The organism is Anaerolactibacter massiliensis, from assembly GCF_900290205.1.
GTDB lineage: Bacteria > Bacillota_I > Bacilli_A > Erysipelotrichales > Erysipelotrichaceae > Bulleidia > Bulleidia intestinalis.
On sequence record NZ_OLMH01000001.1, the window covers coordinates 406,734 to 463,282 of the forward strand.

Below are 56,549 nucleotides of genomic sequence, written 5' to 3' on the forward strand. Positions count from 1 at the left end.
CACCGGATCGGCACTCCACAACTGGCACCGAGGACGCATATAAGTTCTGGATCCGCTCCTTTAATCAGGAGATCACAGACGCGCGCGTTTTCAGCAATGCTCCAGGTGAAGTGGATGTCTGCTTCTTACTGAATGACGAAGTGCCGAGCCAGTCTGTTGTCAAAGCACTGCAGGCTTATCTGGAGGATCCGACCATCAAGCCACTGAATGACAAGATCGTCGTTTCTGCGCCGAAGGAAGTCAGCTATGATGTCTCCTTCACCTACTGGATCAATTCGTCTGACAGAAATACGGCAACGACGATTCAGCAGGAAGTCGAAAAAGCTGTCAATGACTATGCAACGTGGCAGCGGTCCAAGATCGGACGAGATATCAATCCGTCAGAGCTGGTGAAGCGCATCATTCTTGCGGGTGCTAAGCGAGTTGAGCTCAAGGCTCCGGCTTTCACCAAGATCGGGGACACCGACCTTGCAAAGCTCGGATCCAAGACGATCACCTACGGAGGGCTTGAAGATGATTGATATTCATGACGGCGAGCTGAAAGACCTATGGCCGAATGAAAAAAGCCCTGAGTTTCTGGCTCTTAGTTACGCGATCAAGTTACAGATCGCTCACCTTCTCGTTCTCTCAACGAAGGTCGGTGTTTCTTACGATATCGACGATCTGGATGAAGAAGTTCTGGACTACATGGCAGTCGAGTTAAGAGTCATGTACTACGATCAGGCGCTTCCGCTTGACACAAAGCGGACGCTTGTCAAGAACGCACTCTCGTGGAGATCCCATGCCGGGACGACTGGTGCTGTGGCTGAAATGCTGCAGACGATCTTCGGCACTGGTGATGTTGTCGAGTGGTATGAAGGCGGATATAAGCCGAATGAGTTCAGAGTTGTGGTCGATGCTCGTTCTACACCGGAGACAGCGGAACAGATATCCCGCATCATCGCTCGAGTTAAGAACGTCAGGTCTCATCTGATTGCCTTGACCTTCTCCAAGAAGGCACAAGGAAAATTACATATTGGCGCTATGGAAGCGACCAACCGGTTCTACACGGTAAACAACAGCCCACAGTTGAGTTACCGGGAGGACGGGTCTGCATATATCGGCACTGCGGTTGGAAGCATCAAACTACAGACCGTTGCGGAAGGTCGGCATCTCTCGTCCAGAGTGGACGCGGCCGGTCCTCATGCGGGAGGTGCATGTCTTGTTTATAAAAAAATCCAGATATGAAGAAAAGGAGGTTAAAACATGGCACAGTTCAATTCAGTCGTTATGACTAATCGAGGCATTGCTTTGATCACCAAAGCTCTCGCGGGGCAGTGCACGATTGAGTTCACAAAGGTCCAGGCTGGATCCGGGACATGGTCCACTTCTGCTCTGCAGGGCGCCACAGCTCTCAGACAGAATAAACAGGAGTTCGGCGTGTCCAGAGTCAGAAAAGTGAACGACAGCACGATCTCCCTTCTGGGAGTGCTGTCCAATCTTCAACTGACGCATGGATACTACGTCAACGAGTTCGGAATCTTTGCCTGTGAAGCCGGGAAGCAGTCCAGCACAGAGTGCCTGTATGCCATCGTCACGGCTGTCGATGGTCAGGCAGATTACATGCCGCCATACAACTCAGTCAGTCCTCAGCTGATCGAGATTGAAACCTATGTTGCGGTAGCTAATGCTGAGCAGGTAAGCGTGAAGCTCGACACTGGTGCGATTGCATCCGCTGCCGATCTGAATCAGCTGATCAATGACGTCGGTGCAAAGTCCGATCTGAAGACCAGGACGAAGAGCACAATCGTCGGAGCGGTTAATGAGGCTCACGACACAGAAGCAAGTCATTATGCAGCAGTCACGAAGTCCGTGTCCGATCTGTCCGCAAGGCATACAAGCGAACTGAATGCGGCAAAGGAAGCCCATCAGGCGGACGTGGACCGGATCGATGCACAGATCAACGGCTTCAAGTTTTTCGTAAATTCGAGGCGTCGGCTCTGCATCACGCAGAACATTGATGCTCTGGATGAGTAAGGAGGAATATGGCACAGAAAATTAACGGCGTGACTTATGAAGCGCCAAACAGTGCGCAGATGGCTCAGCTTGCCTATCAGGCGGCTCTGCAGAATGTCTACGCAAACGCAGATGAAATGGGACTGAAGTCCAAACTTGAAAAGGAACTGGCTGCTCAGTTCATCGGTGGAAGATCCGGAAAGGTATTCGCAACCAAGATCTGGAAGTATGCAACCAACACGTCCAGTGTTGGAGAGGCAATGCTGGATTCCATCGGACTTGTTGCTAAACCGGCAACGGATACCGAAGCCGGACAGGATGACTTTGCGGAGGAGTCCGAGATCTTCCAGTGGACCAGATGCAATTACACCAGAGATGATGATGGCTTTGCTCGTCCGACTGCAGTGGAAGGAATGCCGGGATTCGCCAAGACCGGAAAAGTTGACATTGGCAACGTGTATGCAACTTTCTGGTACAAAGTGGAAAATCATGGGACATACGATGTCTACTACATGAGCGATGCTCCGCATCCAGAGCTCGGACTTGTCCCTTGGATTGAGGCGATCAAAGCAGATGGCACTGTTCTTCCGTTCTATGTGCATAGTGCCTTCTATAGCATCAGCAATGAGGAAGGTACATCAGGCGATTCAAAGAAGATCCTGCGGTCCCAGTACGGTGTACCGGCTTACAACAACTCGTACAATTCCATGATCACTGAATACCAGAAGAAGGGTGCAGGATACTGGGGATCCGGATCCGAGAGAACACTGTTCGCATTCCTGATGATGGTCATCAAATACAAGACAAAAAACAGCCAGAAGTTCTTCAGAGGCCATGTTGATACATGGAACGCACAGAGCAAGATCGCAGTTGCTGAAGAATCTGCAAAGCGTGTTCTGATTGCTGATCAGAGCAAGTTCTACGTCGGTGCGTGCGTCTCTGTAGGGACATGCCTCGATAATAATAAAGCGGTCACACAGGATAGAAACTATGCAACGGTTCACGATGTAGTGAACAGAGCACAGATCAAGAGCATCGAGAAGGTTGTTGTTTCCGGCACAGAATACACAGCTCTGACTCTGGACGTTCCTGAAGCATTCAATGTCACGGTTGATGATTATGTTTCCATGATGCCGTGCATGAGCGGTGAAACAGACAAGGTTATCGGCCACTTTGACGGCTCTTATCTATCCAACACAGACGGATGCCATACTTTCCGTATTGGCGGCACAGAATACATGAACGGACAGGCTATCATCGACTCGAATGTGGTCATGCAGAGAGACGAGGGTTCCGGCTTATGGCTGCAGTATGTAGCAAAGCGCGGAGTCAAGCATGTCGCTAATGCACACACGGGATACACGTTAGCTGGCGGGATTCCAATTGCAGAAGGTGACTACTGGTCTGGAGATATCTATGTTGATCCGGATACTGGATCCTTCTGCCCTTGCAGCATCGGTGGCGGTGACTCTATCGGCACTGGTGATAGAGTATGGGGTCCACAGTCTGGCAAGGGGGAAGACGGTACACTCAGAGAGAAGTATACTGTCGGCAACCTCGGGATCGGCTCGTACGTCGGTCTCTGCTCTGTCTCCTGCTGGGACGCCCTGTCCAGGCCGCTCTGGGCCTCCGGCTGCTGCGATTGATACCCCTGCTTGTGGGGGTGAATCAGGGGCGCAGCCCCTGAGAGGGGCCCTCCCCTCTCTTGTCTTTCACTACTAAATAATTCAAAAGTTTCAAAATACTGTAACACGGGGTATGGCAGCCATGTCGGCAACCTCAGGAACGGCTCGAACGACGGTCTCTGCAATGTCAACTGCAGGAACGACCTGTCCAGGACGAACTGGAACTACGGCTGCTGCGATTTGCGTGAAAATCCTAACTCGGCAAAGGTAGGCGGTGTGGATGCATCGCCTTTATATAAACAAAGTTTAACGGCTGTCATGCGCGCTCCTTGACCAAGCGCTGCGACTTCATTGTCGTACCTGCGCGGAATGCGCAAAGTGGCTGAGAGCAGGCTGGCCTGGTAGAGTAATCGAACGGTCAGACACAGCAACAATCGCTATTTACTACAGAATCAAAATGAAGAAAAAATGCAAAAACGTTGATATTTCAGACAGAGAATTTATCCGGCGGGCAATTCATGACTGTGAAAAGCACAAGACATTGAAAGAACTGATCACAAGACCGGACGTCAAGCGGCTCGAAGCAGAATGCGGCGGGAGTGAAGAGAAGCTGATCGATATCATTCAAGCGGAGATTCTGAACCGCCACATTGTGGTGGATCCGATTGAGTACGATGTCCGAAAGGACAAGTCGAACGGAAAAACAAGAATCATCGCAGTCGAGTGCATGAAGCAGCAGATCTATGACTACATCGCGTATAACTCACTGGGCGAGCTGGCTCCGTACATCGGATACTATCAGATCGCTTGCAAACCTAAACAGGGACCGGTCTTCGGTGCTGCTGTTATGTTCTCGTGGCTTCAGGAGACTGAAGTCAGGATCGGACGCAATGGTCAGAAGGAACGGGTCTACACCTGCACCAAGATGATCAAAGCTGATCTGCAGCGTGCTTATGCTTCCATCTATCATGCGAACATGATGGGATGGTTAGACCGGCACGTTGCAAACGATGCCATTCTCTGGCTGATCGCAACACTGCTGCAGACGATGGATACCGGGCATCCTTCGCAGAGGTTCATCAATGAGATGGACCGGGATCCGGATCTGAAGACCAGACTGGAGGAATCCATGAAAGGTCTGCCCATCGGTTCTGTCCTGAGTATTCGGCTCTGTGCCTTGTATGTGGCGGATGTTTACCACTCAAACGAGCGGAAGTATATCACAACCAGAAGAGGTAAAAAGCAGAATGCAGTGAAGCACCAGATGTTCAACGTTGACGACATTTATCTTCTCGGCAGCAACGCAAGCCAGTTGGCTCATGCAATACGCGGAGACGCGGCTGAGTTTGAGTCAAAAGGAATGCATCTGCATGATGACTGGCAGATGATCGATCTGAATCCAAGAAACACGGATGCCCACGTCGATGTACTTGGTTACAAGATTTACAGAGACCACATAACAATGAGACACCGGGACTATGTCAAGACAATCCGCGCGATCAATACATTTAACCGCAAGCCGACTGTCAGACATGCCCGGCAGCTCTCTTCTTACAGTGGACTCTTCATTGATCACAGCAACAGCCTGAGATTCTGCAGAAAGTACAACTACTTCAAGATCTCGAAGAAAGCGAGAAAGGTGATTTCACAACATGACAAAAGCATTATTCAGCGAGAAGCAGCCAGAAGTCAGAATGACGCTGGTGGACGGTATTAACCAGTTCCAGATCTGCCTAAACGAAGAAGAAGTGACCACACCGGCTCAGAGCTCCCATACTGAGGACGATACCTCTGAACCGATCACACAGTACCAGTACGACTTCAACGAATTCCGCACCGATGCCCTCACAGAAGAGGAAGTCAAGGCGGATCCAGAGAAGTACCTCGATTACACTCCAATTGCATCCCTCCCGGAGCAGGAACAGCCTGCGTCTATTGATGCAGCGCTCAAGGCTCTGCAGGACGCTCAGGAGGAAACCGCACAGGCTGTGCAGGACATGCTGGCAGCAACAATGATGGAGGAATGATCAGATGTACACATTCATGGCGATCAGAATTCACCAGGGAAAGCTGACCTGGGATGAGGTAGCAACATTCAAGCCGGAGGCTCAGGAAGCCATCAAGGCGGCATATAAAAAGAAATACCCGGATGAGAAGATTCCGGGCGATGAAGAGGACACCGAATAATGACGTCGGTGACAACTCTCAGCTTTGCAGAAGTTCGGGCAATTCTCAGCACCTTCTTTGATCTCCCGGAGGATGCCTTCAAAGGCACGAACGGATACGGATTCAATGTATCCGCATCGCAGGACTATCTTGAGGAGAAACTGAAGGAGAACACTAAGAAGCTCGCATCAACAAAGGCGGATCAATAGTCCGCCTTTTTCGTACCAGTAAAGAGGAGAAAACTATATGGCAAACGAAAACACAACAATTGAACCACTCGAAAACGATGGCAAGGGAACTGATACACCGGCTGAACTTGAGAAAGGAGAACAGAAATGAGTAACTCTTCACTAGTAGTTTATCGTGACATGACTTCCGGCCACTGGAATGACCGTGCTGGCAACAAGATCAGCCGCATTGTCATCCATCACCAGGCTGGCAATCTCAGCCTGCAAACACTTGGCAATGTCTTCAAAAACAGGCAGGCATCTGCTCATTATGGCATCGACAGCAATGGCCGGATCGGTCAGTATGTCGATGAGGCTTACAGAGCGTGGACCACATCCGGCTGGGAACCTGACAGAAACACTGTCACCATCGAGGTTGCCAACTCTCAGGCGGGCGGCAATTGGCCGATCAGCGACGCAGCAATGTCATCCCTGATCAAGCTGTGCGCAGACATCTGCAAGAGAAACGGCATCAGCCGCCTGTACTACAACGGAAAGAACGGCACACTGCTGAGACATTGCGACTACTCTGCAACATCGTGCCCTGGTCCTTACATCAAGGAGCACACCAACTACATCTGTGATCAGGTGAATGCTTTGCTTGGTACTGGCTCTGCAGCAAGCACTCAGCCTAATGCGGCAACTGGCAGCATTGATGATCTGGCTAAGCGTACCATTGCCGGAGAGTTTGGAAACGGTGATCAGCGCAGGGCGGCTCTTGGTGCAAACTATGATGCTGTCCAGGCTCGTGTCAATGAGATCCTTGGCGGCGGTTCATCCAGTCAGCCTGCAGTGTTTGACGTGGATGCAGCGGCAAGAGATGTCATCGCTGGCAAATATGGCAATGGTGATCAGAGACGCACAGCACTCGGCAGCCATTACGATGAAGTACAGGCCAGAGTGAATCAGATGCTTGGTGCTGCTGCCAGCACATCTGTGAATATCGATGCAGAGGCACGCAAGGTCATCAGAGGAGACTACGGCAATGGTGGAGAACGCAGAAATGCACTTGTGGCCAAGTTTGGAGCTAATGTGGCCAACCAGATTCAGACACGGGTCAACGATCTGCTGAGATGACAACTTGGAGAATGACAGTTTTCAGGAGGGATTTATGAATTGGAGTAATTACATGCTGCCCATGGTGGCAGTTGCAGTGTACATCATCTGCGCTATTATCAAGCCACTTATGGGTGACAAGTCAAAGTATCTGCCGCTTGTAGCGGCAGGCTGTGGCATCATCTTTGCATTCTGGATGCAGGGCTCTGTCAGCTTTTCCACGTTTGTGGCCGGTCTGGTATCCGGTTTCGGTGCCACAGGCATTGATCAGGCTATCAGCATTCCCATGAGCAAAAATACTGAAGTAGAAAGTGATGCAAAGCAGTGATGGATCCAACCACAATAAGAACGGTCAATGAGTTCTTTTCATTGGCAGGACGCATCATCTTGTATTGCGGTGGCATCGCTGGAGCATTGGCGGGCATCTGGGCATTGATAGGCAAGATTAAGTCAAAAGGCTGGAGAGCGGCTACTGATGTCAGGATTGCCAACCTTGAGGACTACTCCCGCAAAGACAATGAGAGGCTGAAAAAGTTGGAAGCCGAAAATATCGACAAGGCCGAGGAGTTCGCAGACTTCCACGAAATAATGAGGCTGAACCTTAACGCAAGCCAGCAGCTTCTCAAGTCCAATCTTGAGGGCGGCAACAACAAGGCCGGCATGCAGAAGGCCAGCGATGAGATTCAAGAGTATTTAAGATCGAAAGTATAAGAACGGCCGGGGCAGAGATGCTCCGGCTTTTTATGTTGTAATTCCTTCAGAAATGCCCGGATTCCGATCAAATTTAAGCCACATGCAACGATTATAGGCATGGATGGAGAAATACCCACAAAATAAAAGAACACGCTCAGACGGCTCAAAAACGGCCTTCTGCGGCGTGCTCTTTTTTAGTACGTGCAGACGAACGCGGCAACTGAATCAGTGATCAGAATTGCAGTGTTCGTTTTATGTACAATATGGTGAGCGCTAAGGGACTCGAACCCATGACCCCTTCCACGTCAAGGAAGTGCTCTCCCAACTGAGCTAAGCACTCATCTCAAGGATGCCTGTTTATATTACCACAAGGTCCAAGAAATGGGAATAGATTTTTCACAGGCTCCGGGCGGTGAAATATAATAGAGTCACTTATGAGAAGAGATGCACTGCCATTCCTGAATCAGTCGCTGTTCATGAAACTCGGGAAGATCAGACTAAGTGATGGAACCCTATTAGATGGAGAAGATACGATTCTTGCGTTCGAGAAGTGCTGCAGGGAAAAAGGATCTGCCTGGATGGGAATTGATTCTCTGCATCATGGCATGCAGGAAAAGCGTGCTGCCGGGTTTCAGAGATCCCTTGAAGAGAAGCAGAAGATCAGAGTATACTTTGCCATTCATAACAGTCATTATGACAATGAGATTGCCTATGAAGCGGTTCTGGAGAAACTGGTCAATATGAAAGAACCTGTGCCGTGTCCGGAGCCGGAACTGAGACCGGAGATCTTCCAGGATGATGGGAATTCCTGTCTCTGGCTGAAGCTGAAGGACATCAGACTGAGTAAGGAAAAGGCAGAGCACTTCATGATTGCAAGCACAGGCAGAAATCTGAAGTGGATCATTTGCAATTCCAGGTTCTTTTTTGGATACATTATGGAGGAGTGAAGGAATATGAAAGTACTGCTAGTCAATGGAAGCCCGCATCCGCATGGATGCACGGATGTTGCATTGTCAGAAGTTGCAATGCAGTTAGGAAAACATGGCATTGAGACGGAAATGCTGTGGCTTGGCAATGAAGCAATTCATGGCTGCATTGCCTGCGGCAAGTGCAGGAAGGCTGGAAAGTGCATCTTTGATGATGCAGTGAATCGGGTTGCTGCAAAGGCTGAGGAATATGATGGAATCGTAGTGGGAAGCCCGGTATATTACGGCGGCCCGGATTCGCAGATCTGCGCCTTCCTGGATCGGCTGTTCTACAGCGCCGGAAAGAAGTTCGTGCGCAAGCCTGCGGCTGCGATTGTCTCCTGCCGCAGAGGCGGAGCGACAGCTTCGTTCGAACGATTGAATAAATACTTTGAAATGTCGAATATGCCACTGGTGACTTCACAGTACTGGAACCAGATTCATGGCAATAATGCTGAAGAAGCAAAACAGGATGCTGAAGGGCTGCAGACGATGCGGACGCTGGCCGAGAATATGGCATGGCTGCTGAAGTGTATTGAGGCAGGAAAGAAGGCTGGAGTGGAAGAACCTGTCTATGAACCATTCCATGCGACGAATTTCATCCGGTGATGGTTCTTCTGGTGATTGGTATTCTGATGGGGATTTACGGAACCGTGATCCTGATCGGAGAAAAGGGAAACCGGTTCAGTATTGCCTGGTATCTGACCGGAGGATTCTTCTTTGTTAGTTCTGTGCTTCTGAAGCATGGAGTGCTTCGGGGAGGATTGCTTGCGGTGTGGATTGCTGCGGTATGTGCGTATACGGCAATGCTCGCAGTGAACTGCATGCATATTCTTCATGCATGTATGAGCGATCCGGATGAGAACTGCCGGGAATTGCTTGTGCTCGGTGCCAGAGTGATGCCGCATGGCGGGCCTTCGAATGCGCTTCGATACCGGTGCCGGAGTGCTGCTGATTATCTGAAGGAACATTCTGACTGCGGCTGCATTGTCTCCGGAGGAAAAGGAGCTGATGAACCTTGCTCCGAAGCAGAATGCATGCAAAGAGTGCTGATGGAGATGGGGATTGACCGCAACCGAATCCGTCTGGAAGACAAGTCCCGCAGCACGATTGAGAATCTCAGATATTCAAAGCAGATGCTGGATAGTCCGGATGAATCAATTGCAGTCGTGACAAGCAGCTATCATCTGTATCGGAGTCTTCGAATTGCGAGAAGGATGGGTATGAAGAATGTATCCGGCATCGGTGCGAAGACGAAGGTGCTCTATCTGCCTTCGGCACTGTATCGGGAATGCCTTTCGATTGCGATGGATTCGGTCATAGAAAAGTTCAGAAGATGGAAAATGAGTTATACTTATGCACATCGAGGAGGATCAGATGATGATGCGTGATGGCAGCTATTATGTTCCTTATGAGGAACGCACAGGAAATGAGTCCATTGTTTACTTTACCCGCGATCTTTCTGCAGCGGGAATGATGAAGGTCTATGACAAAGTGAAGGAAGGAATCTCCGGCAAGATCGGAGTCAAGCTTCATACGGGTGAGAAACATGGACCGAATATCATTCCGCATGGATGGGTAAAGGAATTCATGGAAAAGGAATGCCCGGATGCCAGCATCGTGGAAACGAATACCTTCTATGAAGGCGATCGCTATACGACAGAACAGCATCGTGAGACGCTGAAGGTCAATGGCTGGACGTTCTGCCCGGTTGACATCATGGATGAAGATGGTACGGTGGATCTTCCGGTGAAGGGCGGCAAGTGGTTTGATCATATGACGCATGGAAGTCATATGGTGAACTATGATTCTCTGATCATCCTGACGCATTTCAAGGGCCATGTGATGGGCGGCTTCGGCGGTTCCAACAAGAACATCGGCATCGGCTGTGCGGATGGCAGAATCGGCAAGGGCATGATTCATGCGAAGAATGGTGATCAGTGGGGCGTCAATCAGGAAGAGCTGATGGAGAAGATCACGGAGTCCACCAAGGCTACCATTGATTATTTCGGCAAGCATATCACGTATGTGAATGTGATGAGAAATATGTCGGTGTCCTGTGACTGCGAGGGTGTGCAGGCTGCTCCGGTTGTGACTCCGAATGTCGGCATTCTGGCTTCCGCAGATATTCTGGCTGCAGATCAGGCTTCGGTGGATCTGGTTCATGCCATGAAGGAAAGCGATCGTCATGACCTCTGGGAGCGCATGTCTACGCGTCACGGATTCCGTCAGCTTACTTATATGAAGGAACTCGGCATGGGCAATGATCGTTATGTGCTCATTGATCTGGATCATGACGGAGAACGGATCACACCGGAATTCGCTGTGAAGGATGTTGTTCCGTTCAAGCTGATCGGCTAAGCTGAAATGCGATTGTGAAGCGAGGAAAGCGGATCCCTGCGGATCTGCTTTTTTCACGAAAAAAGTCTTCTCAATCGGGAGAAAAACATTTAATATGTCAGATGCAATAAATATAGGAGAGTGTTCTGAGGAATGGCTTCAAGCAAGACGAAAAAGACGAAACCGGAAGTAAATCCGATTATCAATATCTACCGGGATCCGAAGAAAAAGGAACTGAAGAGCCTGGACGAACTCAAGGAAGAGATTCGTGCAGTCTATCAGAAGAATGGCGAGCTGCAGCAGAAAGACATCACCGAAGCAATCACGGCGATGAAGCTGAACGATGAAGACACGGATCAGCTCTGGAACTGGCTCAATGAAGAAAACCTGATCGGAAGTTCTGAAGAAGACCTTGAAGAAGCAGAAGAGGTCATGGAAGAAGACGCTGCTTATGAGGACGATGAAGACAGCGACGATGAGGACAAAGGAGACGAAGAAACGGAATCCGTTCCGGACTTCAATGGCCTCGAGAATGTACGTTCCAGCGATCCGGTTCGCAGCTATCTGAAGCAGATCGGCCAGATTCCGCTGTTAACTGCAGAGCAGGAACTGGATGTCGCGCATCGCATGAAGCAGGGTGATGAAGAAGCGAAGCAGCTGCTTGTTTCTTCGAACCTGCGTCTTGTAGTTTCGATTGCCAAGAAATATGTCGGCCGAGGCATGCAGTTTCTGGATCTGATCCAGGAAGGCAATATCGGTCTGATGAAGGCTGCTGATAAGTTTGATCCGGATAAGGGATTCAAGTTCAGCACCTATGCAACATGGTGGATCCGCCAGGCGATTTCCCGTGCGATTGCTGACCAGGCAAGAACGATTCGCCTGCCGGTTCATCTGGTTGAGGCAAATGGCAAGGTCGTGCGCATGCAGCGTCAGCTGGTGCAGGAGCTCGGCAGAGATCCGACGCCGGAAGAGATTGCCGCAAGACTGAAGGATATCACTCCGGAAAAGGTCAAGGAACTTCAGCTGGTTACGATGGATCCTGTTTCCATGGAAACACCGGTCGGTGATGAGAGTGATGCGCACCTGGGCGATTTCATTGAAGACAAGACCGGACAGCGTCCGGAAGACTTCGCAGAAGGTCAGCTTCTGAAGGAAGAGATCAACCGGGTTCTCAGCGAACTGACAGAACGTGAAGAGCAGGTCATCCGCTTGCGGTTCGGACTGGATGGTTCCCGTCCGATGACTCTCGAAGAAGTGGGCAGAGAGTTCGGTGTGACGCGTGAGCGGGTACGCCAGATCGAGGCAAAGGCACTCCGGAAGCTTTCTCATCCGGTACGTTCCAGAAGACTCAAGGATTTCATGACAGATTGACAGCGGGAATTCCCGCTGCTTTTTCTGCCTCGGGAATTCTTTTTCACATAATTTCACACGGTTCTGACAATGATCTGCGGTGATTTTTGGCTATATTATCAGTGCAAGTAAAAGGAAGAGCTTGCGCGGAGATATGCTGCTGGAATCCCCCTTTCACCAGCAACGTGTCTGAAAACAGAAAGTCCGGAACTGTGAGCCGGACTTTTTTATGAAGGCTGATGTAATTTAGGAACAAGCACTTTATAATAATTCAGGTTATATGAAGAAAGAAGAACTGATTCCTTATCTGCAGAGCTTTGTGACCCTTGTCACGGAAGATGGTTCCCGCCATTCGGGTTATTTTTCCAACCCTGAAGAAGTGAAGAACGCATCCGATGACTCTTTTTCCGTTGCCTTGCTCAATGGCTTCTTCTCCCAGAATATCCGGGCTTCTGAGATTGCTGCGGTGGAGATTCCTTCCCGGCAGGAAACGGTATCAATTCCGGTCGTGGACCTGAAGAAGGGATATGAAACGGAAGCACTTCTGAAACCAGAAGATTTCCGGAATTACCATGGCCCGATTGACCAGGAACTGACAGATCTGTATCTGGAATACATTGAACGTTTCCATAAGCGCCCGGATGAGCGAGCTGATCTTGATTTCGATCTGATGAATCTGGATGAGTTCAAGGACTGCATCAGAAAATGCCTGAATCAGAACGAGCCGGTCAATGTCGTGATGAACTCGTTCATGCAGGCATTCTACCGGGCATTCCATAAAGAATGACGATATCTTCTATTGCTGGATCACTTATGCACAGCTGGACAAGCTGTGCTTTTCTATGTCGGGCACATGACATTCTGCGCTTTTTACTTGATTCACTTGAGATAATTCCGATGAGAACAAAAGAAAAAGGCTTAAATAAGCCATATTCTTATTTGATTGTCATTTGATCCTTATTTGATTCTGCATCAGAATAGCTGGCAGTCAGAAAAACGGAGAGACCGAAATCTCTCCGTTTTCAGTGCGCCTAACAGGACTTGAACCTGCACGGTTTCCCAAAGGATCCTAAATCCTTCGCGTCTGCCAGTTCCGCCATAGGCGCGTGCCTATAGTTTAACACAACCAGCAGACAGATTGTTCAGCATACGAAGTTCAGATAATACGGAAGCTGCTTACGCCACCATGGCCAGTCATGGGCAACATCCGGTCCCCAGAAATCAACCCATGCAGGAATATTCTTATACTCGAACAGTTCCTTCATGCGGGCACTGTCTTCCTGCATCGGATGTTCCCAGGCTCCTCTGCCGCAGCAGAGGATGATATCGCGGTGACGGTACATCTCCACATAAGGGTGGTCATATGGCATCCCGTTGATATAATCCACTGGGGAATTCGCATAGACCAGATCATCGAAGTAATCCGGGAAGAACAGCCTTGCATTGTAAGCACCCGATAAAGCGATGCACCCGGAGAAGAGATCCGGTCTTCTGAGCAGAAAGTTCAGCGCATGCGTGCCGCCCATCGAGCATCCGGTAGTGAGAATGCCTGATGGCTGTCTGCCGTTATTTGCAGCAGTGCTGATCTCGCGGATGCGCGGAACAAGTTCTTCGGTGATATACCGCACATAGGCTTCCTGAGACTCAATGCGGGCCCGGTTGTCCCAGCTCTTGCTGGACCAGCTGTTCTGATCATTGGAGTCGCAGCAGAACATCTGGATTCTTCCGGCATCGATATACGGAGCGGCTGCTTCAATCATTCCCTGATTCTCATAATCGAAGAATCTGCCATCCTGGCTCGGAAATACCAGGACGGGCTTCCCGGCATGGCCGTATACCTTGTACTCCATATCTCTTCCGAGGTTATTGCTGTATTCCTTGAAATATTCTGTCTTCATTCCGTCTTTCCGCTTTTCCCTGCAGCCTTTTTCCGTTTCGTGCTGGCCTTTTCTGCTTCCTGTTCGCTGACTTTCTCAGCCAGCTCATTTGCCGCTTCGTCCGGAGAGACTACATTGCCTTTGCGGAGAAATACGTACTTGGCAAATTCATTGACTTCTTCCATCGTGCGGAAACGCGCAATATAGGCATCATCACCCATTGCAGATCCGAGGATCCCCGGCATGCGTTCATGCATGCAGATAGCCTGCCCGTACTGGCGGTAGACCGCAGCACTGTCATGCTCATAGGCAACCGAATCTCTCAGACCGCAATATACGCAGTAATACGGCCGATCGGTCTTGTAGAGACCTTCATTGAACATTGCCATGTTGGCATAGATCCGGTAGACATTGATGTCATTGGCAAAGTCCATCATGTCCGGCGTATATCCTCCCGGCGGCCTCATGTTAACTTCCAGGCCGACGAGACTGCCTTTCTTTCCGAGTCCCGGCTTGTCTTCCGTGAGCCGGAAATATTCGGTATGAAAGAATCTTCCTCTGATTCCGAAGGCATGGATGACAGCAGTTCCCATCTGATCCAGATCTTCCGGAATGTCTCTCACACTATAGTAGAAACATTCTCCCTTTGTATTCACAATATCCATGATGGCAACCGGGAATACATGGCTGGTCTTGAAGATGATCTGATTGTTCTGATCGGCGATGCCGTCAAAACTCACGATATAGCCAGGAACATATTCTTCCATGATGTACTGGCAGTGCAGATTCTGATGATAGAAGTCTTCCAGCTCCTGATCATTTGAAATCTTCCAGGTCGCATTGGCACCGACGCCGTCGTCCGGCTTCACGATGACCGGATAGCCGACCTGCTGCACGAACTTCTGGCCTTCCTGGATCGTCGTGACCAGATGCCAGCGGGCCGTAGGAACGCCAGCCTTCTCATAGAATGCCTTCATATTGGACTTGGTCTTGAACCGCATCACGGAATCGGATTTGTCACCAGTCGTGATATTGAAGTCTGTCCGGAGTCTAGCGTCCTGCTCCAGCCAGAATTCGTTGTTGGACTCCAGCCAGTCGATCTTGCCGTGTTTATGTGCAAACCATGCCACTGCCCGGTACATCTGGTCATAATCCTTCATTGAACTGACCTGGTAATATTCATCCATCGATTCCTTCAGTTCTTCTGAAAGAGAGTCATAGGGGTCTTCTCCGATGCATAAGGAAGTGCCGCCTATCTGTTTCCAGGCCTTCGGAAACTGATAGTAGGTTCTCGGAAAATTCGGAGAAATAAATACGAAGTTTTTCATATCGGCCTCCTGTACGGCAAATTTTAGCACAAATATGAACACCCGACCGATTTTCTGTCAGACATGCTATAATACCCGGGTATCCACATATCGTATATGCTTTCGGATTGGCGGAAGTGTCTCTACCCTGCAGCCATAACTGCGGGACTACGATTGATATAGAGACTATTCTGCACTCTTCAGGGGATAGGAAGAATGCAGACCGTTTTTCCTCGTTTCTGATATGTGGGCAGAAAGGGGATTTTTTCATGTTTGAAAAGGTATTTAAGCTTAGCGAGAACCACACCAATGTGAAGACTGAACTGACCGCCGGTATCACGACCTTCATGACGATGGTCTACATCCTGGCTGTCAACCCAAGCATTCTGAGTGCTTCCGGAATGGATGCCGGATCCGTGCTCACCGCAACGGCAGTCGCATCAGCAATTGCCTGCTTCGCCATGGCGGCATTTTCCAACAAGCCATTCGCGCTTTCCGCCGGGCTTGGCTTGAATGCTTACTTTGCCTACACGGTCTGCGGGGCAATGGGCTATTCCTGGCAGGTAGCCCTGACGGCAGTTCTCGTGGAAGGCATCATCTTCATCCTGATGTCTCTGGCAGACGTCCGCGAGAAGATTTTCGATGCCATCCCATTCTCTCTGAAGACTGCTGTATCCGTCGGCATCGGCTTATTCATCTGCTTCATCGGTCTGCAGAATGCCGGCATCATCGTGGATTCCTCCACGCTCGTCAGCTTGTTCTCCTTCAAGACTTCTATTGAAACCGGAACCTTCACCACTGCCGGCATCACCGTCATTCTGGCTATGATCGGCGTCGTGATTACAGCATTGCTGCTGATCAAGGGCAAGAAAGGCTATATGCTGTATGGCATTCTGATTACCTGGGTACTTGGAATCCTGTGCGAACTTACCGGTCTCTATCATCCGGATGGAGTTTCCTACTTCTCTGTCATCCCGACTGCGATTTTCTCTGCTCCGGCTTCCATGTCCAGCACGTTCATGAAGTTTGACTTCGGCTTCATCGGCAGCCATTTCCTGGACTTCCTCGCTGTTGTGATTGCCTTCCTGTTCGTCGATGTCTTCGATACTATCGGAACCGTAATCGGCTGTGCTTCCAAGGCAGACATGCTCGACAAGGATGGCAAGCTCCCGGAAATCAAGGGCGTCCTGCTCGCTGATGCCGTCGGTACCGTTGCTGGTGCATGCTGCGGAACTTCTACGATCACAACCTTTGTGGAATCTTCTTCCGGCATCACCGAAGGCGGCAGAACCGGTCTGACCAGCTGCACGGTCGGCGTTCTGTTCCTTGCGTCGCTCTTCCTGACTCCGCTCTTCCTCACCATTCCGAGCTTTGCAACAGCACCGGCACTCATCGTCGTCGGCTTCCTGATGGTTCAGCAGGTCACGAAGATCAACTGGTCTGATTTGACGGATGCCATTCCGTGCTTTATCTGCATGACCATGATGGCATTCTCCTATTCCATCTCTGATGGCATCGCATTCGGAATCATCAGCTGCGCAGTCATTCATCTCCTGACTGGCAAGGGCAAGGATCTGTCACCGCTGATGTATGTGCTGGCAGTGCTCTTCGTTCTGAAGTATCTGCTGATCTGACGGAACCGATACAGAATATTGCATGCAGGCAGGTGGAAACACCTGCCTTTCGAATATAAAAAAGACTGCATAGCGCAGCCTAGTATTCAATCCTCTCCCCCGGAACATCGAGCTCATTTTCTTTTTCGTCTTCGTCAGAATCCTCGAGGCTCATATCATCATCGTCATCATCATTGTCATCTTCGAAATCGAGATTATGCTGGGTGTCTTCGAACTTCACTCGATTCTTGAGGTCCCAGACGTTGCCTGGAAGGGAAACAAAACGGCTGTCATCATTCAGTTCTCCGTAAAGCTTGCGCTTCTTGACCTTCTTCATGGATTCAGGAATTCCCGCAGCTTCCGCGGCAGCTTCGAACAGATCATTGAAGGCGGCAGACTTTCCGGCGGCAGACAGAATATCGAACGCATAGTCCGTCAGGGTTTTCTTCGTGCTCATGTATCTGTACAGTATCCTCCTTAGTTCACAGCGACGTAAAATATAGCGCCGAACATGTATGGAGTCAAGCATTAATTTCCGCGCATTTATGCACAATATTCCGTGATTGTTAACGTCTGGATGGAATGGGAAATCGGAACTGTCTTTTCCATGTGCACGAACATGGATTCTGCTGAGATGAGTTTCAGTATTTGCTGCGGTACACCTTCAGACAGGAATGCATCACATTCTGTTCAGAGCTGGTATATTTCTGCCAGGCAAGACCTTCTGAAGAAGAGCACATGTATTATAATGTTCCCTGCAGAAGGGAGAACATATCATGAAGAATCAGGAAGCGATGAGATGTCTGCTCTGCCCGAAACCAAGATGTTCGGATGCTTGTCCCATTCATACCCCGGTTCCTGAGTGCATGAGATATTATCGGGAGGACAAGCTGGAAGAAGCAGGCAGAGTGCTGTTTCAGAATAACCCGATGACTGCAGTTACTTCTCAGGTATGTGACTGGAAGAAGTTCTGCTATGGTCATTGTGTGCTCAATGCAAGAAATGTCCCTGTCCGCTGGTATGAAATCGAGCAGGAAATCAGCGAAGCATATCTGCTGAACAATCATGAAAAAAAGCCCGAGCAGAATGGGAAGAATGCTGCCGTGATCGGGGCAGGTCCTGCCGGAATGACGGCTGCGATTCTGCTTGCTCAGAAGGGATATGCGATTGACCTGTATGATGATAATGAACGCCCAGGAGGGGTCTTGCGCTATGGTATTCCGCCATTCCGGCTTGATCGGAAGTATTCGGATGCCTATGAGCGCATTCTGAAGGAACTTGGAGTCGTGTTCCATCCGAACGTGAAGATCGGCTCGGAAGTGACGGTCAGCAGTCTTGCTGAGAATCATGATGCAGTGCTCGTGGCAAGCGGCGCCGTGAAACCGAGAGCCCTGAGAATTCCGGGAGAGGATCTTCCGCATGTGATGCATGCAATCGGCTGGCTCAAGGATCCGAAGCCGGAAGATCTCGGAGAGCACGTCATTGTCATCGGCGGCGGCAATGTCGCCATGGATGCATGCCGGACTGCAAAGCGTTTCGGAAAAGACACCTGGGTCTATTACCGCAAGACGTTTGCCAACATGCCTGCGAATCCTCTTGAAGTAGAAGAGGCAAAGAACGAAGGGGTTCAGTTTGCAGTATTTGAAGCACCGGTTGAAGTGAGAGATCATTCTGTCATTTTCCGCAAGTGCGAGAATGTCACCGATGAGAACGGCAAAGTCGTGACGAAGATCCTGCCGGATACCGATCATGAGGTTCCGTGTGATACGCTGCTGGTCGCTGCAGGTGAAACGATCGATCTTTCCGTATTCGGAGACACGCTTCCGGAACTGAATGAATGGCATTACCTGAAGACTGACGACGACGGAAAGACCAGCCTGGATAAGGTATGGACTGCCGGTGATCTGAGACTTGGTGCTAAAACAGTAGTAGAAGCAGCTGCCACAGCTAAGAAGAGTGCTATGGCAATTGATTCTGCTTTAATGGGAAAGAAGGAATAAAAATGGGAGAGTTACTTACACAGCTTCGCAAAGAGAACATGATGGCAATGAAGAATCATGACACTCTGAAAAAAGGCGTTCTGAGTCTTCTGATCAGCAGTATTGCCCTGGCAGAAAAAGAGGGCGGCAAGACTCTGACAAAGGAAGAAGAGCTTGCCTATGTGCAGAAGGAACTGAAGCAGACCAGAGAGACTCTGGCAGAGACTCCTGCAGATCGTACGGATGTTCTGGAAGAGACCAACAAGAAGATTGCTCTTCTGGAAAGCTATCTGCCAAAGCAGATGAGTGAAGATGAGATCAAGGCAGCAATCGAATCGATTCTGCAGGAGAAGGGTCTTGATCCGATCAAGAAGAATCAGGGGCCGGTCATGAAGGAAATGATGGCAAAGTACAAAGGCCAGACTGACGGAAAGACCGTGAACAAGGTTCTCGGAACCATTCTGAAGTGAACAGAGGAAGGAGAGAAAGCTCCTTTCATTATGCCCGAAATGAACGCACAAAGATGCAGAATGAAGAAATCTTCTGATTCAGATGGACAGTCTCTATTAATATAAGGATTATTCTTGTTTTCGTATTAGTTAAATGCGTGTTATGCAATGACCTTGAAGGCCAGGGCTGTTTCATGAAGGATAACTAGGAAGCAGTTGATCATGTGAGCGAAGGCGGCACTGTGAGAATCAGTTCAGCTAATAAGCTCTCTGCAGTTGTCAGGAAGAAGACCAGCTTCAAGGTAAATGTGTCTTCCGAGAATGCTGACTATGATATTTCAGCAGGTGATGGATTCACGCTGAATATCGACAAGTCTGACGCTGCTAATCCTCTGTATGTATTTACAGAAGCTTCTAAGGCAACTTCCAAGCCGGACAAAGCTTCCGGAGAAGCGAAGACGGTTCAGACAAATATCGCAGGAAAGACTTCTTCGACACATGTCGTTCCTGCTAAACAGGTTCCGAATACAGCAGATTCATTCAGCCCGTTCGGCACAATGATGAAACTGATGGGTTCTCTGATTGTTGCTGTCGGAGCGGGAATGATACTGAAGAAGCATTGATTTTAAACACCGGTAATGATCTGATCTGAAGCTTACGCTCGGATCAGATCAGCCGGTTTTTCATTTGTTAGTAAAAGATCTGAATCTGAGAAAGTATATAAACGCATTAAACCTGATCTGAATTCTGTGCTGGTATTCAAACTTGCTGGCAAGTTTTTCCGGAGGTAATTGTTTCTGAATTGCTGGTTTACAGATGTGCAGCAATCTGCATTTTCTAAAAAGGCGGTATACGAGAAAACACGGAGAACAGCCGCTGAAGCATTCAGAATTGAAGGAATCTGATCCGGATTGTTTCACTGGGAAATAGATGCCGGCAAGAGAAGGACGGCTGGACCATCCTGCTGCTCCGCTGTGAAAAATGGTCATTTTCCAATTGACGCAGTACCGCGAATGTCAATAAAATAACAATAGGTAATTGTCTCAGACAAAAGGAGATTATTATGGACAGCAAATGGAAAGGTGAACTGCCAGCAGCCGGATTATTCGTCGTTGCCATATGTCTTGGTCTGATCGGGAGAAATAATAAACCAGAAACAGTCACGGCGGGCGTACAGCGGGAAGAACCTGCAAAAACAGAAGTTGTTCTTGGCGCCAAGATCGCCGAAACTGGTACGGGCATCACGGTAACGAAGGCAGATGACTGGTCTTCTGAATTTACCAACGAATATGAGACTTTCATGCAGAATAATGAGAATGATGAGGTGGTTGACTATCTTGAACAGTCGCCTTACCTCAAGACATTGTATGAAGGCTATGGCTTTGCGATCTCTTATGGCAGTGCCAGAGGTCATACTTACGATATTGATGATCTCTATGCCACAGGTAGACCGCATAAGCTTGCAAACTGCTTTACCTGCAAGACATCAGATTTCACTGCTAAGGTGCTGAACGAAGGCGACAGTGCTTATGCTATGGCTTTTGATGACTTCAAGAGTGAAGTACAGGATCCCTTCGGATGTTTCCACTGCCATGAGAATACACCGGGTGAGATGTATGTGACCCATGGTTATCTGGCAGATGCGCTCGGGGATGACCTGAATACGGTGCCGGCTGCGGATCTCTCCTGTGCTCAGTGTCATACGGAGTATTATTTCGATCCGGAAACCAAGGCGACAACGCTTGGCTATCATGGTCTGGATACGATGAATCCGGAAGACATTCTGGCTTATGAGAATTCAGTGAAAGATACAGAAGGCAATCAGTTTGCTGACTGGGTGGATGAATCCACAGGCACGCGCAAGCTGAAGGCTCAGCATCCAGAGTTTGAGACTTACTATGGAGAAGGAGGCATTCATAAATCCTTCGATCTGACTTGTGCGGATTGCCATATGGCCAAGGAAACGGCGGCAGATGGCACAACCTATACAAGTCATTACTGGATCTCACCGTTACAGAGCGATACGATCATGAACAGCACATGTGCTCAGTGCCATTCGGACCTTGATGCTCTGAAGGCAAAGGTCAAGGAAATTCAGGATGAAACAACGACACGGGAAACCGAGATCGGCGAGAAGCTGGTTCAGCTCGATGAGAAGCTGACAGATGCTGTTAACAATGGAACCATGTCGGATGAAGATCTTGATACTGTTCGTTCACTCTATCGTGATGCACAGTTCTACTGGGACTTTGTCTTTGTTGAAAACAGTGAAGGTGTCCATAACAGCGCTTTGACCAAAGAAACGCTGGATAAGGCAGAAGAACTGGTTGACCAGGCACTTGCCAAGTTCTGAATCTGAAACGCATCAGAAAATACCATCCGCACAGGTGGGTGGTATTTTTTCTAAAAAAAGAGAAAGACTATGAAGAAAGTTCTCAGTTTTTTCAGATCCATGAAGTTCGGTCTGATCCTTTTAGGTCTGATCGCATTGATCTCCATTGCCGGAAGCGTCATCCCCCAGGGTGAAGAAGCAATGTATTATGTGCGCAATTATTCCTGGTATGGGATTCTGCTGAAACTGCAGCTGAACCATGTGTTTACTAGCTGGTATTTTGTTGTGCTAGTCGTACTCCTCTGTATCAATCTTGCCATGTGTTCAGTGCTCAGGTGGCGCCGCATTGATCCGGAGAAAGAAATCAGTGCTGTGTCCTTGGGCAAAGCTGATGTGACTGCATCTCAGGAAGAACTGGCACTGATTGAAGATACCTTGGAAAAGCATCATTGCCATAAGACCGAAATAGCTGGTGTCAAGGTCTATGAGAAGAACCGGATCGGCCGGTATGGTACGTTCATTACGCATCTTGGTATTCTTCTGACGGTGATCTTCTTTGCCATGGCAATGTATACGCCGACGGTTATCGATCAGACCTGCATGCCGAAAGATTCAATTACCCTGGATGATGGTACACAGATTTATGTAGATTCATTCCATATCGAAGATCAAACTGGCGATCTGGATTATCGCAGCACAATCGAGGTTACTCTTCCCGATGGCACATCAAGCGGTCTCAGGGAGACTTCTGTCAACCATCCTGTGGCACTGGGGGATTATAAGGTATACCAGCAGACTTATGGAACGATCGGCTCGGTAACCGTCACAGACGATGATGGGAATGAAGATCACATCTATCTGGAAGACAACGTATTTCTTTCCAAGGATGGACATACGGGTATCTACTTCAATGCCCTGTATCCGGACTTTGAGCAGGATGGGGATGACTTCTCTCTGACTACGTCGGTTACCGGATCATATCCGAATCCGGTCTATACCTTCAATCTTGTGGAATACAACGACGAAGAAAGCAATGAGAATGATGATCTGAAGATGACCCCGATGCTTGCCTTCCCGGGGGATGATATCGAAGCCGGCGGTCTTCATTTCCATTTTGAAGATCCGACGGAATATCCGGGACTTCGCATCAAGAAGAGCAGCCGGATCATATCGCTGCTGCTCATTCTGTCGTTCCTGATCATGACGATCGGATTCGTGCTGACTTTCCTTTTCCAGCCGGTACTGGTTGGCATCTATGAGGATGGCTATGAGGATGGCTATCACATTTACGGAAATAAACCGGAAGATGTCAGGATGATGATACGCATGGCGTTAAAGAACAGGAGAAAATAATGGACTACTTATTTTTTGCCGGGCTGATCACTTATTTCATCGGTCTCGTCCTGCAGTTCATTGCAGGTGTCTGGAAGAAAGAAAAGCTTAAGAAGATCGCCTGGTATCTGTTTATGGCAGGAGCAGTGCTGGCGACGGTATACCTGGTCATCCGCGGGATCCGGGCAGGTCGGCTGCCGATGTCCAATCAGTTTGAATTTGCCGCAACGTTCTCGTGGGGCATTGCACTGATCCTCATTATCATGCATTACACCATCCATGCAGACTGGATCACGACGCCTGGTATCTTCATGACCTGGGCGATCCTGCTATATGCGGCCATGCAGCCGAGAGAGATTACGGAATTGATGCCGGCTTTGAGATCCATCTGGTTCGGCATTCATATCGGCTCTGCAGCATTTGCTTACGCATCATTTATGCTTGCAGGTGCATCCGGAATCCGTTATCTTCTCATTCATAAAAAGAGTCCTGATGACGAAAGACTGGAGGAAATTGATTACTTCGCCTATCGTCTGATCGCTATCGGACTATTGCTGCTGACTGTAACGATCCTGATCGGGGCAGTATGGGCCGAAGAAGCCTGGTCGGCATTCTGGACCTGGGATCCGAAAGAAGTCTGGGCACTGATCACGTGGATTCTCTATTCCATCTATCTGCATCTGCGCCTATCAAAAAAGAAGAAGGGCGTATTCATGGCTTGGTACGCCATCATTGCGATACCGGTTGTTCTGTTTACCTTCATCGGAGTAAATACCCTGATGCCAGGTCTGCATTCCTACAGCTGATGCCTTCGGCATAAACTTACGATTAACGGAAAAAGAAATGAGCGGCAGAAGCGTGATGTCATCATTATCGCACTCTGCCGCTCTTCGCGTTTCTTTGCTGTGATTACTTCTTCCAGAGCCTCGGCGCATCGCCGCGGCCGATTTCCACCTCATAGCCAAGGCCATGGATTCTGCCGGACATGCAGCCTGCGCACTTCAGCGCATCATCGCTGAGGCAGATCTTGTTGTCATAGAGAAGATATTTCTTCCGGTTTTCTACCGGAGAAAGGTTTGGCATCACGACATTGGCGCCGGCCATAACTCCTTTTTCACGGCCTCGCGGATCGACAGTGCCTAGAGCAGTCGTTGCCGGCAGCAGCACTTCCGGGAACATCAGTCTCAGAACACCGAGCATGAATAAGGTGAGTTCTGTGCTGCCTGCTGGTTCATCCCGGAATGGCGTGTCTTTATGAGGAATGAACGGACCGATTCCGATCATATCAGGCTGCAGTTCCTTCATGAAGAAGAGATCATTCAGGAGATCATCGGTTGTCTGACCAGGTGCACCGATCATCATGCCGGCACCAACCTGATAGCCGATTTCCTTCAGATCCAAGAGGCATCTCATACGATTCAGAAGGGTCTGTGCTTCCGGATGAAGCTTCCGGTACAGAGAGAACGAAGCAGTCTCATGCCTCAGCAGATACCGGTCAGCACCGGCATCGTAATATCTCTGATACGATTCTCTGCTCTTTTCCCCGATCGATAAGGTGATGGCGCTGTCCGGGAACTTCTCTTTCAGAGTCTGAATGAGATCGCAGAGAATGTCATCGGTATACCAGAGATCCTCGCCGCTCTGCAGCACAAAAGTACGGAATCCCACTTCATGCCCGAGCGAAGCACAGGCAATGATTTCTTCCGGGCTCATGCGGTAGCGTTCTGCATTTTCATTGGAACGGCGGATGCCGCAGTATCTGCAGTCACAGCGGCAGTAATTGCTGAATTCGATGATGCCGCGCAGATATACTTTATCTCCGAATACGGCTTGTGCTCTTGAGCGGGCAAGAGAAGAGAGAAGCTCGTAGCTTTCTTCTGTTCTGCCTTCAATCAGCTCCCGGAATTCTTCCCTGGTGAGCATGCCTTCTGCATTCAGTTTTTCAATTAATTCTTTCTGACGATCCATGGAAATCACTTGCTTTCTATGATGATTATCTGTCTGTGGTGATCCGCTGTTTATTATCCTATGATAGTCATCCGAAAACAAGAAATGTGAAATGAGAGATAAGTGCTTCTAGTCACAGGAATGGGAAGAACTGCTATAATGTTGCGCGTATCAGGAGAAATGCAAAATGGAAAAACACATGCAGTATATCCAGGAACTTCCGACCCCAGAAGAACTGAAGAAGCAGTTCCCGCTCAGTGATGAGATTCATCGGATCAAGGAAGAACGGGATCGGCAGGCTGAAGATATTTTCACTGGAAAAGACCACAGGCTGCTGCTGATCATCGGGCCATGTTCCGCAGACCGCGAAGATGCAGTGCTGGACTATATGACCAGACTTGCTGCAGTTCAGGAAAAAGTGAAAGACAAGATCTTCATGATTCCGCGTGTCTATACGAATAAGCCGCGGACCAAGGGCATCGGATATAAAGGCATGCTGCATCAGCCGGATCCGCATAAGAAAGAAGACATGCTGGCAGGTATCATCGCCATCCGTGAACTTCATACAAGAGTCGTGAAAGAAACGGGATTCACGACTGCAGAAGAAATGCTTTACCCCGAAAATCACCGGTATCTTTCAGATCTGCTCAGCTATGTTGCAGTAGGAGCTCGCTCTGTCGAAGACCAGCAGCATCGTATGACTGCCTCCGGCATCGGCATTCCGGCCGGGATGAAGAATCCGACGGGCGGCGATATTTCCGTCATGATGAATGCCATCACGGCAGCCCAGTCTCCGCAGAGTTTTGTCTACCGCGGATGGGCAGTACGCACCACGGGAAATCCGATGGCTCATGCAATCTTGCGCGGCTATGTGGATCGCTTCGGCAGAAATCTTCCGAACTATCATTATGAAGACATCATGAATCTGATCGAGGAGTATCATAAACGGGATCTGCAGAATCCGGCGCTGATCGTAGACTGCAACCACTCCAATTCCAACAAGAACTATATGGAGCAGATCCGGATTGCCAAGGATGTGCTCCATAGCTGCAAAGTTTCTGAAGACATTCATCACATCGTCAAAGGACTGATGATTGAAAGCTATCTCGTAGATGGCTGCCAGAAGCCGGAAGACAGCGAATACGGGAAATCCATCACTGACCCATGCCTCGGCTGGGAGAAGAGTGAGAAGCTTATCTACGACCTGGCAGAACTAGCTGACTGAGCATCAATCATTAATAGTACTGATGAGGCCGCAGGCTGTGCGGTCTTTTCGTTACAAAAATAGAACCGCAGACATTCTGACTGAAGTCAGTTGCCTGCGGTTTTAACAATGAAATCAGAATACTGCCTGAACCAGAATCATATAGATGGCAGTACCTGCTGCCATCGACAGCATCATATTGCGGCTCCTGCAGAAGATGCCGGAAGTGACTAAGAGACCGGCAAGTTCCGGGATTCCATGCGTTCCTCCGTCTGCGAAGGAAGTGAAGAGATCCGTATTCCGGAAACAGTACACAACCAGCAGACCGAATACGGCAGGACCGAGTACTTTGCCGAGATAAACAATGAAGGAAGGAATCTGCTTTCCTTCCGGAAAAGCAATATAGGAAATGAAGCGGGTGAAGATGGTTCCGGCAATGACGATCGCAACGGTGATCACTGCCTGGGCATTCGTCATGATCATGCCTGATCGCCTCCAGTCTTGTTCAGTTCATCTGTCACGGGTTCTACCTGTTTTCTGCTGCATGCAAGAATCACCTGGATCAAAATCATCGAAGGGATAATGAACTTCTCGGATCCGAAGATCAGCAGACAGACTAAGGAACCGATTACTCCGGTCAGTTCGCCGGCATGGGCAAGGAGAATCTGTTTCCATGGAATATTTTTTCCATATTTCTGAATCAGGAGATCACGATCACGGAGCCACTGGCTCAGGAAGATGCAGATGAACATTGCGGTCATCACGAAGTCGAGACCTTCGGTGCTGACCGTGATATAGCTGCCGAAGAAAGCACCCAGGGCAGATCCTGCAACCCAGTACATCTGATCCAGGAATGAGACCCAGAAGTAATATTTTGTCTTATCCATTCCTTCCGGAATCTTCGCATCGCAATTCAGGGCAAAGGTTTCATCGCTGGTCGTGTAGATCAGATAGAACTTCGCTTTTCCGGTGCCACAGTATTTTGACAGCATCGCAAGGCCGTAGAAGATATGTCTGGCGCCGACCATCAGTGCGGTCGCAAGCACGGAGAATGGATTGAATGGCGCTAAGAGAATGCTGACAAGCAGGAATTCCATTGATCCGGTATAGACGACAAGAGCAGTGAGCACCGGTATCCAGGCGGGCAGGCCGCTGGTTACGGCAAGGATTCCGTAAGTGATGCCGAGAAAGATATACCCTGCAAGCACAGGGATCGTTTTCGGAAATGCTTCTTTCAGTTCGCGCATAGGTTTCTTTTTCCATAACTGCAGAAGATCCGCATTGCGATCATTTTAGCCCTGCAATATGGGGATGTCTATGGAAAAGAAAAGGCGCAGCGAACTGCGCCAGTAAGGTACTCACAGATTCTGATGGGCGTTTCTTGCGATGACATCGAGCTGCTGCTCTCTCGTCAGATCGATGAACTTGACGGCATAGCCGGATACTCGGATCGTGAAGTTTGCATATTCCGGTTTCTCCGGATGTTCCATGGCATCCTTGAGTTTCTCAATGCCGAAGACATTGACATTGAGATGATGGGCTCCCTGATTGAAGTAGCCATCCAGGACATTCACGAGATTTGCCGTGCGCTGATCTTCATCATTGCCTAATGCAGAGGGGCTGATCGTCTGCGTATTGGAGATGCCATCAAGGGCATATTCATACGGAAGCTTCGCGACACTGTTGAGGGAAGCGAGCAGTCCGTTCTTCTCTGCTCCGTATGCAGGGTTTGCACCTGGAGAGAAAGGTTCATATGCCGCTCTTCCATCCGGCAGCGCACCGGTAGCCTTGCCATAGACGACATTGCTGGTGATCGTGAGAATGGAAGTCGTTGCTTCGCTGTTGCGGTAGGTGTGGTGTTTCCGGATCTTCGTGATGAAGGTCTTCAGCAGCCAGACTGCAATCTCATCGGCTCGTTCATCATCGTTGCCATAGCGCGGGAAGTCTCCTTCAACTTTGTAGTCCACGGCCAGACCTGATTCATCACGGATGACTCTGACTTTTGCATACTTGATGGCGGAAAGGGAATCGACGACATGAGAGAATCCGGCAATACCGGTAGCGAAGGTGCGGCGTACATCCGTATCAATCAGCGCCATCTCTGCTGCTTCATAATAGTACTTGTCATGCATGTACTGGATCAGGTTCAGAATGTTGACATAGAGCCCTGCCAGCCAGTCCATCATCAGATCATACTTATGCATCACTTCGTCATAATCGAGGTATTCAGAAGTAATCGGGGCATATTCCGGCCCGACCTGCATATGATTTCCATTCTTGTCCAGGAATTTCTCGTCCTTGCCGCCATTGATCGCATATAAGAGGCATTTGGCAAGATTTGCCCGGGCTCCGAAGAACTGCATCTCCTTGCCAGTTTCGGTGGCGCTGACGCAGCAGCAGATGCTGTAATCATCACCCCAGATCGGCCGCATGACATCATCATTCTCATACTGGATCGAAGACGTGCGGATCGAGATCTTTGCCGCATATTTCCGGAAAGAAGCCGGCAGACGGGAACTGTAGAGAACGGTCAGGTTCGGTTCCGGAGCAGGGCCCATGTTTTCCAGGGTATGCAGGAAACGGAAGTCATTCTTCGTGACCATGGACCGGCCATCCATGCCAAGTCCTGCAACTTCCAGGGTTGCCCATACCGGATCGCCGGAGAACAGCGCGTTGTAGCTTGGAATACGGGCAAACTTGACCATGCGGAACTTCAGAACAAGATGGTCGATGAGTTCCTGTGCTTCTTCTTCCGTGAGCGTTCCTTCGTCCAGATCTCTCTGAATATAGATATCAAGGAAGGTGGAAATTCTGCCGACCGACATGGCAGCGCCATTCTGCGTCTTGATAGCAGCCAGATATCCGAAGTACAGCCACTGCACTGCTTCCTTGGCATTTTCAGCTGGCTTGGAAATATCAAAGCCGTAGATCTCTGCCATCTTCTTCATGTCTTTCAGAGCTCTGATCTGATCGGCCAGTTCTTCTCTCTGACGGATGATGTCATCAGTCATCGTACCATCGCCGCAGTTGGCAAAATCGTTCTGCTTCTCGCGGATCAGAAAATCGATGCCATACAGGGCAATGCGGCGGTAGTCGCCGACAATTCTGCCTCGGCCATAGGTATCTGGAAGACCGGTGATGATGTGGCTGTGACGCGCTGCCTTCATCTCAGGGGTATAGGCATCGAAGACACCCTGGTTATGGGTCTTGTGGTATTCGGTGAAGATCTTGTGGAACTTCTCATTCACATGATAGCCATAAGTCTCAGCTGCTTCCTCTGCCATCTTGATGCCGCCGTATGGCATGAAGGCACGCTTGAGCGGTTTATCAGTCTGCAGTCCTACGACCTGTTCCAGGTCTTTCATGGACTCATCGATATAGCCTGGTCCGTAGGCAGTCAGACCGGAGACAACTTCCGTCTCGCAGTCGAGGACGCCGTTTTTTGCGCGTTCTTCTTTCTGCAGTTCCTGTACTCTAGCCCAGAGCTTGTCTGTGCGTTCAGTCGGTCCTTTTAGGAAGGATTCATCTCCGTCATATGGCTTGTAATTGTTCTGAATGAAGTCGCGGACATTGACGTCATTCTTCCAGTGTGTTCCCTGAAATGATCTCCATGCATTGCTCATAAGGTATGCCTTCTTTCTGTATAGTTCTGATCGGGATTCATGATGGTCTGCCGGCCATTCAGAATCCTCTCTGCGTTTTCAATGCGTTCTCTGGTTGGAGGATTTACTCCATTCAGCGAGTAAGGAATTCCGAGGGCTTCATATTTATGAATGCCCAGGGTGTGATAGGGCAGCACATCAATCCGCTCTACGTTGTGAAGAGAAGAAAGGAATGCCCTGGTCTGATACAGCCATGTATCATCATCCGTGATGCCTGGCACTAATACATGCCGGATCCAGACTGGTTTCTGAATCTCATCGAGATACTTCAGCATGTCCAGGATGTTCTCATTCGATCTTCCGGTTAACAGACGATGCTGGAGAGGATCGATGTGCTTGATATCCACCAGCAATAGATCGGTGTATTCAATGAGCTCCTCAAACTTGCTGAAGAATGGTTCCGTTCTGGTAAAAGGCTGACCGGCAGTATCGATGCACGTTGAAATGTTTCTCTGCTTTGCCTTGCGGAAGAGATCGATCAGAAAATCAATCTGCAGCAATGGCTCGCCGCCGCTCACGGTGATGCCGCCTTCTTTTCCCCAGTAAGGACGATATCGTTCTGCCTGATCGAGCAGTTCATCGGCAGTGCGCAGATCCTTGCTGTCGGGACTCCAGGTATCCGGATTATGACAGTACCGGCACCGGAGGCTGCAGCCCTTCAGAAAGATCAGAAACCTCACGCCTGGCCCATCTGCAGAACCGAAGCTTTCCACGGAATGTATTCTTCCCTGAATCATGTCATTCCTCCGAAAGAAACCCGCTGCGGTTTCTTCTCACAAGAGAGAGAATACGCGCAGCGGGTGCTGTGTTCCTTGATTGGAATCAAATTTGAAGCATTATTCTCCGGATGAACTCTGAAACAGAAGCTGAAGCGTAGGCCGGTCGATGACCTGGATCTTTCCCTGGCCGATTCGTCTGATCAGACCTTTCTTTTCCAATTTCGTAATATTTCTCGATACCGTTTCCGGCCGCAGGCTGATCGAAGCGGCGATATCGTCCAGGCGCATGCTGATATAGGGGCCGATGCAGCGCGTATCACGGTCTAGCAGGAAGCCTGCCAGCCGGACTTCCGGATCCCGGATGGAAAGGAGCAGAATCTTTTCCTTTGCTTCGGCAAGTTCTGTGCTCAGCATCTGAATGAGACTCATTGCCGTCTCCGGCTGCTGTTTCAGCAGTTCCAGGAATTCTTCCCGTCTGATCTCGCAGATCGAGACATCAGTCAGACATACAACGGAATAGTGATAGACCGGGTCTTTCAGAAACATGTCATGCCAGATTGCCTGACCATCATGAAGAATGTCCAGCACGTGTTCTTCGCCATTCGCTTCCAGACGGCATGTCTTCAGCCTGCCTTTGCGGATGATGAGGATGGAGTCGATCTGCTGCCCTTCCTGGAGCAGAATAGTGCCTTTAGGATGGGTGCTAGGAACGGAATGTGCAATCAGCTGTTCCTGGGCTTCGACGGGCAAAGAGCGGAACAGACGGATTTTTGACGTGCAGAGCGTATCATCTTTGCGGTAGGGGCAGGAACCAGCGGAACAATGATCTTTCATGATTCCATCCTAGCAGAGTTTCTGGCTATGAGGTAGATGGACAATCAGATTGACATTCATGAATGTGATGAGTATTATTCAGATAGATGAACATCAATGTGATGAAGGGACATATATGGGTGAATTCATTCAGAATGAGATCTTCGGGATGCATTGGCTGAATTGTCTGATCGGGAAAATGCTTGCCGCAATGGGGGCAGATCTTTCTGATAGATTTGCGGCGAGCATTCAGTTCTTTCTCTACGATGTGATCAAGATCTCGCTGCTGCTCTGTATTCTGATCTTTCTGATCTCTCTGATTCAGAGCTATTTTCCGCCTGAACGCAGTCAGAAGATCATGGGCCGCTTCCATGGCATCCAGGCAAACTGCATCGGAGCTCTGCTTGGAACGGTAACTCCATTCTGCTCCTGTTCTTCGATTCCGATCTTCATGGGGTTCACCAGTGCTGGTCTGCCGATTGGGGCGACGTTCTCATTCCTGATTTCTTCGCCTATGGTGGATCTCGGCAGTCTGGTTCTCCTGATGGGGATATTCGGAACCAGGATCGCGCTTGTCTATGTGATTGCAGGATTGCTGATCGCAATTGCAGCAGGAACGATCATCGAGCATATGCATCTGGAGGATCAGATCGAAGACCTGGTTCGCAATGCCCGGGCTTCGTCTTACGGAAATCTGAAGACGCTGAATGTGAAGGAGCGTATTCAGTACGCAGAAGAACAGATGACTTTCACGTTCCGGAAAGTGTTTCCGTATATTCTGGCAGGTGTCGGGATCGGAGCCGCAATTCATAACTGGATTCCTCAGCAGGCAATTGAGAAGGTGCTGGGAAGTGGGAATTCATTCAGCGTAATCATTGCCACGCTGGCCGGAGTTCCGATGTATGCGGATATCTTCGGGACCATCCCAGTGGCCGAAGCATTGCTTTCCAAGGGTGCGCAGCTTGGCACGGTGCTGAGCTTCATGATGGCGGTTACCACCCTGAGCCTGCCATCATTGATCTTGCTGCGCAAGGCAGTAAAGCCGAAACTGCTGGCGGTCTTTCTGGTACTATGCGTCCTCGGGATCATCCTGGTTGGATATGGATTCAATCTGATGCAGTCCATGTTTTTATGAAAGGAGAAGCGTATGAATGCAGCGGATGCCGCAATGATCTGCAAAGCCCTTGGTGATCCGATCCGGATCCGGATCGTGGAATTGCTGACAGATGGGGAATTATGCGCCTGCCGGATTCTGGAGCATTTTCAGATTACCCAGCCGACTCTTTCACATCATATGAAGATCCTGGCAGAGTGCGGTCTTGTCAGAACAAGAAAAGAATGGAAGAACACTTATTATGCTCTGAATTGCGATACGCTGATCGCATTCCGGAACTATATTGATCGTCTGAACTGCGGGCCATCCTGCAGTCAGAAAACAGCAGCCTGCTCAGATGCAGGCATTAGAAAGAAGAATATATGAAAAAACAAGAAGGAATCAGCAATTTTCAGCGGCATCTTTCCTGGTGGGTGCTGTTCTGCATGATGCTTGGCGTTGTCATCGGGCATTTTCTGCCTGGTGTTCCAAGAGCCCTTGGCAGGATGCAGATTGCGGGAATATCTCTTCCGATCGCGGTCCTGATCTGGATCATGATCTATCCGATGATGATCAAGGTGGATTTTCAGAGCATCCGTGAAGCAGGCAGGAATCCGAAAGGATTATTGATTACCTGGGTGACAAACTGGCTGATCAAGCCTTTTACCATGTATGGCCTTGCCCGCTTGTTTCTTTTCGGAGTGTTCGGCAGTCTGATTCCGCGGGAACTGGCCGGACAGTATCTTGCTGGTATGGTGCTGCTTGGAGCGGCACCGTGTACTGCCATGGTCTTTGTCTGGAGCAGGCTGACCGATGGAAATCCTGCCTATACAGTCGTGCAGGTCGCAACAAATGATCTGATCATTCTGGCTGCATTTGTGCCGATCGTAAAGTTCCTGCTCGGGGTTTCGGAAGTATCGGTTCCTTATAGCACGCTGTTCCTCAGCATCTTCCTGTTTGTGGTCATACCGCTCGGTGCAGGCTTTCTGACTCGGGTCAGAGTGATGAAAAAGAAGGGGAAGGAATATCTGGAACAGGTATTCCTTCACCGGTTTGATTCAGCATCCACCATTGGTCTGCTCCTGACGCTGATTCTGATTTTTGCTTCACAGGCAGAAGTGATTCTCAGCAATCCGCTGCATATCGTACTGATCGCAGTGCCGCTGATCCTGCAGACGTTCCTGATCTTTTTCCTTGCTTATGGTGCTTCCTGGGTGGCCAGGCTTCCGTTTGATATCGCTGCGCCTGCTGGAATGATCGGAGCATCCAATTTCTTTGAGCTTGCTGTAGCGGTTGCGATTGCGCTGTTCGGAACAGCAAGTCCGGCAGCGCTGGCGGCGACCGTCGGAGTGCTTACAGAAGTGCCGGTGATGCTGACGCTGGTAAAGATTGCAAATGGGACCAGGAGCTGGTTTCCAATCAATTCGGAAGGAGGAAGATAAACCGATGAATATCAAAGTACTGGGAGGAGGCTGCCGCAAGTGCGAGACATTGCTTGCAAATGCGAAAGCTGCAGCGGCTCAGAAAGGAATCGATGCCGAGATTGAGTACATTACCGACTTCGCACGCATTGCGTCTTATGGAATCATGAGCACGCCTGCGCTGATGATCGACGGAAAGACCGTGTCTGCCGGCAGAGTCCTGAGTGCGAAGGAAATAGAAGCCTTGCTATGAACAAGCCGAGGATTGCTTTTATCTGCGCGCATAATTCCTGCCGCAGCCAGATTGCGGAAGCACTGGCAAGACAGATGGCTTCCGAAGTTCTGGACAGCTGCTCTGCCGGAACCAATATTTCCGGCGGAATCAATCCGGATGCGATACGGCTGATGAAGGAAACGTTCGGAATTGATCTGATTCATGCCGGCCAGTATCCCAAGATGCTATCTGAACTGCCTGCAATCGATATAGTGGTAACGATGGGCTGCGGCGTGCAATGTCCGAATCTTCCCTGCCGGGAACGCTATGCCTGGGAAATCCCGGATCCGACCGGAATGGAGGATGAGGCGTTTCTCAGATCGATTGCCAAAATTCAGAAAGAGCTGCAGCATCTTCTGCAGGAATCTCCGCTTCTGCAGGAGTATCGTAACGAAAAGCGTTGACACTTCCACGGATAAAGCACGTGGGATTCTTGAGAAGTTTGATTTAGTGGCGGCTCATGTGAGCTGTAAAGCCTTTGATGCGGTCACAGCGGCCTTTAACCTGATAGCTGAGGCTCATGGGTTTTCACGGCAGATTAAAAAAGAAGCCTTCCGGCTTCCTATGCTTATTCCGCAAATTCCCAGGCAGTATCCAGAGCGATTTCCATCATGTCAGTGAAGGAATCACGAATCTGTTCAGAGGTAAGTGCCTGTTTCTTGAACAGGTGATCGCTGATGGAAAGAATAGTCAGCGCACGCTTGCGGTTGACAGCAGCCTCCCAATAAAGACCGGCAGACTCCATCTCGATTGCCAGATGTCCATAGTCTCTGAGCTTCTCATTGATCTCTCCTGCTTTCGGATTGTAGAAGAAGTCAGAGCTGAAGATCTTTCCGACCTTGAAGTTGCATCCCTTAGCTCTTGCTTTATTCACTGCAGTCTCGAGCAGGTCGAAGTCTGCACACGGAGCGAACTGACCGATGCCGTACTGATTGCCGTAGTTGGAGTTTGTCGTGCATGCTTCGGCGATGACGATATCAGAAGTATTGACATCCATTGCCAGTGCACCAGCAGAGCCGATGCGAATGATCGATTCGACCCCGAACTGCGTGAAGAGCTCATGCGTATAGAGACCGACAGAAGGGATACCCATGCCATGCCCCATAACGGAAATCTTCTTTCCCTTATAGGTTCCGGTATAGCCGAGCATGTTGCGCACATCATTGAAGCAGACCACGTCGCTGAGGTAGGTGTCTGCTACCTTCTTGGCGCGGAGCGGATCACCCGGCATCAGGACAACCTTGGCAATCTCTGCCTTCTGTCCGATGCAGGCACTGATACTTTCCTTGTAAACTGTCATTTCGTTCTCCTTTTCTTGTTCAGTCCTGGAACAGTTTCTTCATATTCATATCAAATGGCGGATAGACAATCCCGCGTTCTGTGATGATGGCGGTGAGCAGTTCATGATCGGTGACATCAAATGCCGGGTTGTAGCACTTCACTTCCGGAAGTACCATCGGTTCCTTGTACCACATGGAACGGATTTCATCCGGATCACGTTGCTCGATCCTGATATCATTGCCGGTCGGTGTATTGAAATCAATCGTGGAAGAAGGAGCTACCGTATAGAACGGAATGCCGTAATGCTTGGCAAGAATGGCTACGCCGCTTGTTCCGATCTTGTTGGCAAAGTCGCCATTGGCCGCAACCCGATCGCAGCCGACGAATACCGCATTGATCTTTCCCTGCTTCATGACAATGCTTGCCATATTGTCGCATATGGCTGTGACGTCTACGCCTGCTTTTGCCAGTTCATAAGAAGTGAGGCGAGCACCCTGCAGCAGCGGTCTTGTTTCATCGGAATAGACATGGATATTCCAGCCTTTCTCATGAGCCAGATACATCGGAGCTGTTGCGGTTCCGTAACCAAGGCATGCCAGTCTTCCGGCATTGCAATGAGTCAATAGACCATCGCCATCTTTGATCAGGGTAAGACTGTATTCTGCCAGCTTCTTCGTGATATCAAGCTGTTCCTGATGAATGGCAAGCGCTTCTTTCTTCAGCAGCGAAACGATCTCAGATACGGATTTGTCTGCATTTTCTCTGACCAGTGCTTCCTGACGATTCAGAGCCCAGGACAGATTGACGGCAGTGGGACGGGACGTATTCAGATATTCTTTCTGACGATGGAATGCTTCAGAGAAGGATTCATAGCTGTCAGAAGGATCATTGAGGGCAAGCACATACATGGCATATCCTGCAAAGACACCGATGACCGGAGCACCTCTGACCTGCAGCAGCTTGATGGAATCCCACATCTCCTGCTCCTTATTTAAAGTGAGGTCTACGGTGCGGTTAGGAAGCTGGGTCTGATCCAGTATGATCACGCTGCGTTCATCTTCTGAGAGTCTTACGACTTCATCGTTACGCACAGCATCACTGATTTCCATGTTCAAATCTCCTTTTACTGAATTCATTCTAGGACCGGGATCAGAAAGGGTCAATGAAGGAAACGCGACAGAAACGCCATAATATCTGTTTGCCAGGCAGGCATTCGGATTCAGAAGAATCAGAAATTAGGTGAAAATATTTTCACAGAATCAATGTAAGAGTGTCAGATTTTCTGGAAAAAGAAGAAAATCCATGTTGACTTCAGGAATCGGAATGCGGAAAATACGGATATACCAAGAAACCGAAGACGGAGACGAGTAGCTCAGACTGAAACTTCGAAGAGAGTTCCGGGTGGTGGAATCGGAACAGGCGGAAGCTGAAGGAATGGACTCCATGAGGGCCGACTGAACGGGACGGATGTTCCAAGTACGAAGGCCGGGATTCGATCCCGTTATCAATCAGATGCGTATGATGGTACGTAAGCGAGAGGATGTCAGGTATAGACATCAAGTTGGGTGGTATCGCAGAAGTTGTCAGAGACTCCTGTCCCATATTGGGACGGGAGTCTTTTTTCCTTAAACAGCTGCTCCGGCACAGCAGCTGCACATCTGCCGCTCAGACAAAGGAAAGATGAGGAAAGAAACATGAAGTACACAGCAATGATGAAGACCGCATTAGCAGCACTGATGGCAGGAAGCCTTGCCGCATGCAGCAGCGGATCTGCTGCAGCAGCGACAGCAGCTGCCAGCTCAGCAGCCGCCGCGACAACCACAGCCGCGGAATCTGCTGCCTCTGAATCGAAGACCTATAAAGTCGCTGTCGTCAAACAGCTTGACCATGCATCACTGGATGAGATTGCCAATGCGATTACAGCTGAACTGGATAAGCTTGCTGAAGAAAATGGCGTGACGATTGAATATGGTGATGTATATTCCGGACAGAATGATCAGACCACGCTTCAGCAGATCGGGTCTCAGGTTATCGCGGATGGCGTTGACTGCATCATTCCGATTGCAACCCTGGCTGCTCAGACCATGACCGCTGCTGCAGAAGAAACCAAGACTCCGGTCATCTTCGCGGCAATCTCTGATCCAGACAGTGCAGAACTCACTGGCATCGATTATGTATCTGGTACTTCTGATGCATTGAATACCACCCAGATCATGGATATGATCTTTGCCCAGAACCCGGATGCGAAGAAGATCGGCCTGCTCTATTCGAAGTCTGAGACGAACTCCGTGAAGCCGATTGAAGAAGCTAAGGCTTATCTGGATGAAAAGGGAATCGAATATGTCGAAGCAACCGGCAATACGAATGATGAAGTCATCCAGGCTGTTTCCTCGCTGGTCGCTGATGGTGTAGACGCTGTCTTCACCCCGACGGATAATGTAGTCATGGCAGCAGAACTTGCAATTGCTCCGACGCTTGCGGAAGCTGGCATCCCTCACTATACCGGTGCTGATTCCTTTGTCCGCAATGGTGCATTCGCTACCTGCGGTGTCAACTACACGGATCTTGGCACAGAGACAGCAGATCTTGCCTTCAAGGCAATGACCGAAGGCATGGAATCGCTCGGCGATTACTACCAGTCTTATGAAGTGATGCCGGGCGGAATCATCACGGTCAACACGGAGACTGCAGCAACTCTGAACGCAGACTATTCGATGTTCAGTGATTTCGGAGAAATCGTTGAGGTAACTACAACAGAAGACTGACGGAGGAAAAGGCATGCTTCACATCATTCAGACTGCACTGGAACTCGGGTGCATCTACTCTCTGGTAGCCCTGGCCCTGTTCCTGAGCTATCGCATTCTGAATATTGCGGATCTTACAACGGATGGCTGCTTCGTGCTCGGGATGGCGGTTTGCGTCAGCTCGGCTGCGAACGGGCATCCGTTTGCCGGTCTCTTCCTGGCCCTTGCGGCCGGGGCGTGCGCCGGCTTTGTGACGGCATTTCTGCAGACCAGGCTCGGGGTTCCGTCGATTCTTGCCGGTATTGTGACTAATACCGGTCTGTATACCATCAACCTCATGGCCATGGGCTGGTCCAGCAATGTCAGCCTGCTGAAGTCGGATACGGTCTATTCCTTATTCCGGCAGACTGGAATCGGCGGCAGCTGGTACACGATCATCTTCAGCGGTGCAATTGCATTCCTTTGCATGGCAGTTCTGCGCTGGTTCCTGACGACCAGACTCGGTCTCAGCATCCGTGCAACCGGCGATAACCCTGATATGGTACGGGCCAGTTCCATCAATCCCCGCTTCACGATCACGGTCGGTCTCTGCATCGCAAACAGCCTGACCGCTCTCTCCGGAGGCCTGGCCGGACAGCTGCAGCGCAGTGCGGATATCAATGCCGGTACCGGCATTGTCACCATCGGGCTTGCCTGCCTGATCATCGGCGAAGGCGTCATCAAAGGAAGAAAGTCCCTGACGAGAAACATTCTTGCATGTCTGGTCGGAAATATCGTCTACCGCTTCATCTATGCCATTGTCCTGCAGACCAGAATCATTCCGATTGAGGGTCTGAAGCTCATGACTGCAATCATCGTAGCCCTTGCCATCGCTGCTCCGGCAATCAAGGACAACATGGCAATCTCGGCAAGAGCTAGAAAGGAAGGACGCAGATCATGCTGAAGATCGATCGGATTTCCAAGACATTCAATCCCGGCACGGTCAATGAGAAGAAGGCACTGGATCAGTTCAGCCTGACCGTAGACGATGGTGATTTCATCACGATCGTCGGATCCAACGGTGCTGGCAAGTCCACCTTATTCAATGCGATCTGCGGTACGTTTCTGGTAGACTCCGGTTCCATCATTCTGGATGGAGAGAATATCACGTTCCTGCCGGAATACCGGAGATCGAAATATATCGGCAGACTGTTCCAGGATCCCCTCAAAGGAACTGCTCCGAATATGACGATCGAGGAGAACCTGGCTCTGGCTTATCTGCGTGCCGGAGAACATACCAGAGCATTTTCCAGAATCTCGAAGAAGGACGAAGCAGAATTCCGGGAACAGCTGAAGCTGTTAGGCAATGGCCTTGAAGACCGCATGAATACTCCGGTCGGAACCTTGTCCGGCGGGCAGAGGCAGTCGCTGACGCTTCTGATGGCGACGATTGTTCCGCCGAAACTGCTGCTGCTCGATGAGCATACGGCTGCCCTGGATCCCCAGGCGGCAGAGCAGATCATGAAGCTGACGGAAGAAACCGTTGCGAAGAATCATACAACCTGTCTGATGGTGACACATAACATGCATCAGGCACTGTCAGTCGGAAACCGGACGCTGATGATGAAAGATGGAAAGATTCTTCTTGATCTGAAGGGAGAAGAACGGAGTCATCTCACCGTTGAGGAACTGGTTCACATGTTCCGGGAAAAATCCGGGACTGATCTGGATAATGATCGCATTCTGCTTTCCGATTGAACCGGAGAGATGCATAATCATTTCCGGAGGCTGATATGGCAAAGGACAAGAAAGTGAAAACCAATGTGATGCGCATTCTGGATGCGGAGCACATTGCGTATACCGAACATACCTATGAAGTGGAAGACGGAAAGATTGACGGTGTCTCGGTAGCCCTGAAATGCGGCGAAGATCCGGATCAGGTATTCAAGACTCTGGTCACGGAAGGCAATGACAGGAACTTCTATGTATTTGTGGTTCCGGTGAAGCAGAAACTTGATCTCAAGGCATGTGCTGCTGCGGCAGGAGTCAAGAGCGTGGAGATGATTCCGCAGAAAGATCTTCTGAAGACCACCGGCTATATTCATGGCGGCTGCAGTCCGATCGGAATGAAGAAGCAGTTCAGAACCTTCTATGATGAGACGATCATCCTATTTGATACGGTACTGGTATCCGGAGGAAAGATCGGCACTCAGGTAGAACTTGACCCGAATGATCTGATCCGGATCACTTCCGGAACCACTGCGGCAATTGCCAGAGACGAGTGATCCTTTCTTAATAGAATGCCAGACAAAAATCTCAGCAGATCCGTAAGGGCTTGCTGAGACTTTTTTGTATTCTGGAGATATCACGAACAGATTACTCGGTTCCGTCCGACTCGGTCAGAACCGAGTAACTTCTTATGCACGTGAAGACTTCCGGTATTCTTTCGGAGTCATGCCGTATTCTCTCAAGAACATCCGGTTGAAGTAGCTCTGCTGGCTGAAGCCGCAGGAAAATGCGATTGAAGAGATTGAATCGTTTGTATTCTTCAGCATGGCTGCGGACATCTCAAGACGATAGGAATTCAGAAAGTCAATCGGAGAGGTCTCCGTATACTTGCTGAAGACAGCCGCACACTTGGAGCGGCTGATGCCAGCAGAGAAAGCGATGTCATTCAGACCGATGCGGTCGGCGTAGTGTTCATAGATATAGGTTGTCATCTTCTTCTGAAGACGGAGGTCTTCATCATGGTCCTGTTCGATCGGTTCATTCATATGAACAAGATAGACCTGTCTCAGAATCATGGAAACATATGCCAATGCCTGCAGCTCATAGCCTGCAGGTTTTTCTTCTGCGAGCTGCCTCAGCTCGTCCATGAGGTCCGAGATCATGCGGGCATGGCTGTTTCTGCCGTTCATGCGGATATGCGTGAAGTCGCCGTCGCTGATGACCGGCAGAATCAGCTCATTATAGAGATCATGGATGGATGACAGCATCATCGGGTTCACGGTCAGCGTGTGCGCAGAACAAGGCTTCTCTTCTTCCGTGCTGTAGACTCGATGGACTTGTTCCTGATTGATAATGCAGATATCTCCTTTCTTCAGAAGGAAGTCCGAGTCATTGACATGGCAGTGCATCTCGCCGCTCTCTACCTGAATCAGTTCCAGCATATCGTGCCAGTGAGCCAATTCCTGATGAGGATCAGCAGAGCATATTTCTTTGTTCTCCAGGAAAACCGGAAGGTTCCCGAAGGAGTAGTTTTCTTCTGTATTCTTTTTCATATTTATATTCTGACACGAAAACATAGAAACGCAAAAGAAAATGCAATAAAATTACGAAAATAACCTAAAAATACTCATGAAATCTTGTTGATTATACTAATAGTCAGTTGTGAATCTTATAATCAGGTAAATAATGCAATAAAATTGGTTCTAATTTGCTATTAACAAGTTCATGCGGAGAATATTATGTAAATGTCACAAGACAACAAAGGAACAGATAAAGTTCCTGGAAGGAGATATAAGAAATGAAAAACGAATTGAATGTATCTATGAATGAGCTGCTCAGCAGTCTCGAAGTGTTCTACCACAAGCTTCAGTCCTACCACTGGTATGTGAAGGGACATGCATTCTTCACAGTCCATGCACAGCTGGAATCTTATTACGATGAAGTCAGCGAAGAGATTGATGAAGTCGCAGAGACGCTGCTGATGATCGGCGGCGCTCCGGTATCCACCCTGAAGGAATTCCTGGAACTTTCGAAAGTTTCGGAAGCAGAGGGTGTCTATATCAAGGCAGATGATCTGCTCCCGAAGGTCAGAGATGACTACGCACTGCTGGAAAAGCTTGCAGAAGGTGTTAAGAGCACAGCTGAAGAAGAAGGAAATGTTCTGGTATCCGCAAAGATGGATGACCTGATTGAGTCCTTCAGCAAAGCAATCTGGATGATTTCCCAGTCCCTGATGGCTTGAGAAGTCAGTGCGATGATAGAAAGAGAGAGGAAAAACATGTCTTTAATCAACAAAGAAGTATCACCGTTCAGCGTACAGGCTTATGCCGATGAAACATTCAAGACCGTAACGAAGGATGATCTGCTCGGAAAGTGGAGCGTATTCTTCTTCTATCCGGCTGACTTCACATTTGTCTGCCCGACCGAGCTGGAAGATCTTCAGAACAACTATGAAGAGTTCAAGAAGATCGGCTGCGAAGTCTATTCCGTTTCCTGTGACACGCACTTCGTGCACAAGGCATGGCATGATCACTCTGAAGCGATCTCCAAGATCACATTCCCGATGATCGGCGATCCGACGCAGGCTCTTGCCAGGGACTTCGAGGTCCTGATTGAAGCAGATGGTCTGGCTGAAAGAGGAACCTTCATCATCGATCCGGATGGAAAGATCGTTTCCTATGAAGTCAGCTGCGGCAGTGTCGGCAGAAATGCGGATGAACTGCTCCGCAAGGTAGAGGCTTGCCAGTTTGTCCGTGAGAATGGCAATGAGGTATGCCCTGCAAAGTGGAGACCGGGTGCTAAGACCCTGAAGCCGGGCATTGATCTCGTCGGCGCTATCTGAGTTCTCTCTTCAGAAACCTTCCCGGTAAGAACAGAAACTCTCAATTCTGAATCTGAAATGGTCCCTGCAGAAGGACAGCATATGGTGTGCTTCTGCAGGGACTTTTTATTGTTTTCTTCCTTCTGCTTCAATCAGGCGGACATTTGCTTCGGATTTTCTGACATTGCGGTCATAGTCTGTTTTATACAGATAGCAATAAAGACAATCCAGGACAAAGTGAACGCCATAATAAGATGCAAATGATTCTATCTTTGCGGCAAACGAATCATCTTCATCTGTTTCGACATAGATTACTTCATCGCAGAGGCTGGCGAGTGTACTTGTTTTCTTGGCGGTTATGGCGACAGTCCTGCAGCCTTTCTTTCTGAGAATGCTTCCGCACTTGAGGATTTTCTCAGTCTCTCCGGATTGTGAAATCAGAAGATTGAAATACTCTTTCTCGCAATTGACTGCATAAGCATAAAGAAGTGTGGAATCACGTTCAATATTCACTTGCTTACCAAGACGGGCTAATTTGACAGCAAAATCCTGGGCGACCATATTCGACATCCCGGCGGCATAGATATTGATTACATGTGCATCATGCATCTGATAGACAATTCGTTTCAGCTGGTCATAATCAAAAGAACTCGTGACTCTGCTGATCGTGGCTGCATTCAGATTTTCCATCTTCTTCGTAATCAGCTCAAACGAATCATTCTTGGAAAAGGGAAGGTTGATATCGACTTTTTCGTGGTTCAGAGATTTCTCATACTCAGAAAGAAACAGGATCCGGAAATCGCGGAATCCATTCATTCCGAGCTTTCTGCAGAAGCGGGTAATTGTTGCAGGAGATGAATAAGTACGCCCTGCGAGTTCAGAAATGGTAATCTTACCCATCTCCAGACCATGGGAAAGCATAAAGTCAGCAAGATTCTTTTCTGAATCCGTAAAGCCAGATTGCTCTTTCAATAATTCGAGAATCATCTTTTCACCACCATTTGATCGGTTCGTACCACCAGCTGATTTAATAATAAAGCCCTCAGTGATTAAACTGAAGGCTAAATTACTTCTGCAGAATGAAACTGATTATTTGCTGAATTCAGTGACTTTTCCGCTCTTCAGCAGGAATGCAGTCAGAAGGAATCCGACACCAATCGAGGTGATAATTCCAACGCAGTACATCGGAAAGTTTACAGCTCCGAACCATGCTCCGAAAGAGAGGATTCCTGAAAAAGCGAAGTTGGTGGCTGCAACTTTGCCAAGACCAAGTACGAGACCACCGCAGGTACCGGAAATTACCATCGTTGCAAGAAGAAGCTTTGATCTCAGAACAATTCCATAAAGGGAAGGCTCAGTAATTCCGCAAAGCGCATTGGTGAATGCAGCAGAACTTGCGGTTGTTTTATCATCAGCATTCTTTGCGAAGATTGCTACTGCAAGGCAAATTCCGAGAACTGCGTAGTTTCCCATTCCTCCTGCAGCAAGTCCGTATTCATATCCCTGTTCAGCCATGATTCCGAGCATAATCGGTGTGACTGCCCAATGCATTCCCAGGAGAATGATGATGGAGAAGAAACCGCCGAAGACAATATCCATGATGACAACATTTCCGGAGAGAATGCTGTAAATCCATTTGACGAAATTACCGATCATGCCGCCGATAGGACCGAATACAAGAATTGTAAGCGGAACGAAGATGAAGAGGCAGGCAGCAGGAACGATGATGAACTGCATATTTTTTGCGACATGCTTTTTCAGCCACTTTTCAAAGTAGCTCATGCAGAATACGGCAAGAAGAATCGGAATGAAGGAACCGCCGAAATTGAAGGCAGTGAATTTAATGCCGATCATGCTTGCTGTGTCTCCGGTAACTAGAAGATTAGATACACCCGGATACATGATTGCTGCGCCGAGCGTAGCCGCAACATAAGGGTTGCACTTGAAGTGCTTGCCTGCAGTGAAAGCCAGCAGAATCGGGAAGAAATAGATCAGGGAATAGAAGATTGCGTAGAAAGTCTGATAGGTAAGACTAGCGCTGTCGACGACTCCGAGATTTGCGAGCAATCCGATCACGCCTGAAGCAATACCACCTGTGGCGAGCACCGGAATATATGGTGCGAATACATCTGACATCATTCTTGTGAATCGGTCGAAGAGCCCGGTCTTTTCAGCAGCAGTATCCAGATTTTCATCTACTGCTTCACCTGCTTTTAACCCTGCGTTCTTAATTTCCGGAAGCTGTATCAGCTGTTCGTATACTTCATCTACCTGAGTGCCGATCAGCACATGGAACTGACCGCCGGCGTTCTGGACTCCGAGCACTCCTGGGATTTTTCTGATGGCTTCTGGATTTGCTTTGCTTGTGTCTTTCAGATTAAACCGAAGCCTTGTGGCGCAGTGAACAACATTGGAAATGTTATCCGCTCCTCCGACGTTGACAATGATTTGCTTGTTCAGATCTGTGTAATCGCTCATTTTGAATTCTCCCTTTCTTTACAGATTGATTGCAGCAGTATATCCCTCAAATACTGCGTTCATGATGTTGCTTGGTCTGTTGCAGTCACCGACAGATATTGTGTTTCTTACAATTCCATAGAACTTTTTCAGTTCTTCGATATCCACAGATAATCCTGTGGAAAGGACCATTGTGTCGTATGGAATCTGAACCATGCTGTTTTCATGATTCCTGCAGATTACTTCTTTATCAGCGATCTCCATGCATGCAGAGTTCAGATAGACGTGGATGTTCGGATGCATGGCATATTTCTGCATCATTGCTTCTTTCTGGAGAGCATTTGCATTTGCGGCAAGCTCTCCTGTCATTTCCACAATCGAAACTTCTTTTCCTTCTTCTGCAAAACCAAGAGCCAGCTCACAGCCGATACTTCCGCCGCCGAGTATCACGACGTTATTTCCGACTTTTTCCGGGAAGCTCAATGCTTCCGTGGCAAGCACAACATTGTTTCTGTCGGATCCCTTGATCGGAAGACGTCGTTCATGTGCTCCTAAAGCAAGAATCAATGCATCCGTATTCAGATCCCGGATCATACCCGGAGTTGCCTCGGTGCTGAGCCTCAGGTCTATCTGACGCTTTGCAATCTGGGCGTGATAGTATTCAAGCAATCTGCGGACTTCGTCTTTATGATGTTCTTTAGAGATGTATTTCAGCATTCCGCCGATCTCGCTGCTTTTTTCAAACAGAATTACTTCATGTCCTCGATCACTGGCAGCCATGGCAGCTTTGATTCCGGCAGGACCTGCGCCGATGATCACTACGCGCTTCTTTGCTTCTGCTTGATCAAGCTTTTCAGGAATGAATGACTCATTATGGAATCTGGGGTTTACAGAGCAGCCGACATTCCAATGATCACTGGAAATGTGGTAGCAGTTCAGGCAGCGGAGACATGGAACGATATCTTCCGTATGGTTATTCATTGCTTTGTTAGCCCAGTCCGGATCGCATAAGAATGCACGCCCATAAGCAACCAGATCAGCTTTTCCTTCAGCAATCAGCTGATCAGCTGCTTCCGGGGTAGGAATCGCTCCGACTACCGTAACCGGAATATTCAGAATCTTTCTGATTTCTGCAGAATAATCTGCATTTGTCATATAGTCCTCAAAAAATGAGGTGATGCAATGTACATTTGCGTGTCTGTCCAGATCCATGCCAGACGATACCTGAACATCATCGACGTAAGGCTCTGCAAGCTTCAGGAAGGTTTTGACATCATCGAATGTAATCGAGTTTTCTTCCCATTCATATGCAGAAATTCTCATATCCACCGGAAATCTCGGACCGACTGCTTTGCGAACAGCTTCCAGAATCCTGAGAGGGAATCGGGAGCGGTTTTCAATCGAACCACCATACTCATCAGTACGATGGTTGTAAATCGGAGAAAGGAACTGAGCCGGAAGCCACCCATGGCCGAAATGCAGGAAAATGGAATCAAAGCCGATCTTTTTTGCGGCAGCCGCAGTTTTCGAATACCAGTCCAGAGTCTCCTGCATCATCGCTTCATTCATTGCTTTGACGACAGTTCCGTCTTTGCGGATTTCATCAGAAGGGCCTTTGGCGAAATCGTAGACTCTTGCCCCTTCACCGCCGTGAAAGAGTTCAATCGAGGCCTTGGCTCCGCCTTTGTGGATCTTCAGAACTCGCTGACGTGTATTTTCTCTTTCGTACTTTGAGAATATCCACGGCTCGTCTTTGCTGGAAAAACTTGATTTTCCGGGTTCGACAATTGCGTGGCCAGCAATCACAAGTGCTGCTCCTCCGAGTGCTTTTTCTTCAAAGACATCTCCGGTAGGGTCTGCAATAATTCTGTTTTTCAGAATCATTCCATTGATTGATATCGGACTGAATAAGTGATCTAGCATCTGATTTGCCCCCTGCATTCTCAAAATATGGATTTGCCTCAGGCAATGTAAGGGGATTCAGAGACATTTCAAATCATTTTCGGATTTTCCTTTAGATTAGTTCTGAAATATGAAAATCATTTTAATCATCAAAATGTTCAGAAAATTATGATGGCTTTGCATTTCGTAACGATGGCTTTTTCGAAATCTTTTTATAATCAGAGCCGTCATTGGAAACTTTTAAATGTCTGTATCATCCATAGTTTGACAGTCAGAGAGAAGAAAAAAGCCGGAAAAGCGACACTGAAGGGCTTATCCGGCATTTCTGATTATGTATCGAGTAAACGCTGTTATGTAATGTATCTCTCTGTTCAGTTTCTTAATTAACCAGAGGGAGCAAACCAATATAATTTATCCTTATTCTTTAACCTATGCTAGATGCTTCTGGATCAGTAAAGATCTTCTCGTGCTGCTCCCTTTCTGATGGAGACATTCCAGCTTTGCCGCACAAAAAGCTTAAGTGGTGATGATTTATAATGTCTAGATTTTCTGCTGGGAGAAGTGCTATTCACTGAATCTGTTTCTTCGGATGGCGGAACAGATCTTTGAGGATCAGAAACAGCACATAGCAGAGAAAGCCTCCGAAGAGACAGCCGCTGCAGTCAATCAGCATATCCGTGAACTGGCTGCTTCTGCCAGCCACATGGAGCTGAATCATCTCGTCCGCAAACGGAACCGAGAACAGAAACAGCAGAAAGTTCAGCGATCGGTGATGAAACAGCGGGCAGATGTGCATGGCAAGAACGACCAGAAAACCAAGGCCGGCGAACTCCGTGAAGTGAGCAAGCTTGCGCACATAGTGATGGAACGTGCTGAAATCGGCATAGAGACCGAAATGCTGGAGGATATTCATCAGTTCATGCGTGACTCTGGAAGAAAGCGCATCGCTGACGGAAGCGACCATCAGGGAATTGCGGAAGATCAGCCAGATGTAGATGCCGACCAGGATCCAGATCCACCAGTGTTTTCTAGGTTTCAAGTTCTCCCTCCTTCAGGTGTTCCCGTATGATACCACAGTTTACATGCCCATGTTATAATCTGAAGTCGTGAAGAAGCCAGCTCGCAAGGAAATCAAGGATATCGTACTCGTCGTCGCAGGGACGTTTCTGCTGTGTCTTTCCGTGGAAATGTTCATCCTGCCTTTTGATATTCTTTCGGGAGGGGTTGCTGGTATTGCCGTTGCGGTGCAGCCGCTGACCCGGATGTCGCCGACTCTGATTGCCAATATTCTGACCTTGGTGCTTCTGGAAGTGGGATCCCTGACGCTGGGACGGGAGTTTTTTCTGAAGACGTTCCTTTCTTCCTTATGCTATCCGGTATTCAACAGCCTGCTCGCCAGAGTAGTTCCGATTCCGGAAATCGATCCGGTATTAGCTTCTTTCTACGCTGGCCTGCTTGGCGGCATCGGCGTCGGTCTGGTCATGCGGACCGGAGCAAGCACGGGCGGCATGGATGTGCCGCCGCTGATCGTGCATAAATTTACCGATATTCCGGTCAGCACGTTAGTATTGATTACGGATGGACTGACGGTACTGCTGGGCTGGTTCACGTATGGACTCAGTGCGGTTCTGATCGGTCTTGTTTCGGTATTTGCGACTTCGTGGGCAATCAACCGGGTCCTGAGCTATGGCGAAGGTACGGTTTCCAAATCTGTGCAGATCATCAGCGATCACTGGAAGGAAATTTCCCAGGCAATTTCGGATGAGCTGGAAAGAGGCTCGACGATCTTCAATGCCAAGGGGACATATCAGGGAGATGATCGGGTTGTGCTCCTATGCGTGGTTTCTCATCAGCAGTATTCCAAGCTGCTGGAGATTATCAATCAGTATGATAAGAAAGCGTTCGTGATCACGACGGATGCGACGGACATGCATGGAGAGGGATTCACGTATCCAAGTTTCCACCTGTGATTCTTTGCGCAGAGCATGGTCCTGCCTTATAATGAATTGACATCTTTCGACAGGAGGAGGACGGATGATCGAGTGCTCGCATGTCTACAAGAAATATAAAAACGGCGTAAATGCGCTTTATGATATCAATCTCAAAGTTGACCAGGGCGAATTCGTCTATATCATCGGACCGACTGGTTCCGGCAAGTCCACGCTGATCAAGTTGCTGGACGGAGAAGAAATTCCGACCAAAGGAACGGTCCGGGTGGTCGGCATCGATGTCGGAAAGCTCCGGCATTCGAAGGTTCCGATCTACCGACGCAATATCGGAGTCGTATTCCAGGACTTCAGATTATTGCCGACGAAGACGGTATTCGAGAATATTTCGTATGCCCTGGAAGTCATTAATATGGATAAGAGGCTGATCCGGCGCAGAGTGCGGTCAGTCATGAACCTGGTCGGACTGGATGACAAGGGAAACAGTTTCCCGCATGAGCTGTCCGGCGGCCAGCAGCAGCGTGTGGCGATTGCCCGGGCGATTGCAAACAGGCCGAAAGTGCTGATTGCGGATGAGCCGACCGGAAATCTGGATCCGGCGATGTCCGATGAAATCATGGGCTTGCTTGCCAAGATCAACCGGGAATACGGGACAACGATCTTGATGGTTACGCATGATCTCACGATCGTGAACAAGTATCGCAAGCGCACGGTTGTTCTGGAACATGGCCATATTGTCGCAGACCTTGCGGAAGGAGGGTATGTTCAGCATGATCAGTAGAATCTTCCGTCCGATCAAGGAAGGATTCCGCGGGGTTGGCAGACATGGAGCGATGTCTTTCTCTGCGGCTTCTGCGGTTACAATTACATTGGTGATCATCAGTCTGTTCATGCTGTTCACCGTGAATATGAATCAGCTGACTTCCGGACTGGAACAGTCGATTCAGATCTCGGTCATGGTGGACTATGACTATGAGTCTGCCGATCAGGAAGACCGGATCAGCCTGGCGATCCAGGATATTCCGGAAGTGACGAGCGTGACGTATTACACGAAGGATCAGGAATATCAGTATTATCAGGATAACTTCAGGGATGAGAAGACCAGGGAGATCATGACCCCGTTTGAAGGTGATGAGAATCCGTTCCATGATGCGTTCTATGTTGAGATCAGCGATGGCACGAAGCTCCAGGAAGTTGCGGATCAGATTTCTCAGATTGAAGGTGTCTCGGCCGTCAACTTCGGCGGCATGAGTGCGACCCAGCTAGTCAGCGTGCTGAGGACGATTCGCTATGGCGGACTGATTCTGGCATTAGCACTATCTATTCTGGCAATCTTCTTAATCCAGAATACGATCAAGCTCACGATTCTTGCCCGGGCGGATGAGATTGCGATCATGCGCAATGTCGGTGCAACGAATAACTTCATCCGTTCCCCGTTTGTGGTGGAAGGTATCATCATCGGAGCGCTTGGCTCGATTGTGCCGATGGTGCTGACGTATTACGGCTATCGGTATCTGTATCAGTTCACCGGGGGATATGTGATCACGCAGATGTTCTCGCTGATTCCGCCGGATAATCTGATCTGGCAGGTCAATGTGGCTCTGTTACTGATTGGTATGATTGTCGGTCTCATCGGTTCGTTCTTCTCCGTGACGAAGTATCTGAGGTGGAAGCGCTGATGAAGAAACTGTTCAGAATACTGCTTTCGGCATGGCTGGTGATGGATATGCCGCTGACAGTACTGGCAGAGGGGGAAGACAGCGGAGATCCGGATCATCCGTATTCGGATACGGAATACTGGGGAGATCTGTGCACGAGTTCCGGTTCTGAGCATCAGACGGCCTGCGCGGCATACCTGCAGTATCAGTCCGAACACAGCTCAGAGCTATCTGACCGGATCAAGGAGATTGAAAGTCAGCGGGCTGAGATTGCAGAGAATATTACGTATTATGCGTCGCTGGTTCAGGATTATCAGAATCAGGCAGATGCACTGAATGATGATATTGCCACGCTGAATAAGCAGATAGCGGATATGAATGGCCAGATTGCGGTCAAGGAAGCAGAGATCGAAAAGCTCGAAGCAGAAATTGAGGCTAATCAGGAAGAAATTGATCAGGCTGAAAGCAAGATCAAGGAGCGCATGGCGTATCAGCAGCAGACGATGCGCCTGAATCAGTATCTTGATGTGCTGATGGGCGCGAAGACGTTTGATGAGCTTGTCCGGATTGCCAATGGTCTCAGCGCAATCACGGAATATGACAATAAGACGATGGAAGACCTGGCCGACCAGATCGATCAGCTGAATACGGATAAGGCTCAGCTTGATTCTGATAAAGCGGATCTGGAGCAGCAGAAAGCAGATCTCGATGCGGCCAAGCAGGAAGTCGTGAATAAGCAGAACCAGATCCTGACATTGAAGTATCAGGCTCAGGTAGTTGAAGAAGAGTATCAGCAGCAGAGTGCTGATCTCGAAGCAGAGGGCAACCGGATTGCGGCAGATATCGAGGCAATCCGTGCGCAGATGGCAGAGATTTCCCAGGCCCTCAGCGAAGTGGCTGCTTCGGCTGGCTGGACGTATCCGGTTCCGGGTGTTTCGATCAATCCGAATGCCGGCACGTGGCACTATGCCAGCGGCGGTGTGCATTTAGGTGCGGACTTCTCAGGGGCACTTGGTTCTTCGGTTGTGGCAGTCGGCAATGGCGTCGTGATCAACAGCGCAAATGGCTGCGGATACGGCAATCTCGGCAATGGATGCGGATCGCAATACGGCGGCAGCTGGGGCGGCGGCAACCAGGTTTATCTATTGACGAAGGTCAATGGTAATCTGTATGCGATCAAGTATCTGCATCTCCTGGCGGGTTCTCCGCTTGCCAAGGGAACCATTGTCACAGCTGGTCAGCAGATCGGTCTGCTTGGTTCTTCGGGCAACAGCACGGGACCGCATTGCCATATTGAAGTGTTCTATCTTGGCAGCGCAGATCAGTTTGCAAGCTATGCGCAGAACTGGAATGGCGATCTGGCCTTCGGCTGCGGCTGGGGTACAGCGGCGCTCAACCGTCTATGTGAGAACGGAGTCGGCGCACCATGCCGCGTGAAGCCGGAATCGGTGTTCGGCGGATAAATTCATCAGGGTACCGGGAATTCCGGTACTTTGTTTTTCGGGATCGTTCATTCTTCTTTTCTCCGTCCGAGGGGAAAGTATAGAATAGGAACAGTGTGAGGAACGTCATGGGAGAAGAAAAGAACGAGAAAGAGCCTGAGATCATGCACTTATCGACGGAGAAACATCCGAAGAATGATCAGGCAGAAAATAAGAAACTGAAGAAGCAGAATAAGACATTGAAGACATGGCTTCTGGTGCTTTCGATTGCAGTGTTCCTGATCGGGTGGCTGCTTGGCAGTCTGATTCCGCTGCCCAATACGACTGGCCTGAGATCGCTTCTTTCCACGGCTGGGAAGGCAGATTCTTCAGAGAAGATCAATGTGGTCATGAACCTGATGGAGAACAGCTGGTTCTTTGCGGATTCAATTGAGGATCTGGATACGAGACTCACGGATCAGGCATTGAAGGGCATCACGACCAATGACGAGGATCTGCATACGGAATACATGTCTGCAGATGAAATCACGCAGTTCACGCAGTCGATCAACCGGAACTTTGTCGGGATCGGTGTGCAGTTCACCAACAGCAACGGCATTCCGCTGGTCACAAAGGTCATCCGCAATTCTCCGGCAGAATCAGCTGGCGTGCAGGCGGGAGATATCATCTATTCCGTGGATGGCACGAAAGTGGAAGGCATGACTTCCGATGAGATTGTCGCCCTGGTGCAGGGCGAAGAGAATACCAAGGTCACGATGGTATTCAAGCGCGGGGATGATCTGGTCACGATGGAGATCACCCGGGCAGAGGTTTCCAATACGATAGATGGAAAGATCACGGATGAGGGATATGGCTATCTGCAGATTCTGCAGTTCGGGGAAGGAACTGCGGATGAACTGAAGTCCTATCTCGATGAGTTTGAAGAGAATAGCGTGACCAGCCTGATCATTGACTTAAGAGATGACGGGGGCGGATATCTCGATGCCCTGAAAGGGGTTCTGAGCTATTTTCTGCCGGAGAATACGCTGATCCTGCAGCGGGAGTATTCGGATGGCACGGTGGTCAAGACGTATACGGATCAGGGTCAGTACACGTCCTTCGGTCCGATTGTACTGTTAGTGAATGGCAATACGGCATCAGCTGCTGAAGCATTCACGCTGGCCATGAAGGAACAAAGAGATGATGTGACCATTGTCGGCGAGACGACCTATGGCAAAGGCACTGTGCAGATCACGAAGTATTTCGATGATGGCAGCGCTTTGAAATATACGGATTCGAAATGGATGTCTCCAGAGGGAGTCTGGGTCAATGGCACCGGCATCGCTCCGGATGAGGAAGTGAAGCTTCCGGAGGTGCTGTATACGAGCTATACGGCAATGGATGAAGGCGATTCGTATGCGCTGGATTCGGTTTCTGATTATACGAAGGAAGCACAGATGCTGCTGCAGTATCTTGGATACGATGTCGATCGGACGGATGGGTATTTTGATGAATCGACGCAGAATGCGATTCTGAAGTATCAGCAGGATCAGGACATGGAAGAAACCGGTGTTCTGAACAAGGATCTTTATGAAGGACTGATTTCCGCAGTCGTGCTGGACTGGCAGACGAATGAAGACCATGATCCGCAGCTGGCAAGGGCAAAGGAGATTCTCAATGGCTGATCAGTTTGAACTCGTATCGCCTTTCAAGCCGACTGGAGATCAGCCGCAGGCAATTGATCGGCTGGTCGAGGGGCTGAAAGAAGGAAAGAAAGAACAGGTGCTGGAAGGTGCTACCGGAACCGGCAAGACCTTCACGATGGCAAATGTGATTGCCAGAGTCAATCGTCCGACTCTGGTCTTTTCCCATAACAAGACCCTGGCAGGACAGCTGTACAGCGAGTTCAAGGAACTGTTTCCGCATAACCGGGTTGAATACTTTGTCTCCAACTTCGATTACTATCAGCCGGAGGCCTATATGCCGAAGACCGATATGTATATCGAGAAGACTGCGGCAATCAATGAAGAACTTGATATGTTCCGCGAGTCTGCGCTGAACTCCCTGCTCGAGCGCAGAGATACGATCGTCGTGGCATCGGTTGCCTGCATCTATGCAGCATCGGATCCGAAGCAGTACAAGGATATGTTCTTCACGATCCGGGTCGGAGAGACTTATGATCGCAATACCCTGCTGCGCAAGTTCATCAATCTGCAGTACCGCCGCAATGATCAGGACCAGCTGCGCGGAACCTTGCGGGTCAGGGGAGATGTCATTGAGGTCACGCCGAGCTATACGGATCAGTTCAATATCCGCATCGAGATGTTCGGAGATGAGATTGACCGGATTGCCGAAGTAGACCCGGTCACGGGTCATACCCAGCAGGCTTATCAGTTCTACAATATCTTCCCGGCTTCGGGCTATGCGCGCTCCAAGGAGACGATGGAGCGGGCCTGCAATGATATTGAGGCAGAGCTGGAAGAACGGCTGAAGTACTTCAAGTCAGAAGGCAAGCTTCTGGAAGCAGAGCGTCTGGAGCAAAGAACGAGATTTGATCTGGAAGCACTGCGAGAGAATGGATACTGCTCCGGCATTGAGAACTATTCGATGCATATTGATGGCAGAGTTCCTGGCCAGCGGCCATGGAATCTGTTTGATTATTTTCCGAAAGACTTCCTGCTGTTCGTGGATGAGTCGCATGTGTCTCTGCCGCAGGTACGGGGCATGTACAATGGCGATCATCAGCGCAAGCAGGTACTGGTCGATTATGGGTTCCGGCTTCCTTCGGCTCTGGAAAACAGGCCGATGAAGTTTGATGAATGGGAGTCCATGATCAATCAGGTGATTTACTGCAGTGCTACGCCTGGTGATTATGAACTGGATCATGTGAATCATGAAGTGGTGGAGCAGATCATCCGTCCGACTGGACTGCTGGATCCGAAGATCACCGTCAAGCCGACCAGGGGACAGGTGGATGATATCTGCGATCAGATTGATGCGCGCATTGCCCGCAATGAGCGTGTGCTCATCACGACATTGACTGTTCGGATGGCAGAAGACCTGACGCAGTATCTGAAAGATCGTTCCTATAAGGTTGCGTATCTCCACCATGAGACCAAGACGCTGGAGCGTTCGGAAGTGATCAGAAATCTCAGACTTGGAAAGATCGATGTGATTGTCGGCATCAACCTGTTAAGAGAGGGTCTTGATATTCCGGAAGTATCGCTGGTCTGCATTCTCGATGCGGACAAGGAAGGCTTCCTGCGTTCGGAGCGTTCCTTGATTCAGACGATCGGCCGGGCAGCCCGCAATGCGAATGGCGAAGTCATCATGTACGGGGATGTCATGACCGATTCCATGAAACATGCGATTGATGAAACAAACCGCAGACGTGCCATCCAGGAAGCGTATAACAAAGAACATGGCATCACCCCTAAGACGGTCATCAAGCCGGTCGAGGAAGCAATCCGCGGCAAGGAAACCAAGGAGATGGCCGCAAAGTATCTGAAAAAGAAGAACAAGCTCGGAAAGAAGGACAAGGAATCTCTGATTGCTGATATGGAAGCAGAGATGAAAGAAGCAGCTAAGTCTCTCGACTTTGAACGGGCAGCGGAGCTGCGCGATATGATTTTCGAGCTGAAAGCAGAAGATTGAGCAATTGCTTTCTTAAATTTCATTTAAGATCCATCAGCTGAATTCCATGAAAAGCGCATGGTTATGCGCTTTTCTGAAGAATTCAGCTTTTCTTTCCTGACTTGGTTCGGTTGCGGCAGAATCGTCCGTATTTTAAAATGAAGCAGATACGGGGGAAGTGCGCATGGCAGAGAAAAAGGATTTCATGGCTGAGCTTGCCAAGGAAGTAGACGCAAAGAAGCATGGCCGGGATGTGAAAATAGATACGGTTGATGATTTTGTCCCGAAAAAGCGTCCCGTCAGAGAAACTGAATATGACCGGGAAGAAGATTATACGGCACCAGTGAAAAAGAAGCCGGAAACCGATCTGGATGAGATGGTCCGGATGGAAGAACCGAAGAAGCTGAAGACGTTTTCGGATGAGCTGAAAGACAATTCCGACTTTGATGAAAAAGAAGCGTATGGAGATCCGGATTCCCCGGATTCGTTTGCAGAAGAAGAACGGGTGAAGATTGAGAAGCCGAAGCGGCATTTGTCAGC

Annotated in this window: 59 protein-coding genes, 2 tRNA genes and 1 riboswitch (1 of these 62 only partly in view); of the genes, 43 read left to right on the forward strand and 18 right to left on the reverse strand. The window is 49.3% G+C overall.

What is annotated here, in order from left to right; translation table 11 throughout:
* Positions 1–71: 71 nt before the first annotated feature.
* The 11 genes from C7E00_RS16595 (at position 72) to C7E00_RS02150 (ending at position 7,780) form a co-directional block, all read left to right on the forward strand.
* A complete protein-coding gene (locus C7E00_RS16595; protein WP_476692366.1) occupies positions 72–521 on the forward strand; it encodes a hypothetical protein in 450 nt (149 codons plus the stop codon).
* A complete protein-coding gene (locus C7E00_RS02110) occupies positions 514–1,227 on the forward strand; it encodes a phage tail protein I (protein WP_105302710.1) in 714 nt (237 codons plus the stop codon). Before C7E00_RS16595 ends, C7E00_RS02110 begins: the two co-directional genes overlap by 8 nt.
* An 18-nt stretch (positions 1,228–1,245) precedes the next feature.
* Positions 1,246–2,016: a phage tail-collar fiber domain-containing protein gene (locus C7E00_RS02115; RefSeq protein WP_105302711.1), complete on the forward strand. Its 771-nt coding sequence runs from the start codon at positions 1,246–1,248 to the stop codon at positions 2,014–2,016.
* An 8-nt stretch (positions 2,017–2,024) separates the two neighbouring features.
* On the forward strand, positions 2,025–3,641 hold the full coding sequence (locus tag C7E00_RS02120) for a hypothetical protein (protein WP_105302712.1): 1,617 nt from the start codon (positions 2,025–2,027) through the stop codon (positions 3,639–3,641).
* A gap of 436 nt (positions 3,642–4,077) precedes the next feature.
* A complete protein-coding gene (locus C7E00_RS02125; RefSeq protein ID WP_105302713.1) occupies positions 4,078–5,337 on the forward strand; it encodes a reverse transcriptase domain-containing protein in 1,260 nt (419 codons plus the stop codon).
* Complete coding sequence (locus C7E00_RS02130) at positions 5,273–5,647, forward strand: hypothetical protein (protein WP_135358133.1); 375 nt, start codon at positions 5,273–5,275, stop codon at positions 5,645–5,647. The genes C7E00_RS02125 and C7E00_RS02130 overlap by 65 nt, the downstream gene beginning before the upstream one ends.
* Positions 5,648–5,651: 4 nt before the next feature.
* Positions 5,652–5,807 (forward strand): hypothetical protein, encoded by a 156-nt coding sequence (locus C7E00_RS16095; RefSeq protein WP_167836426.1) that lies wholly within the window; start codon positions 5,652–5,654, stop codon positions 5,805–5,807.
* Positions 5,807–5,995, forward strand: a complete 189-nt coding sequence (locus tag C7E00_RS02135; protein ID WP_105302715.1) for a hypothetical protein — start codon at positions 5,807–5,809, stop codon at positions 5,993–5,995. Before C7E00_RS16095 ends, C7E00_RS02135 begins: the two co-directional genes overlap by 1 nt.
* Before the next feature lie 126 nt (positions 5,996–6,121).
* Positions 6,122–7,090: an N-acetylmuramoyl-L-alanine amidase gene (locus C7E00_RS02140; RefSeq protein WP_105302716.1), complete on the forward strand. Its 969-nt coding sequence runs from the start codon at positions 6,122–6,124 to the stop codon at positions 7,088–7,090.
* 34 nt (positions 7,091–7,124) lie between these two features.
* Positions 7,125–7,397 carry a phage holin family protein gene (locus C7E00_RS02145; protein ID WP_135358134.1) on the forward strand — a complete coding sequence of 91 codons (273 nt, stop codon included), beginning with the start codon at positions 7,125–7,127 and terminating at the stop codon, positions 7,395–7,397.
* The gene (locus C7E00_RS02150; protein WP_105302718.1) at positions 7,397–7,780 is read left to right on the forward strand and encodes a hypothetical protein; all 384 of its coding nucleotides are present in this window, start codon (positions 7,397–7,399) and stop codon (positions 7,778–7,780) included. Before C7E00_RS02145 ends, C7E00_RS02150 begins: the two co-directional genes overlap by 1 nt.
* A gap of 246 nt (positions 7,781–8,026) precedes the next feature.
* On the opposite strand, the gene C7E00_RS02155 is transcribed toward C7E00_RS02150, so the two are convergent.
* Positions 8,027–8,102 (reverse strand) — tRNA-Val (locus tag C7E00_RS02155).
* A gap of 94 nt (positions 8,103–8,196) precedes the next feature.
* Here C7E00_RS02155 and C7E00_RS02160 point away from each other — a divergent pair.
* From C7E00_RS02160 to C7E00_RS02185, 6 genes are all read left to right on the forward strand, one after another.
* Entirely contained in the window at positions 8,197–8,709 is a 513-nt protein-coding gene (locus tag C7E00_RS02160; protein ID WP_105302719.1) for a hypothetical protein, read from the forward strand.
* A gap of 6 nt (positions 8,710–8,715) precedes the next feature.
* Entirely contained in the window at positions 8,716–9,336 is a 621-nt protein-coding gene (locus C7E00_RS02165; protein WP_105302720.1) for a flavodoxin family protein, read from the forward strand.
* 11 nt (positions 9,337–9,347) lie between these two features.
* The gene (locus tag C7E00_RS02170; RefSeq protein WP_167836427.1) at positions 9,348–10,118 is read left to right on the forward strand and encodes a YdcF family protein; all 771 of its coding nucleotides are present in this window, start codon (positions 9,348–9,350) and stop codon (positions 10,116–10,118) included.
* Complete coding sequence (locus C7E00_RS02175) at positions 10,105–11,088, forward strand: DUF362 domain-containing protein (protein ID WP_204378539.1); 984 nt, start codon at positions 10,105–10,107, stop codon at positions 11,086–11,088. The genes C7E00_RS02170 and C7E00_RS02175 overlap by 14 nt, the downstream gene beginning before the upstream one ends.
* A gap of 132 nt (positions 11,089–11,220) precedes the next feature.
* Positions 11,221–12,438, forward strand: coding sequence for an RNA polymerase sigma factor RpoD (gene rpoD / locus C7E00_RS02180; protein WP_105302722.1), 1,218 nt, complete (start codon positions 11,221–11,223; stop codon positions 12,436–12,438).
* Positions 12,439–12,697: 259 nt separating this feature from the next.
* A complete protein-coding gene (locus C7E00_RS02185) occupies positions 12,698–13,204 on the forward strand; it encodes a hypothetical protein (RefSeq protein ID WP_105302723.1) in 507 nt (168 codons plus the stop codon).
* 239 nt (positions 13,205–13,443) lie between these two features.
* Here C7E00_RS02185 and C7E00_RS02190 read toward each other — a convergent pair.
* The 3 genes from C7E00_RS02190 to C7E00_RS02200 all read right to left on the reverse strand — a co-directional run bounded on the left by C7E00_RS02190 (position 13,444) and on the right by C7E00_RS02200 (position 15,622).
* Positions 13,444–13,523: transfer RNA gene (locus tag C7E00_RS02190), tRNA-Leu, on the reverse strand.
* Between the two features lie 36 nt (positions 13,524–13,559).
* The gene (locus C7E00_RS02195; RefSeq protein WP_105302724.1) at positions 13,560–14,315 is read right to left on the reverse strand and encodes an esterase family protein; all 756 of its coding nucleotides are present in this window, start codon (positions 14,313–14,315) and stop codon (positions 13,560–13,562) included.
* A complete protein-coding gene (locus tag C7E00_RS02200; RefSeq protein ID WP_105302725.1) occupies positions 14,312–15,622 on the reverse strand; it encodes an ATP-grasp domain-containing protein in 1,311 nt (436 codons plus the stop codon). Before C7E00_RS02200 ends, C7E00_RS02195 begins: the two co-directional genes overlap by 4 nt.
* 70 nt (positions 15,623–15,692) lie before the next feature.
* Positions 15,693–15,792, forward strand: a riboswitch (purine riboswitch).
* 78 nt (positions 15,793–15,870) lie between these two features.
* Here C7E00_RS02200 and C7E00_RS02205 point away from each other — a divergent pair.
* A complete protein-coding gene (locus C7E00_RS02205; RefSeq protein ID WP_105302726.1) occupies positions 15,871–17,235 on the forward strand; it encodes an NCS2 family permease in 1,365 nt (454 codons plus the stop codon).
* Between the two features lie 79 nt (positions 17,236–17,314).
* On the opposite strand, the gene rpoE is transcribed toward C7E00_RS02205, so the two are convergent.
* Positions 17,315–17,671, reverse strand: coding sequence for a DNA-directed RNA polymerase subunit delta (rpoE, locus tag C7E00_RS02210; RefSeq protein WP_167836428.1), 357 nt, complete (start codon positions 17,669–17,671; stop codon positions 17,315–17,317).
* A gap of 319 nt (positions 17,672–17,990) precedes the next feature.
* On the opposite strand from rpoE, the gene C7E00_RS02215 reads away from it, so the two are divergent.
* The 6 genes from C7E00_RS02215 (at position 17,991) to ccsA (ending at position 24,112) form a co-directional block, all read left to right on the forward strand.
* Positions 17,991–19,214, forward strand: coding sequence for an FAD-dependent oxidoreductase (locus tag C7E00_RS02215; RefSeq protein ID WP_105302728.1), 1,224 nt, complete (start codon positions 17,991–17,993; stop codon positions 19,212–19,214).
* 2 nt (positions 19,215–19,216) lie between these two features.
* Positions 19,217–19,663: a GatB/YqeY domain-containing protein gene (locus C7E00_RS02220; RefSeq protein WP_105302729.1), complete on the forward strand. Its 447-nt coding sequence runs from the start codon at positions 19,217–19,219 to the stop codon at positions 19,661–19,663.
* A 221-nt stretch (positions 19,664–19,884) separates the two neighbouring features.
* Positions 19,885–20,265: a hypothetical protein gene (locus C7E00_RS02225; protein WP_135358136.1), complete on the forward strand. Its 381-nt coding sequence runs from the start codon at positions 19,885–19,887 to the stop codon at positions 20,263–20,265.
* A 440-nt stretch (positions 20,266–20,705) separates the two neighbouring features.
* Entirely contained in the window at positions 20,706–21,995 is a 1,290-nt protein-coding gene (locus C7E00_RS02230; RefSeq protein WP_105302731.1) for an ammonia-forming cytochrome c nitrite reductase subunit c552, read from the forward strand.
* A 69-nt stretch (positions 21,996–22,064) separates the two neighbouring features.
* Complete coding sequence (locus C7E00_RS02235) at positions 22,065–23,327, forward strand: cytochrome c biogenesis ResB family protein (protein ID WP_105302732.1); 1,263 nt, start codon at positions 22,065–22,067, stop codon at positions 23,325–23,327.
* Positions 23,327–24,112: a cytochrome c biogenesis protein CcsA gene (gene ccsA, locus C7E00_RS02240; protein ID WP_105302733.1), complete on the forward strand. Its 786-nt coding sequence runs from the start codon at positions 23,327–23,329 to the stop codon at positions 24,110–24,112. The genes C7E00_RS02235 and ccsA overlap by 1 nt, the downstream gene beginning before the upstream one ends.
* Positions 24,113–24,215: 103 nt before the next feature.
* Here the strand turns inward: ccsA and hydE are convergent, their stop codons facing one another.
* On the reverse strand, positions 24,216–25,274 hold the full coding sequence (gene hydE, locus C7E00_RS02245) for a [FeFe] hydrogenase H-cluster radical SAM maturase HydE (protein WP_105302734.1): 1,059 nt from the start codon (positions 25,272–25,274) through the stop codon (positions 24,216–24,218).
* A gap of 166 nt (positions 25,275–25,440) precedes the next feature.
* Between hydE and C7E00_RS02250 the strand changes: the two genes are divergently transcribed.
* On the forward strand, positions 25,441–26,478 hold the full coding sequence (locus C7E00_RS02250) for a 3-deoxy-7-phosphoheptulonate synthase (RefSeq protein ID WP_105302735.1): 1,038 nt from the start codon (positions 25,441–25,443) through the stop codon (positions 26,476–26,478).
* A 114-nt stretch (positions 26,479–26,592) separates the two neighbouring features.
* On the opposite strand, the gene C7E00_RS02255 is transcribed toward C7E00_RS02250, so the two are convergent.
* The 5 genes from C7E00_RS02255 to C7E00_RS02275 form a co-directional block, all read right to left on the reverse strand.
* Positions 26,593–26,940, reverse strand: a complete 348-nt coding sequence (locus tag C7E00_RS02255) for a branched-chain amino acid transporter permease (protein ID WP_204378540.1) — start codon at positions 26,938–26,940, stop codon at positions 26,593–26,595.
* On the reverse strand, positions 26,937–27,704 hold the full coding sequence (locus C7E00_RS02260; RefSeq protein ID WP_105302736.1) for an AzlC family ABC transporter permease: 768 nt from the start codon (positions 27,702–27,704) through the stop codon (positions 26,937–26,939). The genes C7E00_RS02255 and C7E00_RS02260 overlap by 4 nt, the downstream gene beginning before the upstream one ends.
* 111 nt (positions 27,705–27,815) lie before the next feature.
* Entirely contained in the window at positions 27,816–30,080 is a 2,265-nt protein-coding gene (pflB, locus tag C7E00_RS02265) for a formate C-acetyltransferase (protein ID WP_105302737.1), read from the reverse strand.
* Positions 30,077–30,856, reverse strand: coding sequence for a pyruvate formate-lyase-activating protein (gene pflA / locus C7E00_RS02270; RefSeq protein ID WP_105302738.1), 780 nt, complete (start codon positions 30,854–30,856; stop codon positions 30,077–30,079). The genes pflB and pflA overlap by 4 nt, the downstream gene beginning before the upstream one ends.
* Positions 30,857–30,955: 99 nt before the next feature.
* Positions 30,956–31,672, reverse strand: coding sequence for a Crp/Fnr family transcriptional regulator (locus C7E00_RS02275; RefSeq protein ID WP_105302739.1), 717 nt, complete (start codon positions 31,670–31,672; stop codon positions 30,956–30,958).
* Between the two features lie 115 nt (positions 31,673–31,787).
* On the opposite strand from C7E00_RS02275, the gene C7E00_RS02280 reads away from it, so the two are divergent.
* The 5 genes from C7E00_RS02280 to C7E00_RS02300 are packed head-to-tail and all read left to right on the forward strand — an operon-like array spanning position 31,788 to position 34,843.
* Positions 31,788–32,786 carry a permease gene (locus tag C7E00_RS02280; protein WP_105302740.1) on the forward strand — a complete coding sequence of 333 codons (999 nt, stop codon included), beginning with the start codon at positions 31,788–31,790 and terminating at the stop codon, positions 32,784–32,786.
* A 12-nt stretch (positions 32,787–32,798) separates the two neighbouring features.
* Positions 32,799–33,131, forward strand: a complete 333-nt coding sequence (locus C7E00_RS02285; protein ID WP_105302741.1) for an ArsR/SmtB family transcription factor — start codon at positions 32,799–32,801, stop codon at positions 33,129–33,131.
* A complete protein-coding gene (gene arsB, locus C7E00_RS02290) occupies positions 33,128–34,186 on the forward strand; it encodes an ACR3 family arsenite efflux transporter (protein ID WP_105302742.1) in 1,059 nt (352 codons plus the stop codon). The genes C7E00_RS02285 and arsB overlap by 4 nt, the downstream gene beginning before the upstream one ends.
* Positions 34,187–34,190: 4 nt before the next feature.
* Positions 34,191–34,418: a thioredoxin family protein gene (locus C7E00_RS02295; RefSeq protein ID WP_105302743.1), complete on the forward strand. Its 228-nt coding sequence runs from the start codon at positions 34,191–34,193 to the stop codon at positions 34,416–34,418.
* A complete protein-coding gene (locus tag C7E00_RS02300; protein ID WP_105302744.1) occupies positions 34,415–34,843 on the forward strand; it encodes an arsenate reductase/protein-tyrosine-phosphatase family protein in 429 nt (142 codons plus the stop codon). Before C7E00_RS02295 ends, C7E00_RS02300 begins: the two co-directional genes overlap by 4 nt.
* A 164-nt stretch (positions 34,844–35,007) precedes the next feature.
* On the opposite strand, the gene deoD is transcribed toward C7E00_RS02300, so the two are convergent.
* Positions 35,008–35,739, reverse strand: a complete 732-nt coding sequence (gene deoD, locus C7E00_RS02305) for a purine-nucleoside phosphorylase (protein WP_105302745.1) — start codon at positions 35,737–35,739, stop codon at positions 35,008–35,010.
* A 19-nt stretch (positions 35,740–35,758) separates the two neighbouring features.
* Complete coding sequence (mtnA, locus tag C7E00_RS02310) at positions 35,759–36,829, reverse strand: S-methyl-5-thioribose-1-phosphate isomerase (protein WP_204378542.1); 1,071 nt, start codon at positions 36,827–36,829, stop codon at positions 35,759–35,761.
* Positions 36,830–37,414: 585 nt separating this feature from the next.
* Here mtnA and C7E00_RS02320 point away from each other — a divergent pair.
* The 4 genes from C7E00_RS02320 to ybaK are packed head-to-tail and all read left to right on the forward strand — an operon-like array spanning position 37,415 to position 40,728.
* Positions 37,415–38,485: an ABC transporter substrate-binding protein gene (locus tag C7E00_RS02320; RefSeq protein WP_204378543.1), complete on the forward strand. Its 1,071-nt coding sequence runs from the start codon at positions 37,415–37,417 to the stop codon at positions 38,483–38,485.
* Positions 38,486–38,498: 13 nt separating this feature from the next.
* Positions 38,499–39,407, forward strand: a complete 909-nt coding sequence (locus C7E00_RS02325; protein WP_105302747.1) for an ABC transporter permease — start codon at positions 38,499–38,501, stop codon at positions 39,405–39,407.
* A complete protein-coding gene (locus C7E00_RS02330; RefSeq protein WP_105302748.1) occupies positions 39,401–40,201 on the forward strand; it encodes an ABC transporter ATP-binding protein in 801 nt (266 codons plus the stop codon). The genes C7E00_RS02325 and C7E00_RS02330 overlap by 7 nt, the downstream gene beginning before the upstream one ends.
* A gap of 35 nt (positions 40,202–40,236) precedes the next feature.
* Positions 40,237–40,728 carry a Cys-tRNA(Pro) deacylase gene (gene ybaK, locus C7E00_RS02335; RefSeq protein ID WP_105302749.1) on the forward strand — a complete coding sequence of 164 codons (492 nt, stop codon included), beginning with the start codon at positions 40,237–40,239 and terminating at the stop codon, positions 40,726–40,728.
* A 132-nt stretch (positions 40,729–40,860) separates the two neighbouring features.
* On the opposite strand, the gene C7E00_RS02340 is transcribed toward ybaK, so the two are convergent.
* Positions 40,861–41,724: an AraC family transcriptional regulator gene (locus C7E00_RS02340; RefSeq protein ID WP_167836429.1), complete on the reverse strand. Its 864-nt coding sequence runs from the start codon at positions 41,722–41,724 to the stop codon at positions 40,861–40,863.
* 245 nt (positions 41,725–41,969) lie between these two features.
* Between C7E00_RS02340 and C7E00_RS02345 the strand changes: the two genes are divergently transcribed.
* Positions 41,970–42,413 carry a Dps family protein gene (locus C7E00_RS02345; protein WP_167836430.1) on the forward strand — a complete coding sequence of 148 codons (444 nt, stop codon included), beginning with the start codon at positions 41,970–41,972 and terminating at the stop codon, positions 42,411–42,413.
* A 36-nt stretch (positions 42,414–42,449) separates the two neighbouring features.
* Positions 42,450–43,013 (forward strand): alkyl hydroperoxide reductase subunit C, encoded by a 564-nt coding sequence (gene ahpC / locus C7E00_RS02350; RefSeq protein ID WP_105302751.1) that lies wholly within the window; start codon positions 42,450–42,452, stop codon positions 43,011–43,013.
* 105 nt (positions 43,014–43,118) lie between these two features.
* Here ahpC and C7E00_RS02355 read toward each other — a convergent pair whose 3' ends face one another.
* From C7E00_RS02355 to C7E00_RS02370, 4 genes are all read right to left on the reverse strand, one after another.
* Positions 43,119–43,979 carry a MurR/RpiR family transcriptional regulator gene (locus C7E00_RS02355; RefSeq protein ID WP_105302752.1) on the reverse strand — a complete coding sequence of 287 codons (861 nt, stop codon included), beginning with the start codon at positions 43,977–43,979 and terminating at the stop codon, positions 43,119–43,121.
* Between the two features lie 102 nt (positions 43,980–44,081).
* On the reverse strand, positions 44,082–45,470 hold the full coding sequence (locus C7E00_RS02360; protein ID WP_105302753.1) for a PTS transporter subunit EIIC: 1,389 nt from the start codon (positions 45,468–45,470) through the stop codon (positions 44,082–44,084).
* Between the two features lie 18 nt (positions 45,471–45,488).
* Positions 45,489–47,372: an oxidoreductase gene (locus tag C7E00_RS02365; protein WP_105302754.1), complete on the reverse strand. Its 1,884-nt coding sequence runs from the start codon at positions 47,370–47,372 to the stop codon at positions 45,489–45,491.
* A 547-nt stretch (positions 47,373–47,919) separates the two neighbouring features.
* Positions 47,920–48,390: a VanZ family protein gene (locus C7E00_RS02370; RefSeq protein ID WP_105302755.1), complete on the reverse strand. Its 471-nt coding sequence runs from the start codon at positions 48,388–48,390 to the stop codon at positions 47,920–47,922.
* A 67-nt stretch (positions 48,391–48,457) separates the two neighbouring features.
* Between C7E00_RS02370 and C7E00_RS02375 the strand changes: the two genes are divergently transcribed.
* The 7 genes from C7E00_RS02375 to C7E00_RS02405 form a co-directional block, all read left to right on the forward strand.
* Positions 48,458–49,321, forward strand: a complete 864-nt coding sequence (locus tag C7E00_RS02375; RefSeq protein WP_239928516.1) for a YitT family protein — start codon at positions 48,458–48,460, stop codon at positions 49,319–49,321.
* Positions 49,322–49,385: 64 nt separating this feature from the next.
* Positions 49,386–50,078: a cell division ATP-binding protein FtsE gene (ftsE, locus tag C7E00_RS02380; protein ID WP_105302756.1), complete on the forward strand. Its 693-nt coding sequence runs from the start codon at positions 49,386–49,388 to the stop codon at positions 50,076–50,078.
* Positions 50,068–50,976 carry a permease-like cell division protein FtsX gene (ftsX, locus tag C7E00_RS02385; protein ID WP_239928517.1) on the forward strand — a complete coding sequence of 303 codons (909 nt, stop codon included), beginning with the start codon at positions 50,068–50,070 and terminating at the stop codon, positions 50,974–50,976. The genes ftsE and ftsX overlap by 11 nt, the downstream gene beginning before the upstream one ends.
* Positions 50,976–52,418 (forward strand): murein hydrolase activator EnvC family protein, encoded by a 1,443-nt coding sequence (locus C7E00_RS02390; protein ID WP_105302757.1) that lies wholly within the window; start codon positions 50,976–50,978, stop codon positions 52,416–52,418. Before ftsX ends, C7E00_RS02390 begins: the two co-directional genes overlap by 1 nt.
* A 107-nt stretch (positions 52,419–52,525) precedes the next feature.
* Entirely contained in the window at positions 52,526–54,061 is a 1,536-nt protein-coding gene (locus C7E00_RS02395) for a S41 family peptidase (protein ID WP_105302758.1), read from the forward strand.
* The gene (uvrB, locus tag C7E00_RS02400) at positions 54,054–56,030 is read left to right on the forward strand and encodes an excinuclease ABC subunit UvrB (RefSeq protein ID WP_105302759.1); all 1,977 of its coding nucleotides are present in this window, start codon (positions 54,054–54,056) and stop codon (positions 56,028–56,030) included. The genes C7E00_RS02395 and uvrB overlap by 8 nt, the downstream gene beginning before the upstream one ends.
* 163 nt (positions 56,031–56,193) lie before the next feature.
* Positions 56,194–56,549, forward strand: the 5' portion of a protein-coding gene (locus C7E00_RS02405) for a PASTA domain-containing protein (RefSeq protein ID WP_105302760.1). The gene runs 1,480 nt beyond the window's last position; 356 of the gene's 1,836 nt are visible here — the first part of the coding sequence; its start codon is at positions 56,194–56,196; its stop codon lies beyond the right edge, outside the window.

What these genes read in the sequence shown, in the direction of transcription:
- C7E00_RS02110 (WP_105302710.1), top strand. Translation starts at nt 514, where the DNA reads ATGATTGATATTCATGACGGCGAGCTGAAAGACCTATGGCCGAATGAA.
- C7E00_RS02115 (WP_105302711.1), top strand. Translation starts at nt 1,246, where the DNA reads ATGGCACAGTTCAATTCAGTCGTTATGACTAATCGAGGCATTGCTTTG.
- C7E00_RS02120 (WP_105302712.1), top strand. Translation starts at nt 2,025, where the DNA reads ATGGCACAGAAAATTAACGGCGTGACTTATGAAGCGCCAAACAGTGCG.
- C7E00_RS02125 (WP_105302713.1), top strand. Translation starts at nt 4,078, where the DNA reads ATGAAGAAAAAATGCAAAAACGTTGATATTTCAGACAGAGAATTTATC.
- C7E00_RS02130 (WP_135358133.1), top strand. Translation starts at nt 5,273, where the DNA reads ATGACAAAAGCATTATTCAGCGAGAAGCAGCCAGAAGTCAGAATGACG.
- C7E00_RS16095 (WP_167836426.1), top strand. Translation starts at nt 5,652, where the DNA reads ATGTACACATTCATGGCGATCAGAATTCACCAGGGAAAGCTGACCTGG.
- C7E00_RS02135 (WP_105302715.1), top strand. Translation starts at nt 5,807, where the DNA reads ATGACGTCGGTGACAACTCTCAGCTTTGCAGAAGTTCGGGCAATTCTC.
- C7E00_RS02140 (WP_105302716.1), top strand. Translation starts at nt 6,122, where the DNA reads ATGAGTAACTCTTCACTAGTAGTTTATCGTGACATGACTTCCGGCCAC.
- C7E00_RS02145 (WP_135358134.1), top strand. Translation starts at nt 7,125, where the DNA reads ATGAATTGGAGTAATTACATGCTGCCCATGGTGGCAGTTGCAGTGTAC.
- C7E00_RS02150 (WP_105302718.1), top strand. Translation starts at nt 7,397, where the DNA reads ATGGATCCAACCACAATAAGAACGGTCAATGAGTTCTTTTCATTGGCA.
- C7E00_RS02160 (WP_105302719.1), top strand. Translation starts at nt 8,197, where the DNA reads ATGAGAAGAGATGCACTGCCATTCCTGAATCAGTCGCTGTTCATGAAA.
- C7E00_RS02165 (WP_105302720.1), top strand. Translation starts at nt 8,716, where the DNA reads ATGAAAGTACTGCTAGTCAATGGAAGCCCGCATCCGCATGGATGCACG.
- C7E00_RS02175 (WP_204378539.1), top strand. Translation starts at nt 10,105, where the DNA reads ATGATGATGCGTGATGGCAGCTATTATGTTCCTTATGAGGAACGCACA.
- rpoD (WP_105302722.1), top strand. Translation starts at nt 11,221, where the DNA reads ATGGCTTCAAGCAAGACGAAAAAGACGAAACCGGAAGTAAATCCGATT.
- C7E00_RS02185 (WP_105302723.1), top strand. Translation starts at nt 12,698, where the DNA reads ATGAAGAAAGAAGAACTGATTCCTTATCTGCAGAGCTTTGTGACCCTT.
- C7E00_RS02195 (WP_105302724.1), bottom strand. Translation starts at nt 14,315, where the DNA reads ATGAAGACAGAATATTTCAAGGAATACAGCAATAACCTCGGAAGAGAT.
- C7E00_RS02200 (WP_105302725.1), bottom strand. Translation starts at nt 15,622, where the DNA reads ATGAAAAACTTCGTATTTATTTCTCCGAATTTTCCGAGAACCTACTAT.
- C7E00_RS02205 (WP_105302726.1), top strand. Translation starts at nt 15,871, where the DNA reads ATGTTTGAAAAGGTATTTAAGCTTAGCGAGAACCACACCAATGTGAAG.
- rpoE (WP_167836428.1), bottom strand. Translation starts at nt 17,671, where the DNA reads ATGAGCACGAAGAAAACCCTGACGGACTATGCGTTCGATATTCTGTCT.
- C7E00_RS02215 (WP_105302728.1), top strand. Translation starts at nt 17,991, where the DNA reads ATGAAGAATCAGGAAGCGATGAGATGTCTGCTCTGCCCGAAACCAAGA.
- C7E00_RS02220 (WP_105302729.1), top strand. Translation starts at nt 19,217, where the DNA reads ATGGGAGAGTTACTTACACAGCTTCGCAAAGAGAACATGATGGCAATG.
- C7E00_RS02230 (WP_105302731.1), top strand. Translation starts at nt 20,706, where the DNA reads ATGGACAGCAAATGGAAAGGTGAACTGCCAGCAGCCGGATTATTCGTC.
- C7E00_RS02235 (WP_105302732.1), top strand. Translation starts at nt 22,065, where the DNA reads ATGAAGAAAGTTCTCAGTTTTTTCAGATCCATGAAGTTCGGTCTGATC.
- ccsA (WP_105302733.1), top strand. Translation starts at nt 23,327, where the DNA reads ATGGACTACTTATTTTTTGCCGGGCTGATCACTTATTTCATCGGTCTC.
- hydE (WP_105302734.1), bottom strand. Translation starts at nt 25,274, where the DNA reads ATGGATCGTCAGAAAGAATTAATTGAAAAACTGAATGCAGAAGGCATG.
- C7E00_RS02250 (WP_105302735.1), top strand. Translation starts at nt 25,441, where the DNA reads ATGGAAAAACACATGCAGTATATCCAGGAACTTCCGACCCCAGAAGAA.
- C7E00_RS02255 (WP_204378540.1), bottom strand. Translation starts at nt 26,940, where the DNA reads ATGATCATGACGAATGCCCAGGCAGTGATCACCGTTGCGATCGTCATT.
- C7E00_RS02260 (WP_105302736.1), bottom strand. Translation starts at nt 27,704, where the DNA reads ATGCGCGAACTGAAAGAAGCATTTCCGAAAACGATCCCTGTGCTTGCA.
- pflB (WP_105302737.1), bottom strand. Translation starts at nt 30,080, where the DNA reads ATGAGCAATGCATGGAGATCATTTCAGGGAACACACTGGAAGAATGAC.
- pflA (WP_105302738.1), bottom strand. Translation starts at nt 30,856, where the DNA reads ATGATTCAGGGAAGAATACATTCCGTGGAAAGCTTCGGTTCTGCAGAT.
- C7E00_RS02275 (WP_105302739.1), bottom strand. Translation starts at nt 31,672, where the DNA reads ATGAAAGATCATTGTTCCGCTGGTTCCTGCCCCTACCGCAAAGATGAT.
- C7E00_RS02280 (WP_105302740.1), top strand. Translation starts at nt 31,788, where the DNA reads ATGGGTGAATTCATTCAGAATGAGATCTTCGGGATGCATTGGCTGAAT.
- C7E00_RS02285 (WP_105302741.1), top strand. Translation starts at nt 32,799, where the DNA reads ATGAATGCAGCGGATGCCGCAATGATCTGCAAAGCCCTTGGTGATCCG.
- arsB (WP_105302742.1), top strand. Translation starts at nt 33,128, where the DNA reads ATGAAAAAACAAGAAGGAATCAGCAATTTTCAGCGGCATCTTTCCTGG.
- C7E00_RS02295 (WP_105302743.1), top strand. Translation starts at nt 34,191, where the DNA reads ATGAATATCAAAGTACTGGGAGGAGGCTGCCGCAAGTGCGAGACATTG.
- C7E00_RS02300 (WP_105302744.1), top strand. Translation starts at nt 34,415, where the DNA reads ATGAACAAGCCGAGGATTGCTTTTATCTGCGCGCATAATTCCTGCCGC.
- deoD (WP_105302745.1), bottom strand. Translation starts at nt 35,739, where the DNA reads ATGACAGTTTACAAGGAAAGTATCAGTGCCTGCATCGGACAGAAGGCA.
- mtnA (WP_204378542.1), bottom strand. Translation starts at nt 36,829, where the DNA reads ATGGAAATCAGTGATGCTGTGCGTAACGATGAAGTCGTAAGACTCTCA.
- C7E00_RS02320 (WP_204378543.1), top strand. Translation starts at nt 37,415, where the DNA reads ATGAAGTACACAGCAATGATGAAGACCGCATTAGCAGCACTGATGGCA.
- C7E00_RS02325 (WP_105302747.1), top strand. Translation starts at nt 38,499, where the DNA reads ATGCTTCACATCATTCAGACTGCACTGGAACTCGGGTGCATCTACTCT.
- C7E00_RS02330 (WP_105302748.1), top strand. Translation starts at nt 39,401, where the DNA reads ATGCTGAAGATCGATCGGATTTCCAAGACATTCAATCCCGGCACGGTC.
- ybaK (WP_105302749.1), top strand. Translation starts at nt 40,237, where the DNA reads ATGGCAAAGGACAAGAAAGTGAAAACCAATGTGATGCGCATTCTGGAT.
- C7E00_RS02340 (WP_167836429.1), bottom strand. Translation starts at nt 41,724, where the DNA reads ATGAAAAAGAATACAGAAGAAAACTACTCCTTCGGGAACCTTCCGGTT.
- C7E00_RS02345 (WP_167836430.1), top strand. Translation starts at nt 41,970, where the DNA reads ATGAAAAACGAATTGAATGTATCTATGAATGAGCTGCTCAGCAGTCTC.
- ahpC (WP_105302751.1), top strand. Translation starts at nt 42,450, where the DNA reads ATGTCTTTAATCAACAAAGAAGTATCACCGTTCAGCGTACAGGCTTAT.
- C7E00_RS02355 (WP_105302752.1), bottom strand. Translation starts at nt 43,979, where the DNA reads ATGATTCTCGAATTATTGAAAGAGCAATCTGGCTTTACGGATTCAGAA.
- C7E00_RS02360 (WP_105302753.1), bottom strand. Translation starts at nt 45,470, where the DNA reads ATGAGCGATTACACAGATCTGAACAAGCAAATCATTGTCAACGTCGGA.
- C7E00_RS02365 (WP_105302754.1), bottom strand. Translation starts at nt 47,372, where the DNA reads ATGCTAGATCACTTATTCAGTCCGATATCAATCAATGGAATGATTCTG.
- ftsE (WP_105302756.1), top strand. Translation starts at nt 49,386, where the DNA reads ATGATCGAGTGCTCGCATGTCTACAAGAAATATAAAAACGGCGTAAAT.
- ftsX (WP_239928517.1), top strand. Translation starts at nt 50,068, where the DNA reads ATGATCAGTAGAATCTTCCGTCCGATCAAGGAAGGATTCCGCGGGGTT.
- C7E00_RS02390 (WP_105302757.1), top strand. Translation starts at nt 50,976, where the DNA reads ATGAAGAAACTGTTCAGAATACTGCTTTCGGCATGGCTGGTGATGGAT.
- C7E00_RS02395 (WP_105302758.1), top strand. Translation starts at nt 52,526, where the DNA reads ATGGGAGAAGAAAAGAACGAGAAAGAGCCTGAGATCATGCACTTATCG.
- uvrB (WP_105302759.1), top strand. Translation starts at nt 54,054, where the DNA reads ATGGCTGATCAGTTTGAACTCGTATCGCCTTTCAAGCCGACTGGAGAT.